The sequence below is a fragment of the Streptomyces sp. NPDC053755 genome, from assembly GCF_040677675.1.
Taxonomy (GTDB): domain Bacteria; phylum Actinomycetota; class Actinomycetes; order Streptomycetales; family Streptomycetaceae; genus Streptomyces.
In genome coordinates this window covers 56951-111646 of the sequence record NZ_JBFASK010000024.1, presented here as the reverse complement: position 1 = coordinate 111646, position 54696 = coordinate 56951, and the positions used below count along the sequence as shown (strand labels likewise).

Here is a 54696-nt window from a genome sequence, read left to right as displayed (position 1 = left end):
AGATGGACGTCGCCGGTCACACCGTCGCCTACACCTGGCCCGGCGCCCTGCCCGAACCGGTCCTCGACGGCCCGCGCGCCCTCTACTCCGAGGTCCTGCCCGGCGTCGACCTGCTCCTCGTCGCACGCGAGGAAGGCGGCGTCGCCCAGCTCCTCATCGTCAAGACCCCCGAAGCGGCCCGGCAGGAAGCGCTGAAGTCCGTCGCGTACGGGCTCCGCTCCCAGACGGCCACCTTCCACCTCGACGCCCCCAAGAGCCGCGTCCTCGTCCTGGACAAGGCCGGCAAGGAAGTCGCCTCCATCCCGACGCCGTTCGCGTGGGACTCCAGCGGCCGCGACCCCGAGCTGTCGGGTGCCCAGGCCACGCCCCGTACCGCCACCGGCACCCCGGCGGACGTGCTCAAGCTCTCCGGCCTGACCGGCATCGAGCCCGGCGCCCAGTCCGCGCAGCTCCCCGTCGCCCTTGACGGCGACAAGACGAGCACCGCTCGCCTCTCGCTGAACGTGGCGGCGACGGGCCTGTTCACCAAGGCGGGTGTGAAGTTCCCGGTCTTCGTCGACCCGACGATGAACTCGCCCTACGAGGCGTGGACGACGGCCTACCGGAAGTACCCGAACAGCAGCTTCTGGAACGGCACCAACTTCTCCTCCGGCACCTCCGACGCCCGCGTGGGCTACGAGAGCGACACCGGCGGCCTGGGCCGTTCCTTCTGGCGGATGAAGTTCGACCCGAAGATCAAGGGCGCCACGGTCACCCGCGCGTCCTACAAGGTCCTGAACAACCACTCCTGGTCCTGCACGGACCGCGAGTTCAAGTTCTACCTGACCGGCGGAATCTCCACCGGTACGACGTGGAACGCGCAGCCGTCCTGGACGACGCACCTGCAGTCGAAGTCCTTCGCGCACGGCTGGTCCACCTCCTGCCCGGACGCGTACGAGGCGTTCGACAGCGCCGGTGTGAAGGCCGCCGCGCAGAAGGCCGCCGACAACGGCTGGTCGAACATCACCTTCGGCATGCGCGCCACCAGCGAGACCGACACGCAGACCTGGCGCAAGTTCCGCGCCACCTCCGCCACCTTCGAGGTCGACTACAACCGCCCGCCGAGCGAGCCCACCGCCGGCACCAGCACCCCCGGTGGGCCCTGTGTGCCCGGTCCCGGCGCGGGCGTGACGATCGGCAAGACCAACATCACCCTGTCGGCCAACGCCAAGGACGGCGACGGCAACCTGTCCAAGCTGCGCTTCCGGTTCTGGAAGACCGGCACCACGGCTCCTGCCCCGGTCGACGCGACGCCGAACTCCTCCGGGACCGCCACGCGGATCATCTCCGCCACCGACCCGCTGATCAAGGACATCACGGCCTCCACGTCCTACTCGTGGGACGTCCACGCCATCGACCAGGTCGGTGCCGTGTCCACGTACTTCCCGCCGAACACCACCGAGCCGTGCCGCATCACGATCGACCCGACCGCGCCGCCGCAGCCCACCGTCGACGAGGAGACCACCCCGTTCAAGCGGGCCACCTCGGACGGCGCCACCTGGGCCTCGGTGAAGTTCGGCAGCACCGGTTCGATCACCTTCCGGTCCGAGGGAGCGGCCAAGTTCCGCTACGGCTTCGAGGGCATCTACTACCCGGACGTCCCGGCGGTCAACGGCGCCTTCACCGACCCCGCGCTCAAGCCCCCGCACGCCGGCCCCAACTGGCTGCACATCTTCGCCCTCGACTCGCTCGGCAACGTCAGCGCGCGGACCGACTACGCGTTCTACGTGCCGCCGCGCGACGCGGCCGACGGCCCCGGTGACGTGGGCGGCGACAACATCGCCGACCTGCTCGTCATCGACGCCAACGGCAACCTCTTCTCCTACCCGGGCAGCCCGGGCGGCGAGCTGTACGCCGGTCTGACCGGCTCGTACAGCAAGGGCGCGGACGGCAACGTGGTCATGCACCCCAAGGGCCACTGGTTCGACGCGGCCACCGGCAAGGCGGCCCTGATCGCCCACCACAGCGACGCCTACCCCGGTGACGGCTCCACCGACCTGTTCGCCCGTACGCCCGACGGCGGTTTCTGGCTCTACCCGGGCGACGGCTACGGCACGTTCGACGTCGACGACCGGCTCAAGATCAGGCTGCCGTCGAACGCGCCCGCCCCGTCCACCTGGACGCAGCTCAAGGCCGTCGGCGACATCACCGGCGACAAGCGGGCCGACCTGGTCCTGCGGGCCGGCTTGTCCTTCTGGGTGCTGTCCGGCTACACCGGCGCCACCTTCCAGACCGCCACGCTGATGAACGCCGACGCGTGGGAGCGCCGCGACATCGTCAACGTCGCGGACATCGACGTCGACGGCACCCCCGACCTGCTGTGGCGCAACCTCGACAACGGCAACATGTACGTCCGCCACGGCAAGCCCGGCGCCGCCGGAGCCGGCAGCGTCGACCTCACCTCGCTGATGCTGGCCGCCAACTCCCTCAACGGCGACGTGGCCTACGGCACCGGCTGGACCGAGGCCAACGTCAACACCGCCATCGGCATCCCGGACGTCAGCGGGGACGGGATCCCGGACATCTGGACCCGGACCACCGCCGACGGAACGATCAAGATCTACCACCCCTCCAAGACCAACACCAACGCGCCCGTCAAGACGGTGCTGTCGGTCAACTGGAACGGGATCAAGGCCTTCGGCTGATGCCCGGCCTGAGGTAGGAACACCGAGGACAGGACCGGGCCCCGGCCCCCTCCCAGGGGGCCGGGGCCCGGTCGCGTCCGCGACCCGGTCAGTTCACCTCGTCCGCGAGGGGCTCGGCCACGGGCGTGCGCTTCAGGGAGGACGTCACCAGCGTGATCGCGCTGCCCACGACGGCCCAGGCCGAGAGGACCAGGAGCGAACCGGTGACGTCGTTGCCCTTGAAGTACGCGATCGAGCGCGCCGCCCAGGTCCCCGCGCCCGGCGGCAGGGCGGGGCCGATCGCACTCCAGAACGGGGGCAGCATCGGCAGCGGGAAGGCGCCGCCCGCGCTCGGGTTGCCCGCGATCACGATCAGCAGGATCGCGAGCCCGATGCCGACGATGCCGAAGAGGCACTGCAGGGCCAGGGTGGCGGCGCCGACCGCGAAGACGACCAGGGTGCCCAGTCCCCACAGGGCGGCGACGCTGCCCGGCAGGGCGCCGAGGATCGGGCCGACGATGACCGCGCCGCCCAGCCCGCCGAGGACCGAGTAGAGCGCCAGCACCCCGAGCCGGATGATCGCGCGTTCGCGGTTCGCGGGGCGGGAGCCCGCGCTGATGGCGAGGATCGCGGCGCAGATGTAGCCGCCGACGCACCAGCCGACGACCAGATAGAAGGCCGAGAGGCCGTCGAAGTCCTGCTCTGAGGCCGGAGCGATGTCGACGGTCCTGAGGGTGCGACGGTCGGCTGCCTCGACCCGGGTGAAGAGCGCGTCCAGGGCGGAGGACAGCACCGTGCCTCCGCCGGAGGCGACGAGCAGGGTGTCGGTGGTGCCGGCGGGGTTCACCACCAGGGCCCCGTCGATGTCCCGGTTCATGATCTGCTTCCGGGCCTCGGCCTCGTCCGCGACCGTCCGCGGGTCGAGCGGCCCGCCGGGGAGCCGCTCCAGGCGCCCCACCAGCTGGGCTGAGACCTGCTGCGGTGCGACCACCCCGAAGGGCACGTCCTTCGGTTTCGGGTTGTGCAGTGCCCCGACGTAGGAGGCGATGAACAGCAGCTGGAGGGCGAGCACGCCGACGACGAGCAGGGCTGCTCGCGGAGTGACGGCGCTCTTCAGTTCCTCGGCGAGACTCATGCCCCCACGCTCCGGGGCATGGGGTGTTCTCGCAGGTGGGCTGGGCCCGAACGGATGACGGAGAGGACCGCGCCCGGCGTATCGTACGCACGTTCGAAATGGTCTATGGTGAAGGAGAGGGGGGTGGGAACGTACGTACGAATCGATGCGGGAGGTGCACATGCGGGGGTTCACGCATCTGCACACCGCGTCGGGTTTCTCCCTGCGTTACGGCGGCTCGCACCCCGAGCGGCTGGCCGAGCGTGCCGCCGAGCGCGGCATGGACGCCCTCGCCCTCACCGACCGTGACACCGTCGCGGGCGTGGTCCGCTTCGCGAAGGCCTGCGCGGCGGCGGGGGTGCGTCCGCTGTTCGGTGTCGACCTCGCCCTCGACGGGCCCGCCCCGACCGGAGGCGCCGCTTCCGGCCTCCGCGGCCCCGGCCCCCAGGGGCACGGCTCGACCGGCCCGGGCTCGGACGGCCTCGGCGCCGGCGGCCCCGGTCCGCAGGGTGCCGGCCGGGACGGCCGTCGGGCCGCCCGCGTCGGCGGCGTCGCGTCCGCGGCCACCCCCGCCGGGTGGCCGGTGCGCGGTGACGCGACCTCCGCGCGGCGCGTCCCCGTGCGCGGGGGTGCCTTCGTGGACGAGTCCGCGCCCCGCGCCGTCTTCCTCGCCCGCTCCCGCGACGGCTGGGCCGCGCTCTGCCGGATGGTCACCGCCGCCCACGCGGCCGGCGGTGCCCAGCCCCAGCCCCTGCTGCCCTGGGACGCCAACCACGGCGACGGTCTGACCGTGCTCCTCGGCCCCGCCTCCGACGTCGGCCGCGCCCTCGCCGCAGGCCGCCCCGACCGGGCCGCCCGGCTGCTCGCCCCCTGGCGCGAGCGGTACGGCGACGCCCTGCGCCTGGAGGCGGTCCACCACGGCCGCTCCGGTACGGGCCCCGGTTCGCTGCGGCTCGCCGCCCGCACCGTCGGCTTCGCCGCCGAGCAGGGCGTCCGTCCGGTCCTCACCAACGACGTCCGGTACGCGGACTCCGGCCAGGGGCCCGTCGCCGACGTCCTCGACTCCGCCCGCCGACTCGTCCCCGTCGACCCCCGCGGGGAACTCGACAGCGGCGAGGCCTGGCTCAAGGGCGGCGGCGACATGCTGGCCGGCGCCGAGCGGATCGTCGAGGCCGCGGGCTTCCGCCGGGACACGGCCCACCGGCTGCTCGAACAGACCCAGGCCGTCGCCGCCGAGTGCCTGCTCGATCCCGAGGACGACCTCGGAATCGGATCCGCCCACTTCCCGGAGCCGCACCTCGTCGGCGCCCGGCACCGCACCGCCCAGCGCGTCCTGGCCTCCCGTGCCGCCGCCGGCATGGTGCTGCGCGGATACGAGGGGCGCCGCGCCTACTGGGACCGGATGCACCGCGAGCTGGACATCATCGCCCACCACGGCTTCGCCACCTACTTCCTGACGGTCGCGCAGGTGGTGGACGACATCAAGAGGATGGGGATCAGGGTCGCCGCCCGGGGCTCCGGTGCCGGCTCCCTCGTCAACCACCTCCTCGGCATCGCCCACGCCGACCCGGTCGAACACGGGCTGCTGATGGAGCGCTTCCTGTCCAAGAACCGCACCGCCCTGCCCGACATCGACATCGACGTGGAGTCCGCCCGCCGCCTGGAGGTCTACCGCGCGATCATCGACCGCTTCGGCACCGAGCGGGTCGCCACCGTCGCCATGCCCGAGACCTACCGGGTCCGCCACGCGATACGGGACGTGGGCGCGGCCCTGTCCATGGATCCCGCCGAGATCGACCGGATCGCCAAGGCGTTCCCGCACATCCGGGCCCGGGACGCGCTCGCCGCCCTCGACGAACTGCCGGAGCTGCGTGCCCTCGCGGGCGAGAAGGGGGAGTACGGCAGGCTCTGGGAGCTGGTCGAGGCCCTCGACAAGCTGCCGCGCGGCATCGCGATGCACCCGTGCGGGGTGCTGCTCTCGGACGCCTCGCTGCTCACCCGTACCCCCGTCGTGCCCACCAGTGGCGAGGGCTTCCCCATGTCCCAGTTCGACAAGGAGGACGTCGAGGACCTCGGACTGCTGAAGCTCGACGTCCTCGGGGTGCGGATGCAGTCCGCCATGGCCCATGCCGTCGCCGAGATCGAGCGGGCGTCGGGCGAGCGGGTGGACCTCGACGACCCGGAGCAGGTCGAGCCGGGCGATCCGAAGACGTACCGGCTCATCCAGTCCACCGAGACCCTCGGCTGCTTCCAGATCGAGTCGCCCGGCCAGCGTGACCTGGTCGGCCGGCTCCAGCCCGCCACCTTCCACGACCTCGTCGTCGACATCTCGCTCTTCCGGCCGGGACCCGTCGCCGCCGACATGGTCCGCCCGTTCATCGAGGCCCGTCACGGCCGGGCCCCCGCCCGCTATCCGCACCCGGACCTGGAGGACGCGCTGAAGGAGACGTACGGCGTCGTCGTCTTCCACGAGCAGATCATCGAGATCGTACGGATCATGACCGACTGCGGTCGCGGCGAGGCGGACCAGGCGCGCCGCGGGCTCTCGCATCCCGAGTCGGCGGGCCGGATCAGGATCTGGTTCGCCCAGCGGGCGGAGCGCCGGGGGTACGACTACGAGACGATCGCCCGCGCCTGGGAGATCGTGGAGGCCTTCGGCTCGTACGGCTTCTGCAAGGCGCACGCGGTGGCCTTCGCCGTGCCGACCTACCAGTCGGCCTGGCTCAAGGCGCACCACCCGGCGGCCTTCTACGCAGGGCTGCTCACCCACGACCCGGGGATGTACCCGAAGCGGCTGCTGCTCGCGGACGCGCGGCGGCGTGGCGTGCCGGTGCTGCCCTTGGACGTGAACAGGTCCGCCGCCACCCACCGTATCGAACTGGTGTCCGAGGTCCCGAAGGTGTGGGGGCTCCGGCTGGCCCTCGCCGATGTCCACGGCATCAGCGAGGCGGAGAGCGCGCGGATCGAGGCCGGGCAGCCCTACGCCTCGCTGCTCGACTTCTGGGAGCGCGCCCGACCGCGCAAGCCGGTGGCCGAACGACTCGCGCAGGTGGGTGCGTTGGACGCCTTCGGCGCCAACCGCCGGGATCTGCTGCTGCACCTGACCGAACTGCACCGCACTCAGCGGGGGGCGGCATCCTACGGCGGCCAGCTCCCTCTCGCCCAGGGCATGAAGACCGCCCCCATCGGCCTGCCCGACCTGGACGAGTCGGAGCGGCTCAGCGCCGAGCTGGGCGTCCTCGGCATGGACGCCTCCCGTCACCTGATGGGCGATCACCACGCCTTCCTGCGCGAACTGGGCGTGGTCTCCGCCAAGCGGCTGCGCGAGGCCCGGCACGGGGAGACCGTCCTGGTCGCGGGCGCCAAGGCGGCCACCCAGACCCCGCCGATCCGCTCCGGCAGGCGGGTCGTCTTCACCACGCTCGACGACGGGACGGGCCTGGTCGACGTCGCCTTCTTCGACGACTCCCACGAGGCCTGCGCCCACACCGTCTTCCACTCCTGGCTGCTGCTCGTCCGGGGCGTGGTGCAGCGGCGCGGCCCGCGCAGCCTCAGTGTGGTGGGGTCCGCGGCCTGGAACCTCGCCGAACTGGTGGAGCTGCGGGCGGCCGGCGGTCTGGAAGCGGTGGGGGAGCGGCTCGCCGAGCCCCTGCCCTCCGGCGACGGCGGTGACAGCGGTCGCCGGATCAGGATGTCGACCGGCTTCCAGATGAACCCCTGGGCGGACCTCCGGCCCGCCGGTGACGGCGCGGTGACCCCGCCGCGGAAGCTGTGGCACAGCAGTCCGGGGAGCGCGGGATGATCCTCTGTGTACGGTTCCGGCTGGAGCCCCTGTACGAGGCGATGCTGCCGCGGCTGCTGTCCCTGGTGGGCGAGTTCACCCCGGTCGTCGAGGCCGCCCCGCCCGACACCCTGCTCGCGGACGTGCGCGGCGCGCTGCGCTATTTCGGCTGGAGCCCGGCGGAGCTGGCCTCGGTGATACGGGTCAGGGCGCTCGCGCTGTACGGCATTGACTGCGTCGTCGGTGCCGGGCCCAACCCGATGCTGGCCCGGATGGCGGCCCGTGAGGCCCGGCCCGGCGCCACCCTGGTCGTCGAGGACCCCGAGCGCTTCCTGCGGGACCGCCCGGTCGCCGCGCTCGACGGGGTCGGCCGCGCCACCGCCCGTACCCTCTGCGCCTACGGCCTCGACTCCATCGGGCGGGTCGCGGACGCGCCCCTCGCGGTGCTCCAGCGGCTGCTCGGGGCGAAGGCGGGGCGCGAACTGGCCGAGCGGGCGCGGGGTGTCGACCGCACCCCGGTCGTGCCGAACGCGGCCTCCCGTTCCCTGGCGGCCGAACGCTCCTTCGCCCACGACGAGTTGGATCCGTCTGCCCAGCGCAGGGCGCTGCTCTCGCTCGCCGATGAGCTGGGCGCCCGGATGCGGGCGGAGGGGCAGGTGTGCCGCTCCCTGACGGTCACCGTGCGGTACGCGGACCGCTCCACCAGCAGCCGTACCCGCACGCTGCGCGAGCCGACCGCCCACACGGCGGCGCTCACCGACCTCGTGTACACGGTCCACGAGTCGTTCGGGCTGCAGCGCGCACGGGTGCGGGGGATCGCGCTGCGCGCCGAAGGGCTCATGCCCGCCGAGGGGGCCGCGCGACAGCTGACCTTCGACCCGGCGGACGACAGGGCCCGACGGCTGGAGGCGGTGGCCGACCGGGCGCGGGCGAAGTTCGGTCCGCGGGCTGTCCTGCCGGGCTCACTGGCGGCCTGACACGCGGCCGTTGCTCCGTCGTGACGAGCGGTCAGTTTTTACCGACGCGTAACTTCCCAGCAAAGGCTACCCGTGCGTAGCTTGTCATGAGCAGAGCATCCCCACTTGTGGTCCGGACCGCAGGGCTCGCTGTCATCGTTCGCCCGGATTTCCCTTGAGCCGCAAGGAGATCGCACGATGCTGCCCTGGAAACACGCGCTGAGAGCCGTGTCCGTCCTGCTGCTGACCGCCGCCGCCACCCTCGCGCCCACCGCCTCGGCCCAGGCCGACACGTCCACGTCCCTCACGGCCGACACCTCCGCCGCGGCCGCCGGCCGGGGCTGGAACGACTTCTCCTGCAAGCCCTCCGCCGCCCACCCCCGCCCCGTCGTCCTCGTCCACGGCACCTTCGGGAACTCCGTCGACAACTGGCTGGTGCTCGCGCCCTACCTGGTCAACCGCGGGTACTGCGTCTTCTCGCTCGACTACGGGCAGCTGCCGAACGTGCCCTTCTTCCACGGCCTCGGGCCGATCGACAAGTCCGCCGAACAGCTCGACGCCTACGTGGACAGGGTGCTCGCGGCGACCGGGGCCGCCGAGGCCGACCTCGTCGGCCACTCGCAGGGCGGCATGATGCCCCGCTACTACCTCAAGTTCCTCGGCGGCGCCGAGAAGGTCCGCGCGCTCGTCGGCATCGCCCCCGACAACCACGGCACGACGCTGCTCGGCCTCACCCGGCTGCTGCCGTACTTCCCCGGCGTCGCCGACCTGATCGACGAGAAGACCCCCGGCCTCGCCGACCAGGTGGCCGGCTCGCCCTTCCTCACCAAGCTCAACGAGGGCGGGGACACGGTCCCCGGCGTCACCTACACCGTCATCGCGACCAAGTACGACGAGGTCGTCACCCCCTACCGCTCGGGGTTCCTCGACGGTCCGAACGTCACCAACGTCGTCATCCAGGACAAGTGCGCGCTCGACCTGTCGGAGCACGTCGCGATCGGGACGGTGGACCGGGTCACGTTCCACGAGGTCGAGAACGCCCTCGACCCGGCCCACGCGACCCCGACCACCTGCCTCTCGGTGATCGGCTGATCCACCCGATCCGGCCGGTCCCGACCGGGTCAGCGGCTGTGGCGGCCCGTCGACGGCGACGAACGGCGGACCGTGGCGAAGAGCACGGCCGCGCCCATCGCCAGCACGGCGGCGCCGCCGACCGCGATGTACGGGGTCGAGCCGTCGCCACCGGTCTCGGCGAGGTTCTCGCCCGCGCCGGCGGCTGCGGGCGCGTTCGGCGCGGACGCACCGGGCGTGGCCTCGCCCGACCCGGCGGCCTCGGACGGCGCCGGGGCCGGCGCGACGGATTCCGAGGCCGGTGCCGCGGGCGCCGCCGCGGTCTCCTTCGCCCCGGTCCCGGCGTCGTCGTCCCCATGCCCGCCGTGCTCGACCGAGGACTGGTCCTTCCCGTCCTCGATCTGCTCCTTGCTCGGCGCGCTCGCCGTCGGGGCCGGGGCACCGCCCGCGCCACCGTTGTCCTGGCCGAAGACGACGTCGGAGCAGGTGTAGAACGCCTCGGGGGAGTCCGAGCGCTGCCAGACCGAATAGATCAGGTGCCGCCCGGACCTCTGCGGGACGGTCCCGCCGAAGACGTAGTCCCCGTTCTCGAGCTTCGGGTCGGTCACCGTCGCGAAGGGCTTCTCCTCCAGGTCCGACCACTTCAGCGGCCTCGACGGGTCGTAGCCCTCCTTGGTGACGTACAGCGCGATGGAGCCCCGGTGCGGCGCGGTCGCCTTGTAGCGGAAGGTGTGCGCCCCGGAGACCAGCTTGCTCGCCGGCCAGTCGCCGCGCGCCAGGTCGAGGCCGCGGTACTTGTCGTTGCCCGCGCTGCACAGCTTGCCGTCCGGGATCAGCTCACGGTGCTTGCCGGCGGCGTTGGCGATGTTCACCGCGTTCCAGTCGTAGAACGCCTGCGCCCCGCTCGCCGCCACCGCGGCCTTGCACGCCGCCGACCGCGGACTCTCGGGCCCTTCCGCGTAACAGGCCGAGACCCGGCTCACCGGATCCGTCATCGACCCGTGCGCGACGGCCGGGGCGGCGGCGAGACCGGCCATCGCGAGCGGCGCGATGCCGAGGACGAGAGCGGTGGCGGCCGTACGGCGAGCGGTCATGAGGAGCGACTCCTTCGAGAGGGGAACGTGGGGGTCGCTGAGCAAGCTAGCCGCCGAGATCCGTGAAAAGGGCCGCTGGGAACGGGTGATGGCGATCCTTATGGTCGCTTTAAGGAGCCCCTAAGCGGCACAATAGAAAGGTCGGCACGGCCGCTTCGGGACAGCGCGTCCGGCCCCGTCGGGGACTCTGGACCCGAGCGGTGCCGAGACGGTGGAGCCGGGCCACCGAGCGACCGTGGGTCCGGTCCGTGGCGGGGCGGTGGAGCCCGGACCCTTCCGAGAGGAGGGACCGGCCATGCCCGTACGCGTCGGAACCTCCGGGTGGCAGTACCGGGACTGGCGCGGGGTCCTCTACCCGCCCGCGGTGCCGCAGCGAGAGTGGCTGGAGGAGTACGCCCGGTCCTTCGCCACCGTCGAGAACAACAACGCCTTCTACCGGCTGCCCACTGCCGAGACCTTCGCGTCCTGGCGGGTGCGGACGCCGGAGGGATTCGTCATGGCGGTCAAGGCGAGCCGCTATCTGACGCATCTCAAACGGCTGCGCGACCCCGAGGAGCCGGTGGCGCGCCTGATGGACCGCGCGGCCGGGCTCGGCGACCGGCTCGGGCCCGTGCTGATCCAGCTGCCGCCCCGGTTCCGCGAGGACGTCGATGCCCTGGACGCCTGTCTGCGGTGCTTTCCCGACTCCGTCCGGGTCGCCGTGGAGCTCCGCCACCCCTCGTGGTGGGAGGCGGAACGCCCGCTGCGGACGGTGCTCGAGCGGTACGGCAGCGCGCTGTGCTGGGCCGACCGCGGATCGCGCCCGGTGACACCGCTGTGGCGCACCGCGCCCTGGGGGTACGTACGGTTCCACGCCGGCCTCGCCCGCCCGGCGCCCCGCTACGGCCGCCAGGCGCTGGCCTCCTGGGCCGGACGCCTCGCCGACGCCTGGCCGGACGAGGCCGAGGTGTACGCGTACTTCAACAACGACACCGGCGGCGCGGCCGTCGTCGACGCCTCCCGCTTCGCCCGGGCCGTGGCGGCGCGGGGGCGGACAGTGAGCCGCACACCCGAGGGCCCGGCGGGCGGAGGACCGGCGTGGTGAGCCGCGCCGTCCGGACCCGGAGGGGACCCGCAGATCCGCAGCCCTGAGCCGCGCAGCCCTGAGCCGCGCCGCCCTGAGCCTCGCCGTCCGGAGGGGCGGCCGGCACCGGGGTCGCGCGCCCGGGGCCGAGGGGCGGGCGTCAGCCGCCGAGGCGCCGGTAGCGCCGTTCCGGGCGGCCCGTCCCTCCGTACCGCAGGGTGATCTCCGCGCGGCCCGTCTCCGCGAAGTACTCCAGATAGCGCCGGGCGCTCACCCGGGACAGTGCCCCCGCCTCCGCGCACTCCGTCGCCGACAGACCCTCCGGATGCGCCCGCAGGATGCCGTCCACCAACTCCGCCGTGGGCGCCGCCAGGCCCTTGGGCAGCTCCCGCGAACCGGGCGGGCGGGTGCCGAAGATCTGGTCCACGTCCTCCTGCCGGGCCTCGTCCAGCTCCTCCAGGCGGCTGCGCAGCGAGGCCACGTGCCGCAGCTGCTCCTGCAGGGCGGCCTGGTTGAACGGCTTGATCAGATAGTGCAGCGCACCCGCCCGCAGCGCCGAACGGATCATGCCCGCGTCCCGTGCCGCCGTGATGAACAGCGCGTCGACCCCGAGGCCCGCCCCGCGCAGCTCGCGCAGCACGCTGATCCCGTCCATGTCGGGCAGGAAGATGTCGAGCAGCACCAGATCGGGGCGCAGCAGGCCCGCGGCGCGCAGCGCCTCGGCGCCGCTGTGCGCGACCCCGACGACGGAGAAACCGTCCACAGTCGACACATAGCGGCTGTGCAGCTTCGCGACCATGAAGTCGTCGTCCACCACCAGCACCTTCGTCACGCCGCCACGCTAGGTCGCGACCACAAGGACCACAACGTCCGTTGATTGCGGAAGAGAGACAGCTTCTTAACGCGCGGGCAACATGTGGGCCACTTCACTCACCTACCGAGAGGCGGCACACGTGCGTCTGCGCACTCCCCTCGCCCTGTTCGGGGCGGCGCTGCTGGTGCTCGTGGGGCCGCCGCTGCTCTCCACCGGCAGCGGCTCCGACACCGGCACGCAGATACCGGGCCTGCGGTTCATGGTCCCCAACACGCCCGGCGGCGGATACGACATCACGGCCCGCACGGCTGCCAAGAACGCCGAGGACGCCGGTCTCACCACCGGCATCGAGGTCTTCAACCTGCCAGGCGCGGGCGGCACCGTCGGCCTCACCCGGCTCGTCGGCGAGCACGGCAACGGCCGGCTCGCGATGTCCATGGGTCTCGGCGTCGTCGGAGCCGTCCACACCAACAAAACCCCGAAGACCCTCGCCGACACCACTCCGATCGCCCGGCTCACCGAGGAGCAGGACATCGTCGTGGTCGGCAAGGACTCTCCGTACCGCACCATCCAGGAGCTTCTCGCCGCCTGGAAGAAGGACCCCGGCAAGCTGCCCGTCGGCGGCGGGTCGTCGCCCGGCGGACCCGACCACCTCGCCCCGATGCTGATGGCGCAGGCCGCCGGCATCGCGCCCAGGACCGTGAACTACATCCCCTTCGACGGTGGAGGCGAACTCCTCGCCTCCATCCTCGGCGACAAGGTCGCCTTCGGCGTCTCGGGCGTCGGCGAGTACCTCGACCAGATCAAGTCCGGCGAACTGCGTCTCCTCGCCGTCACCGGAGCCAAGCGGGTCCCCGGGCTCGACGCCCCCACCCTGCGGGAGGCGGGGCTCGACACGGAGTTCACCAACTGGCGCGGCATCGTCGCCCCTCCCGGCCTCTCCGAGGCCGAACGGGCCAAGCTGGTCGGCCTGGTGAGCGAGCTGCACGCCTCCCCGCAGTGGCGGGAGTCGCTGAAGAAGAACGGCTGGAACGACGCCTTCCTGCCCGGCGAGCGGTTCGGGGACTTCCTCACCGAACAGGACCGGCGCGTCGGCTCCGTCCTGAAGGAGCTGGGACTGTGAACACCCCCGACACCCCCGACACCCCCGAGACCGCCCGGACCCCCGACACCGCCGAGACCGCCCGGACCCCCGAGACCGCCCGGACCCCCGGCCGGCCCGAGGGCTCCGGGACCCCCGAGACCGCCCGTACCTCCGGCCGGCCCGAGGGCTCCGGGACCCCTGAGGCCCCCGGAACGGACGAGACCGCCGACACGGCCACGGCTCCCACGGTGCCGGGGCAGCGGAAGTCTCCCGAGGCCGCCGGAGCCCCCGCGACCAGGAAGCGGGGATCCTGGCTGCGCGAGCACTCCGAGCTCGGCGTCGGCCTGCTGCTCCTCCTCATCGGCGTCCTCGTCCTCACCGACGCCCTCACCATGACCGTCGACATCACGCAGCGGGGCCCCGTCGGCCCCCGTACCGTGCCGGTCGTCGTCGGCGTCGGCCTCCTCGTCGTCGCCGTGCTCCTCACGGTCGACGTCCTGCGCGGCGGCCGCGGTGAGGCCGAGGGCGGCGAGGACGTCGACCTGTCCGAGCCCGCCGACTGGCGCACGGTCCTGCTCCTCGCCGGTGTCTTCCTCGCCTTCGCCGTCCTCATCGGCCCGGTGGGCTTCCCTGTCGCCGGAGCCCTCCTCTTCTGGGGCGCGGCCTACGCGCTGGGCAGCCGCCACCCGCGACGCGATCCCCTCATCGCCGCCGGCCTCTCCCTCCTCACCTACATCGTCTTCGACCACCTGCTCGGAGTCCCGCTGCCCGGCGGCCCGTTGATGGGAGTGCTCTGACCATGGACTCACTGAACTCGCTCATCGACGGCTTCGGCACGGCCCTCACCCCGATGAACCTGCTGTGGGCCGCGATCGGCGTGCTCCTCGGCACCGCCATCGGCGTCCTGCCCGGCATCGGCCCCGCCATGGCGGTCGCCCTGCTGCTCCCGGTGACCTACGGGCTCGAACCGACCGGCGCGTTCATCATGTTCGCCGGCATCTACTACGGAGCCATGTTCGGCGGCTCCACCACGTCCATCCTGCTCAACACCCCCGGCGAGAGTGCCGCCGTCGTCGCCGCCATCGAGGGCAATCCCATGGCCAAGGCCGGCCGGGGCGCGCAGGCGCTCGCGGCCGCCGCCATCGGCCACTTCGCCGGGGGCATGGTCGGTACGATCCTGCTCGTCGTCCTCGCCCCGACCGTCGCCGCGCTCGCCGTGGACATCGGCGCGCCCGACTACTTCGCGATCATGGTGCTCGCCTTCATCGCGGTGACCTCCGTCCTCGGCTCCTCCCGCGTCCGCGGCCTGGCCTCGCTCCTCATCGGTCTCACGATCGGCCTCATCGGCCTGGACCAGATGACCGGTCAGCAGCGCCTCACCTTCGGCTCGCTCCAGCTCGCCGACGGCGTCGACGTCGTCATCGTCGCGGTCGGTCTCTTCGCCATCGGCGAGGCCCTGTGGGTCGCCGCGCATCTGCGCCGTACGGCGGGCGAGGCGATCCCCGTCGGACGGCCGTGGCTCGGCGGGGACGACGTCCGGCGCACCTGGAAGTCCTGGCTGCGCGGGCCCTTCATCGGGTTCCCGTTCGGCGCGATCCCGGCCGGCGGCGCGGAGATCCCCACCTTCCTCTCGTACGTCACGGAGAAGCGGCTCTCGAAGCACAAGGACCAGTTCGGCAAGGGGGCCATCGAGGGCGTCGCCGGTCCCGAGTCCGCCGCCTCCGCGTCGGCCGCCGGCACCCTCGTGTCGATGCTCACGCTGGGGCTGCCGACGACCGCCGTCGCGGCCGTCATGCTCGCCGCCTTCCAGCAGTACGGCATACAGCCGGGACCGCTCCTCTTCGAGCGCGAACCCGACCTGGTCTGGGGCCTGATCGCCTCGCTCTTCGTCGGCATGGTCCTGCTCCTGGCGCTCAACCTGCCGCTCGCCCCCGTCTGGGCCAAGCTGCTGCGCATCCCGCGCCCGTACCTCTACGCCGGCATCCTCTTCTTCGCCGCCGTCGGTGCCTACGCGGTCGGCGGAGAGGCGCTCGACCTGGTCATCCTGCTGGCCGTCGGCCTCGTCGGCCTCGGTATGCGGCGGTACGGACTGCCCGTCCTGCCGGCCGTCATCGGCGTGATCCTCGGACCGGCCGCCGAGCAGCAGCTGCGGCGAGCGCTCCAAATCAGCGACGGTTCCCCGGCCGGCCTGGTCGACACCCCCTTCTCCGTCACCGTGTACGCCGTCGTCGTGCTCCTGCTGGTCTGGCCGCTGGTGAGGAAGGTGATCGGGCGCCGCCGCGAGAGGACGGCATGACCGCCGGGATCCTTCTCCGCGGGTCCCCGACCGCGCGGAGAAGGATCCCGGTCCGTACGACCGTATGACGGTCATTCTGGCCGCGAGCGGTCGCATCCGGTCCCAACGCGCCCCCGAAAGGGTGAGTTTCGGACAGTGGGCGGCCTGATCCGATATCCCTGGCGGGCAACGTTCCCCCACCCGAAAGGGACCGCGCCCATGCGTCTTCGTCTCGCCCTCGCCGCCTCCAGCCTGCTCATGGCCGCCACCGCGACCGCCGCCCAGGCGGAACAGGCCGACGATCTCTCCGTCGACGCGTACGGGACCGTGGCCGACGACGGCACGGTCACCGTCTCCGGCACCTACCGCTGCTTCGACGACAGCGCCGGCCCCGTCTTCGTCGGCAGCACCCTCGTCCAGCAGAACCTCTCCGCCGGGATCGGCGGCACCCGGGCCGTCTGCGACGGCCAGGTGCGCACCTGGACCAACTCGGGGGTCGTGAAGGAGCCCGCCTACCGGGCGGGCGCGGCCCGGGTGAAGGCCACGCTGATGCAGCTCACGCCGACCGGTCCGATGGGGCTGCCGATGCCCGGCTTCCTGGCCGCGCAGGACTCCGACGTCACCCTGCGCTGAGCCGGAGGACGCCCCACGGCGCGGCCCCCCCGCCGGTCCGCGCCGTGGGCCGGGCTCCCTACCGCAGCAGTTCCCTCAGGCCCTCGCGGCCGAGCACCTCCAGCTCGTCGAGGGCGACGACGGCGCGTGCCGCGGCCTCCGGGTCGGAGGCGGCGAGCCCGCCGGCCTCGAACTCGTCCTCGTCGAGCCGCAGCACCTCGCTGCCGTCCGCCGACACCCACAGGTCCAGGTCCAGATCCTCGACCACCACCTCGCCCGCGCCCTCGTCGATCACGGCGGGCCGGGCGATGTCGCAGTACCAGCCCTTGAGCGTGCCGTCGGCGGCACGGACCTCCTTGATCGCGTACCAGCGGTCGCGCCAGTAGTACTCGACGAAGACGTCACCCGGCTCGAACCGTACGAAGCCGAAGTCCCGCACCCCCTCCGCGGCCCAGGGGGCGCGGACGGTGAGGCGGGTGCCGTCGTCGGCGAGGACCTCGGCCGGGTAACGGATCTTCGTCCGACCGGCCTTGACCAGCACCACCTCAACCGAACGTGCGGACATGACGTACCTCCGTCGCGCAGACGTCGTAACCGAACCACCTGTTGATCGCCAGCATCGGCTCGTTCCCGGCGTCGTTGCCGGTGAACGCCTCCGTGCAGCCGGCCGCCCGGGCGCGATGGAGCGAACGGGTCTTGGCGAGCTTGGCCAGGCCCCGGCCCCGGAACGCCGGGTCGGTGCCGGTCATCGCCGAGCTGTAGCGGCCCCGCCCGTCGGTCTGGGCGGCGCTGAACGCCGCGGGGCGCCCGTCGACCACGGCGACGGTCGTCAGCTCACGGTCGAAGAGGGGATGGTTCCACGTCGTGTCCAGCCAGTGGGCGTAGTCCGTCAGCTCGGCGCCGACGTCTCCCGGCTCGTCCGCCGTGGTCAGCGCGTCGAGCAGGAACAGGGGGCGCGGATCGGCGGCGAAGTCGGCGGCGGTGCGCAGCTCCACTCCGGTGGGCGTCTCCGGGAGCGGCGGCAGGCCGGCGGTCGTCAGGTCGAGCCGCAGGAAGTGCGCGGAGCGCCGGGGGGTGTACCCGTGCCGTTCGGCGAAGGCGCGGAATCCGGGCTCGTCGAGCACCCAGCTGTAGAGCGTGGTCGCGCCGACCTCGGTGAGGTGTTCCTCGGAGGCGCGCAACAGCAGGGCGCCGGCGCCGAGCCCCCGCTTCTCCGGGTGGACGTAGACGTTGACGGAGCCGACTCCCGGCTCCGGGGCGTCGTGCGCGACGCGCAGTTGCGAGGTCCCGACGATCTCCCCGTCGATCTCGGCGACCAGAGGCCGCTCATGGGCGTCGGGATGGGCGTGGGCCCAGTCGAAGGCCACCTGGGCGGGGGTGGCGAGCATGAACGGCAGGGCAGCGTGCCGCACCCGGGCGAAGCCCTCGGCGTCCTCGGGCCGTACATCACGCACGATCACAGTCATGGGCCCGCACGCTACGGCGGCCGGTGGCGGGGCCGCCTCCCATTTTCCGGTGCGGCCCAGGCAGAATCGACGCGTGACACTGAGAATCACCGTGAACACCGGCTCCCCGACCGCCCCGTACGAACAGCTGCGCGCCCAGATCGCGGAGCGTGCCCGCTCCGGCGCGCTGCCCGTCGGCTACAAGCTGCCGACGGTACGCGGGCTGGCGGAGGACCTCGGCCTGGCGGCGAACACCGTCGCCAAGGCCTACAAGGCGCTGGAGGCGGACGGCGTCATCGAGACGCGCGGCCGCCACGGCACGTTCGTCGCGGCGGCGGGCGACGCCGCGGAGCGCCTGGCCGCGACGGCGGCGGCGTCGTACGCGGGCGAGGCACATCGGCTCGGCCTGACGCGGGAGGCGGCGGCCAAGGCGGTGGAAGAAGCCCTGCGGGCCGCGTACGGGACGTGAGCCGGCCGGCGGGGGAGGCGAGGGACGGACGCCACCGCGGTCGGGGCGCCTCGGCCGAGCGCGCCTCGGTTCCGCGCGCCTCGCCTCCGCGGCCGAGGGCGCCTCGGTCCCGCGCGCCTCGCCTCCGCGGCCGGGACGCCTCGGCCGAGCGCGCCGCCTCCGCGGGTTCGGGTGCGTGCGGCTAGGGCGTGTCCGGGAAGCCTAGAGGTAGAGCCCCGCGTCCGGCCGGCGTGACTCCGGCACTCCCGCCGGAGTCGTGCCGCGCCGCAGCGCGTACAGCTCCGCCAGCGTCGCGCCTTCGCCGCCGACCCCCTCCTCGGTGCCGAGCCACGCCACCGCCTCGTTCCGCGTCAGGCCGCCCACCTCGATGCGTGCCAGGCACCGCCCGGGGCGTACCACCGCGGGGTGGAGCCGCTCCAGGTCCTCGTTGGTGGTGACACCGACGAGGACGTTGCGGCCCTGGCCGAGGAGGCCGTCCGTGAGGTTGAGCAGGCGCGACAGCGCCTGCCCCGCCGTGTGCTTCGCCTCACCGCGGATCAGCTCGTCGCAGTCCTCGAGGAGGAGCAGCCGCCACCGTCCCTTCGCCGTGCCCTCGTCCTCGCCGATCGCGATGTCCATCAGATAGCCGACGTCGTTGAAGAGCCGCTCGGGGTCCAGGACGCAGTCCACCTGGCACCAGTCCCGCCACGACCTGGCCAGTGTCCGCAGCGCGGACGTCTTGCCCGTCCCCGGCGGGCCGTGGAGCAGCAGCAGCCTGCCCGCGATGTCGTCAGGGGTGACCTTCATCAGCCGGTCCATGGCCGTGGCGACCGGCGCGGTGTAGTTGGGCCGGATCTCCTCCCAGGTCCCGGCGCTGATCTGACGGGTCGTCCGGTGCGGCCCGCGGCGCGGCGACACGTACCAGAAGCCCATCGTCACGTTCTCCGGCTGCGGTTCCGGCTCGTCCTTCGCGCCGTCCGTCGCCTCCTTGAGGACCGTCTCCGCCAGCTCCGCGCCGGTCGCCGTGACGGTGACGTCCGCGCCGCGGTTCCAGCGGCTGACGAGCAGCGTCCAGCCGTCGCCCTCGGCGAGCACGGCGCTGCGGTCGTCGTCCTTGGCCGCGCGCAGCACCTTCGCCCCGGCGGGCAGCAGGGTCGCGGAGGGCTTGACCCGGTCCAGGGTGGTGCTGTGCGAGTGCGGCTGCTCGCCCGTCGCGAAGCGTCCGAGGAACAGCGCGTCGACGACGTCGGCGGGCGAGTCGCTGTCGTCGACGTTGAGCCGGATCGGCAGCGCCCGCTGGGGGTCGGTCGGCTCGGCGGGCTCCGCCGGGGTCAGAGACATGCGGACCATGATCCGGCAATCGGGCATTGAGCGCACAGTGTTTTGAACGGGACGATCCGCGGGTCGCGGGCCGGTGCGGCGACGCATCTGCCGGCGGTCCGGCAGATGGCCTGAACACGACCATCGCTGACGGGGTGTCGGGATCTTCTCGCCAAAAGTTCTTGGCATGGACACTTCCAGCGGACCGGCTGCGCTGCTACTACCTGGTAGGCAGAGGTCCTGCTACAGGGAGGTTCCATGAAACTGTCCCGATTCGCGGCAATCTCGTCCTCACTCCTCCTCGGTGCCGTCCTCGCCCTCACCGGCGCGGGGACCGCACAGGCCGCCGAAACCGCCGCCGTCGACTACGTGGCACTCGGCGACTCGTACTCCTCCGGCGTCGGAGCCGGGAGCTACGACGGCGCCAGTGGCGACTGCAAGCGCTCCACCCGCGCCTTCCCCGTCCTGTGGGCGAGCGCCAACGCGCCCTCCTCGTTCGCCTTCACCGCTTGCTCGGGCGCTCGTACGGGTGATGTCACGGCGGGTCAGCTCGGACCCCTCTCCACCGCCACCGACCTGGTCTCCGTCACCATCGGCGGCAATGACGCCGGCTTCGCCGACGTCATGACCACCTGTGTCCTCCAGTCGGAGGCCACCTGCATCAACCGTGTGAATCAAGCCAAGAGCTATGTCGACACCACCCTGCCCGGACGTCTCGACGCGGTATATTCGGCCATCAGAGCCAAGGCCCCCAACGCGCGTGTCGTGGTCCTCGGCTACCCCCGCTTCTACAAGCTCGGCGGCGGCTGCGTCGCCGGACTGAGCGAGAACGAGCGGCGCGCCATCAACGACGGGTCCGACCACCTCAACGCGGCCACCGCCAAGCGCGCGGCCGACCACGGCTACACCTTCGCGAGCGTCGTCCCCGCCTTCACCGGACACGAGATCTGCTCCGGCTCGGCCTGGCTGCACAGCGTCAACTGGCTCAACATCGGCGAGTCCTACCACCCCACCGCCTCCGGTCAGTCCGGCGGCTACCTGCCCACCTTCAGGGCCGTGGCGTAAGCGCCCCGTCCGAGGAGGCGGCCCCGCCCGTCGGGGTCGCCTCCTCGCACGTCACGGAGAAGCGCACCGGGTTCGACCGCACCTCGACCGGAGCGCGGACCTCCACCCGCATCCGGTCCCGGCGCGTCCCGCCCGCCCGGTACGTCGGCTCGGTGTGCCCGACCCGCCGCTGCCTCGGGCCGTCCGCCGTGAACTCCAGGGTCCGCCAGGCGCCCGTGGAACTCTCTCCGCTCTCGGTGGCCCAGCGGTACTCCACCGAGGCGGGTGTGCCTCCCACCGCGAACGTGGCGGTGAAGGCGGGCGCCTCGTCGGCCGGAGGCGGGCAGGGGCCGGTGTAGCCTCCGCGGACGGCCGTGACGTACACGAGGACCGTCTGCGCCGGAGGCGTGCCGGTGACCGTGGTGGTCGCCGTCGTCGTGGCGGTCGCGGTGGCCGTGGCGGTCGTCGTCGCGGTCGTGGTGGCCGTCGCCGTGGTCGTGGTGGCCGTGCCGGGGGAGTCGCTCGGGGCGCCCGACGTGCGGGCCGGGGGAGGAGTCGGACCGGGCACCCCGCTCGTGGCCCCGGCGCCCGTGCCCGTACCGCCGCCCGGCCCCTCGTCGCGCAGCAGCGCGTACGCCACCAGCCCCCCGGCGATCAGCAGGAGCACGATCCCGGCGACGAGCAGCACCCCCGCGCGCCCCTGGCGCCGTTCGTCACCGGCGGCGGGGATCAGGGCCCCCGCGACCGGCGGGCCCGCGCCGCGGCCGGGGGAGAAGGGGGAGGCGGAGGACGAGACGGTCGGCCCGACCGGGCCGTACGGCTCCGCCCGCACCGGCCCCGACCGCGGTGACCCGCCCGCACCCACCAGGCGCAGCTGCCGTTCGGCCTCCACCGCGCTCAGGCGCTCCCGTGGATCCTTGCGGAGCAGCCCTTCGATCACCGGGCCCAGGGGCCCCGCCCGGCGCGGTGGTGGAAGCTCCTCGTCCACCACCGCCCGCAGGGTGCTCAGCGGAGTGTCCTGCCGGAAGGGCGAGTTGCCCTCCACCGCGGCGTAGAGCAGCACCCCGAGCGACCAGAGATCGGAGGCCGGGCCGGGTCTCTCCCCCAGCGCCCGCTCGGGCGCGAGGAACTCGGGCGACCCGATCAGCTCTCCCGGCACGGTGAGGGTCGAGGCCCCGTCCACCGTCGCGATGCCGAAGTCGGTCAGCACCACCCGGCCGTCGTTGCCCAGCAGGACGTTGACGGGTTTCACGTCCCGGTGCAGGACCCCGGCCGCGTGTGCGGCGCTCAGCGCGGCCAGGACCTCGGCGCCGACGTGTGCGGCGCGGCGCGGCGGCATGGGGCCCTCCGCGTCCAGGACCTCGGAGAGGGTGAGCCCGCGGATCAGCTCCATCACGATCCACGGACGGTCGTGCTCGGTGGCCACGTCGTACACCGTCACCACGTTGCGGTGCGAGATCCGGGCCGCCGCCCAGGCCTCCCGCTCCAGCCGTGCGTACAGCCTGCGCTCCTCGCCCGCCGGGAGGCCGGCCGGGGCCCGCACCTCCTTGACGGCCACCTCGCGGCCGAGCGCCTCGTCCCGGGCGCGCCAGACGGTCCCCATCCCGCCCTCGCCCAGGATGTCCAGGAGCCGGTACCGGCCCGCGATCACGGTCATGGCGCGTTCCCCTGTCCGTCGGTGGCCCGGTGGTGCATTTCTGCCCCCGTACGGGGTACTTCGAACTCCATGGGGCGCGAGGGAGGTGATCTTGGTGGCGGAGATCACAGCCCGTCAGATGTCCGGGCCCGGCGCCCTGGCGTGCAGGATGGTTCGTGACAGTTCGGCAGGTGTTCGATCGCTGTCCAACTCGCCCTGGAATCAGATGGATTCGGACAGTAACCGTCAACCCCCGTACGAGTGTGGTGAATCCTGCCGCCGGGATACACGGGTGTGACGCTGGGGCGATAGGGTTAACCTGCCCGGGCCGGGTGCCCTCGTTAGGGTGGGGAGTGACATGGAACAGATAGCAATGCGCAGCAGGCCGCGAGTGCCTGCCATCACATGCGGGAACAGCGCGACCAGTTCGCGGCTCGACCGCCATCTCGCGGTGCTCGGCGGTCCTGCCGTGCCGCAGCGCGAGGCGGCCGAAGCCACGCTCCTGATGCGTGAACTGACGACGCGTGACCGCGCGCACAGCCGACGCAGCAAGAGCGCGCGGGTCTCGCTCTTCGCGCCCCTGCGCCGACTGCGCCGCTCGCTCTTCGGAAGCCGGGGCTAGCAGCCCAGCGGAAGGGTTGTGGGCAGACGTTCCTCCCCCAGACTCCGTCCGGGGGATCCCCTGCGGAACGGATGGACACAACCCCGAAGACCGGACGACACGGCCCCGGAGACGGGGCTCGGACACCCGTTCACCACCTCCCCGAGACCTCTCACGCCACGACACCGTCCCCGCGTAGCCCCCGCAGCTCGGCCGCAGTGACCCCCAGCTCCCCCAGCACCCGCTCCGTGTCCTCCCCCAAAGCGGGGATCCGGTCCATCCGGGGGTCCGGCCCGTCGGGGAAGACGATAGGCGGCAGCAGCGAGCGCAGTGGCCCCACCGGCGAGTCCACGGACCGCCAGCGGTCGCGCGCCGCGAGCTGCGGATGGTCGGCCAGATCCGCCACGGTGTTCAGACGCGCACAGGCGATGCCCGCCGCGTCCAGGCGGGCCAGCGCCTCGTAAGCCGTCAGCGGCGCCAGCGCGTCGCCGACCACCGCGTCCGTCCTCTCCCGGCCGGCCACCCGCGCCGTGTTCGTGGCGAAGGCCGGATCGTCCGCCAGCTCCGGACGGCCGAGAACCCCCGTGGCCAGCCGCCGCCACTCCCGGTCGTTCTGCACGGACAGCAGCACCAGACTCCCGTCGGCCGTCGGATAGGCGTCGTAGGGCGCGATGACCGCGTGCGCCAGACCCGTGCGCGCCGGGGCCGTGCCCCCGTGCATCCCGTGGTGCAGCGGATGGCCCATCCACTCGGCCAGCGCGTCGAGCAGGGACACCTCCACCGGCCCGCCGCGCCCCGTGGTGCCCCGCCGCACCAGGGCCGCGAGGACACCCGCGTACGCGTACATCCCCGCCGCGATGTCGGCCGCCGGAATCCCCGACTTGACCGGCCGTTCCTCGGTCCCGGTCACCGACACGAGCCCCGCCTCGCACTGCACGAGCATGTCGTAGGCCCGCTTGTGCGCGTACGGCCCGCCCGGCCCGTAGCCCGAGACGTCCACCGCGACCAGCCGGGGGTGGGCGGCGCACAGCGTGGCCGCGTCCAGGCCGAGGCGGGCCGCCGCGCCCTGCGCGAGGTTCTGCACGAAGACGTCGGCGCCGGCCACCAGGCGTCGGACCAGAGCGATGCCCCGCGGCTCCTTCAGATCGATCGCGACCGACTCCTTGCCGCGGTTGCACCACACGAAGTGCGAGGCGAGCCCCCGGGCCGCCGTGTCGTAACCCCGCGCGAAGTCTCCGCCGTCGGGCCGCTCGATCTTGACGACCCGTGCGCCGAGGTCGGCGAGCTGGCGGGTGGCGAAGGGCGCGGCGACCGCCTGCTCGACCGCGACGACCGTGATCCCCTCCAGGGGGAGTGGCTGAGTGCTCATGACAGCCCTGCCTACCCGGTGAAGGGCGCCCTTGTCACTGCGGTCCACGTCACCGCCCCCTCGGAGGCCGGGCCGGGCCGGGCCGGGGCGGGGCCCGGCGCCCGCGCCGGGCGGCTGCTCCACGGCGGAGCCCGTCCAGGGCGGCCCGGGCGCCGGCGCCCGCGGGGCAGGACGGGGCGCGGCTACAGAAGGGCGAACTGGCCCTCGGGTCCCTCCTCCTGATGGTCCAGGACGGACGCCGGGACCCGTGCCCCCTGCGGTACGGGCAGGACGGCGGCATCCCGCAGGGCGCGGCGGGTCAGCGACGGGGCCGCGTCGAGGGCGGCCCGGTCCGGTTCGCGCTGCGCCAGGAGGGCGAGGACCGTGATCAGTTCGAGCAGCTCCGAGGTCCACTCCTGGGGCCAGGCCGCCGGACCGATCGCCTCCAGCGTCCCCGGCTCGGCCGGCGCCGTCCGGTGCGCGAACCACTGCTCCAGCATGCGGACGCCCCCCACGCGGAACTCCCACGCCTCGACCGGCACCGGCGAGATCCGTCCCCCGTCGACCTCCAGCGCCTCCTCCTCGGGGTCGTACACCGGCGTCGTCGGCCGGGCCGGGAAGGGTGCCCGGACGTAGGGCCGCCGGCCGCCGGGCAGCCGGGGCTTCTCGCCGCCGCGGGCGCCCCGCAGCTGGACGCCGCTCAGGAGCCGGCCCAGCTCCACCCCCCGGGCCCATACGGCCGGATCCCGCGGCAGGGGGACCCGGCACCCGGCGGGGGAGGGGCGGGCGGCCGCGACGGCCCACGCCAGGAGCTCCTCGGCGGTGACCTCGTGCCCGTAACGCTCGCCGAGCAGGGGCAGCAGCCCGGGGGAGACGTTCGGCTCCCGGCCGCCCGGGCGGCGGAAGAGGGGGCGGATCCGGCCGGGACGGCCGGCCGGGGAGCGGCCGTCCGGCAGGGCCGCGGTCACCAGCAGGGCGGGCCCGCCGCCCGTCCCCGGCCCGCCGCCGGGCACGTACCCCTGCTCGACCGCGAACAGCTGGCGGTCGTCGGCCACGCGCCACAACTCGGGCCGTGCGGTGTCGATGAGCCGGTGGTCCGGGATCAGCCACTGCTCGTCGAACGGGCCGTGGGCGAGACGTACGGGCGCCGGGCACGGCCCCGCCTCGCGCGCGAAACGGCCGGTGCCGGTCGCCTGCCCGGGCAGGGCCGCCACCGAACTCGACGGCGTACGCGCCCTGCTGGGCCGGAAGAGCCTCTCGCGCTCCTCGCCCTCGGCGCCCACCAGACGGTCCCAGCGGGCGCGCAGGGTGCGGACGTCGGGAGCCACGATCCAGGGCCGGCCGAGGCGCAGCGGTGCCACGGACCACGGCATGAGGTCGTCGAGCAGGGGTGCCTCGTCCGGCGCCTCGTCCGGTGCGTCGTCCGCGAGCGGGTCTTCGTCGGTCACGTGCCGCATGCTAGTGAGCGGCCCCCGGACGGCGCAGCCGCGCGTCCGTGCGCGCGGCGAGGATCCCGGCCACCGGGCCGCTGTGGCCCGCCGGGGCTGCACGTCGGGACCTCTCGTACGGCCAGTGGTGCCGGGGTGGTGGCGGACCGGGCCGGGTCCGGGTCAGTGGGCCTCGACCGTCACCGTGAAGGAGAACCGGTCGCCCCGGTAGAAGATGCGGGCCACGTCCACCACCCGCCCGTCGGCGCCGTAGGTCACGCCGGTGTAGTGCAGGATCGGCGAGAGCAGCGGCACCTCGAGCAGGGACGCCGTCTCCGGGTCGGCGAGCCGGGCCTCGACCGTGTCCGTGATCCGGCTGATCCGGACGCCGACGACGTCCCTCAGCACCTTCGTCATCGGCCAGCGCTCCAGATCGGCCGGGTCGAGACCGGCCGCCACGTCCGGACGGACCGCGTTCAGGGCCCAGTTGGTGGGCTCGCCGCTCTCCCCGTCGCAGCGCAGCCGCCGGTAGGCGATCACCTCGGACTCGTCGGGGAAGTACTCGGCGAGCTCACCGGGCACCGGCTCGGCGCCGTGGCCGAGAACCGTCGTCCGCTCGCCCGACTGCTGGGCCACGATCGCGTCGATCGAGCCGAGCAGCCGGCGCGGGGTGGAGCGCCGGGCACCCGGCTCGATGAACGTGCCGCGCCGCCGGTGCCTGCTGATCAGCCCCTCCTCCTCCAGCTCCTTCAGGGCCTGCCGCATGGTCAGCACGCTCACGCCGTAATGGGCGGCGAGCTGCTCCTCGGTGGGCAGCCGCAGCGAGGCGTCGGGCGTGCGGCCCAGTATGGAGGCGCGCAGGGACTGGGAGACCTGGTACCAGAGCGGCAGCTTGCGGTTCAGGACCAGTGAGTCGGGAGCGAAGGCGGTCACGGTTTCTCCGTACTACGACCGGAAGTGGCGCTCAAGACCCTGCCACACGTCGTCGTAGCCGCTCTGCAGATGGTCGGCGTTCGCCGCCCGGCCGGTTGCCGTGATCGGCCAGCGCGTCTCGAACATGAAGGCCAGACCGTCGTCGATCTTCTGCGGCTTCAGCTCCGCCGCGCTCGCCCGGTCGAACGTCTCCCGGTCGGGGCCGTGCGCGGACATCATGTTGTGCAGCGAGCCGCCGCCCGGCACGAAGCCCTCCGCCTTGGCGTCGTAGGCGCCCTCGATCAGGCCCATGTACTCGCTCATGACGTTGCGGTGGAAGTACGGCGGGCGGAACGTGTCCTCGCCGACCAGCCAGCGCGGGGCGAACACCACGAAGTCGACCCCCGCGAGACCGGGGGTGTCGGAAGGCGAGGTCAGCACCGTGAAGATTGACGGGTCGGGGTGGTCGTAGGAGACCGTGCCGATGACGTTGAAGCGGTGCAGGTCGTAGACGTACGGGGTGTGGCTGCCGTGCCAGGCGACCACGTCGAGCGGGGAGTGGCCGTAGGTCGCCGCCCAGAGGTTGCCGCAGTACTTGTTGACGACCTCGACCGGGCCCTCGACGTCCTCGTAGGCGGCGAGGGGCGCCCGGAAGTCGCGCGCGTTGGCCAGGCCGTTGGCGCCGATCGGACCGAGGTCGGGCAGCTGGAAGGGCGCTCCGTAGTTCTCGCAGACGTACCCCCGTGCGCTCTCGTCGAGCAGCTCGACGCGGAAGCGGACCCCGCGGGGGATCAGCGCGACCTCGCCGGGGCGGGCGGCGAGCAGGCCCAGCTCCGTGCGCAGGAGGAGACCGCCGCGCTCGGGGACGATCAGCAGTTCGCCGTCCGCGTCGCTGAAGACCCGGTCCATCGAGGCGTTGGCGTGGTAGAGGTGCACCGCCATGCCCGTGCGCTGGGTCGTGTCGCCGTTGCCGCCGAGCGTCCAGAGGCCGGCGAGCCAGTCCGTCCCCGGGGCCGGGGCGGGCAGCGGGTTCCAGCGCAGCCGGTTGGGGTCCGGGACGGTCTCGGTGAAGGGCGCCGAACGGACGGCGCCGTTGTCGATCCGGACGAACGGCGGGTGGGCGGCCGAGGGGCGGATCCGGTACAGCCACGAACGCCGGTTGTGGGCACGGGGCTCGGTGAACGCGCTGCCGCTCAGCTGCTCCGCGTACAGGCCCAGCGGCGCCCGCTGCGGCGAGTTGCGGCCGTGCGGCAGCGCGCCCGGGACCGCCTCCGAGGTGTGCTCGTTGCCGAAGCCGGTGGAGTAATCGAGTCCCTCGGCCGTCTTTCTCGCCAGTGCGGTGCTTTCCGTGGTCATCGCGCGCTCCCGTTTCTCATGCCCAAAGGAATCCTATGCATGACCGTAGGATTCCGCCCCCGCTCGCGTCAACGGGGCGCTCGCGGCGGGAGTGGGACGAAGTCCGTGCACGAGGGGTTCCAAAACATGAACATTGCTCTACTCTCCAGGCCATGTCGTGGACCCGTAGGCTCCTTCTCGCGCTCTCGGTCGTGCTGGCGGCGCTCGCCGCCGCCCTCGTCACCGCCCCGGGGGCCCAGGCCCACGAGGAGCGGCCCGTCACCTTCCCCGACGGCTCCGGCAGCGTGCCGACGCCGCGCACGGGGGAGCCCGACCTCCTGGTCTGCAAGACCGACCGGGCGGACTTCGACCGCCGGATCGGCCGGTTCCCCGCGGCGCTGAAGGCCCGGAACCTCGCCCTCTTCGCACGCTGCGCACGGGGCGGGCCGACCGGGGGGTACCGCCACCTCCAACAGGCCGTCGACGCCGTCGACCGGCCCGGCATGACCATCGCCGTCCTGCCCGGCCTGTACGAGGAGGAGCCCTCGCGGGCCGCGCCGACCGGTGCCTGCGCGGCGCTGGACGCGCCCCGGTCGGCGCTCGGGTACCAGATCCTCTCCTACGAACAGCAGCGACAGTGCCCGCACAACCAGAACCTGGTCGCGATCCTCGGCAAGAAGAACCTCCAGATCGAGGGCACCGGAGCCTCCCGCCTCGACGTCGTCGTCGACGCCGCGTACACCAAGCTCAACGCCCTGCGGGCCGACCGCTCCGACGGGATCTACTTCCGCAACTTCACCGCCCAGCGCACCACCTTCAACTCGCTGTACGTCCTCGCGGCCGACGGCTTCGTCATCGACGACGTCCTGACCCGGTGGAACGACGAATACGGCTTCCTGACCTTCGCCTCCGACCACGGCCTCTACAAGAACTGCGAGTCGTACGGCAACGGCGACTCCGGCATCTACCCAGGCTCGGCCTCCGACATCAACGACGGCCGCGGCTACGACGTCCCCCGCTACTCCATCGAGATCACCGGCTGCCGCAGCCACCACAACATGGTCGGCTACTCGGGCACGGCCGGTGACTCGGTCTGGGTGCACGACAACGAGTTCGACCACAACATGGGCGGCGCCTCCATGGACTCCGCCTTCCCCGGCCACCCCGGTCTGCCCCAGAACCACGCCCGCTTCGAGCGGAACCTCATCCACGACAACAACCAGAACTACTACCGACACGTCGCCGACGGCACCTGCGCCAAGCCGCCCGTCGAGCGCGGCTACGAACAGGGTGTCGTCTGCCCGCAGATCTCCATGCCGCCGGGCACCGGCATCATCACCGCCGGAGGGAACTGGAACCTCTACGAGGACAACTGGGTGTACGGGCACCAGCGCGCCGCCTTCTTCCTGAGCGCCGTCCCCGCCTTCATCCGCGGCGAGTCGGCCTGGGGCAAGCAGACCGACACCTCCCACCACAACCGTTACGCGGGGAACCACCTGGGCGTCGACCGGTCCGGCGCGTCCCGCCCGAACCGCACGGACGTGTGGTGGGACGGCCAGGGCGGCGGCAACTGCTGGCAGCCCGGTACCGGCGCCTCCACCCCCGGCGTCCTGCCCGAGTGCGGGGCGCGGCGGGGCGATGTCTCCGGGAACACCGACCGGCTCGTCGGCGAACCGGCCAAGCTCGCCCATCTGCTGGTCTGCGCCGACTACGACGTCCAGGCGCGGCGGCTCCCGGCGGGCTGCGACTGGTACGGCGCCCGGGGCGTCCAGCGCGTCGAGACCCAGCTCGCCCTCGCGTGCGCGGTCGTCCTGGGCCTGATGGGCGCGGCCTTGTGGTGGCGCCGGCTCCGGCACAGCCGTCTCGCGGGGGCGGCGACCCTCGTCGGCCTCGTTGGCCTCGGCCTGGACGTGGCCGGCTCGACCCTCGGCCGGGCCTCCGGCCTCCTCCCCGCCCTTGCCCTCCTCCTGATCGGCGGCTGGTGGACGGCCCTCGGCGTCGCGATGCGGCCGGCCCGCCCCGCCTTCGCCTGGACCACCCTGGTCCTGGGCCTCCTCACCCTCCTCGACGCCTTCGACAAGGCCGTCCTGATGATTCCCTGGGTCCCCCTCGGCCCCGCCTGGCTGCGGGGACTCCTCGCGGTGGTGTGGGTGCTCTGGGCGGTCGTCGTGGCGGGCCGACGCGCGCCCGGGGCGGCGGGCGACCGGGACCCCGCCCCGGACCCCGGCCCCTCGCCCACCGCCGCGGCCACCCGTGCGGCGAACGGCGGAGGTGCCGCATGAGCCGCCGACGCGCCAGGGCGACCGTCTCGCGCCCCCGGGCGACCGTGTCACCCACGCGGGCGGTCCCGGGAGACCGGGCCGTGCTGCCCGAACTGGCCGCCTCGGGAGACCTGGCCGCCGGGCGCCGGTGGGTCGTCCCGAGCCGCTGGGCCGTCGTGCGTGACTGGTCGGTCCCGGACCGGGCGGCCTCGGGAGACCGGGCCGCGCTGTCCGACCTGGCCGTCTCGGGGGACCTGGCCGCCGGGCGCCAGTGGGCCGCCCCGCCCATCCGGTTCGTCGCGCCGGGCCGGCACGTCGCGCCGGGCCGGGCCGTCCCGTCCACCCGGGCCGTCCCGTCCGGCCGTCCCGCCCTTCGTGGCCGGGCCGCCGCTGTCGCCGGGGTCGTGCTCGCCGTCGCGCTGACCGTCGCGGGGTGCGGTGGTCGACCTACGACCCACCACAAGCCCGGTACCAGCCACGAGGAGGCGACGGCGGGCAGCGGCACGCTGCTCGCCGCCAAGGACGAGGCCGGGCACCGGCTCCGGGAGGTGCCGGCCGCGGGGGCGCCCGCGGTGCGCGTCGAGACACGGCCCGACACGGAGGGCGGCTGGAACGTCCACCTCGTGGTGGAGAGGTTCCGGTTCACCCCGGAGAGCGTCGGCGGCGCGGCCCTCCCGGGCCGCGGGTACGCCCGGCTCCTCGTCGACGGGGGCGGCGGTGCCGGGGGACCGGCCGGCGGGGCGACCGGGCGGGTCTACGGCCCCTGGCACCACGTCCCGCCCGGCACCCGCGCCCTGACCGTCCGCCTCCACGCGGACGACCACACCGTCTGGGCGGTCGCGGGCAAGCCGGTCGAGGCCACCGTCTCCCTCGCCGCCGAGCGGCCAGGCACCGCCGCCCCGACGGCCGCGGCCCCGCCCGGCGTCCCGCCCACCGGCACCACGCCGACGCCCTCCGGGGCCACCGCCGACGGCCGGACCGTCGAGATCACCGTCTCCGGGACGTCCGTCCGTCCGGCCCCCTCCCGCATCGAACTGAGGAAGGGCGAGCGGATCACCCTGCGTGTCACCAGCGACCGCGCCGACACCCTCCATGTCCACGGCTACGACCGAGAGCTCCCGCTCCCGGCCGGCCGGCCCGGCTCCCTCACCCTGACCGCCGACCGCACCGGCCTCTTCGAGGTCGAGACGCACGAGTCCGGACTCGTGCTGACCCAACTCCTCGTCCGGTGACCACGCTCGCCCACGGCGTCGGCGCTCGGCACGACCTGCCCCTCTCGCCCTTCTACGCCTACGCGGGTGCCTTCGCCGCGCTCTTCGTCTCCTTCCTCGCCCTCGGCCTGATGTGGTCCTCCTCCCGGTTCCACGGCGACCGCTCAGGCAAGCCGCTCCCCGCCGTCCTCCAGCGCCTCGCCGACGCCCCGGCCACCCGCACCGCCCTCCGCCTGCTCGGCCTGGCCGCCGCGACCACCGTCCTGCTCCACCTCCTCATCGGACCGGACGACCCCGACCGCAACCCCGCGCCCGGCGCCGTCTACGTCCTGCTCTGGGTGGGGCTCGTCCCCGCCTCCCTGCTCCTCGGACCCGTCTGGCGCCTCCTCAACCCCCTGCGCGCCCTCCACGCGCTGCTTCCCGCTCCCCGCACCCCGCGCCCGCTGCCGCCCGGCCTCGGCATCCGCCCCGCGGCCGCCGGACTCCTTCTCTTCGCCTGGCTCGAACTCGCCGCTCCCGAACCGGCGTCGAGCCTCACCCTCCTGACCTTCCTCACCGTCCTCACGGCCGCCGGCCTCCTCGGCGCCGCCCGTCACGGCCCCGACTGGTTCGCCCACGCCGACCCCTTCGAGGTCTACTCCTCCCTCCTCGCCCGGCTCTCCCCGCTCGGCCGCCGCACCGACGGCCGACTCGTCCTGCGCTCCCCCTTCGACGGCCTCGACTCCACCCCCCAGACCCCCGGTCTCGTCGCCACCGTCTGCGTCCTCCTCGGCTCCACCGCCTACGACGGCCTCTCCGACCACCCCCGCTGGCTCACCACCCTCCAGACCTCCGCCCTCGGCCCGGCGTTCACCGCCACCCTCGGACTGCTCGCCGCCGTCGCCCTCGTCGCCGCCCTCTACGGCCTCTGCGCCGGCGCGCTGCGCCTGCTGTCCCGCGCACTCGCCCACCCCCTCACCTCCTTCGCCCACTCCCTCCTGCCGATCGCCCTCGGCTATCTCGTCGCCCACTACTTCACACTCCTGGTCACCGAAGGACCACGTACCGTCATGATGGCAGCGGGCACTGACAACGCACCCGTGCCCGCCCCGCCCCTGGGTCCCGGCGGTCTCGCCACCCTCCAGGTCCTCGCCGTCGTCACCGGTCACGTCCTCGGGGTCGTCGCCGCCCACGACCGCGCCGTGCGGCTCTTCCCGCCGGCCCGGGCGGTGGCCGGCCAACTCCCGCTCTTCGCGCTGATGATCGTGTACACCCTCGGCGGTATCGGCCTGCTCGTCGCCTGACCCGAGCCCGGACGGCATCATGGTCCCCGTGCCCCAGCCCCGACCGCCCCGCAAGCCCACGCCGCCGGCGCCGTCCGCGCAGCCCGCGCTGCGCCGCACCCCCGTCCAGCAGCGCAGCGCGGACCGCCTCGCCCGGATCCTCGACGCCTGCGCCGAACTCCTCGACGAGACCGGGTACGAACAGCTGAGCACCCGGGCCGTCGCCCTCCGTGCGGGCGTCCCCATCGGTTCGGTCTACCGCTTCTTCGGCAACAAGCGCGCCATGGCCGCCGCCCTCGCCCACCGCAACCTCGACAGCTACGCCGAGCGCATCACCGCCCGCCTCTCCGCGCTCCCGGCCGTCGACGCCGGCCGGGCCATCGACACCGTCCTCGACGAGTACATCGCCATGAAGCGGTCGGTACCCGGCTTCGCCCTGGTCGACTTCGGCGTCCCCAGTCCGGGCGGTCCCGGCGACGACGACCCCAACCACCTGGTCGCCGGCCGCCTCTGCGTCCTGCTGGCCGGCGTCCTCGACCGCCCCGCGGACGAGGCCCTGCGCCGCAAGGTTCTGGTCGGCGTCGAGGCCACCGACGCCCTGCTCCAGCTCGCCTTCCGCACGGACTCCTCGGGTGACCCGGCCCTCATCGCCGAGACGCGCGAGCTCCTGCACGCGTACCTCGCACCCTCCCTGTCGTAGAGCGGCCCTCCGCGTCCGCGCGAGCGCCGCGAGCCGAACCCCTCCGCGTCCGCGCGAGCGCCGCGAGCCGAACCCCTCCCGCTCATCCCAACCGGTCGGTATGCTCGGCGCCACCCGCCGCCGCCCCAGGGAGACCGCCATGTCCACCGCCCTGCGCATCTGCCCCCTCTGCGAAGCCACCTGCGGGCTGACGCTGACGCTCGAAGGATCCCGGGTCACCAAGGCGCGGGGCGATCGTGACGACGTCTTCAGCCAGGGCTTCATCTGTCCCAAGGGCGCCTCGTTCGCCGAGGTCGACGCCGATCCCGACCGGCTGAGGGGCCCCCTCGTCCGCGAGGGCGACGTCCTCCGGGAAGCCACGTGGGAGGAGGCCTTCGACGTCGTCGCGGCCCGGATCCGGCCACTGGTCGAGGAGTTCGGGCCCGACGCGGTGGGTATCGTCCTCGGCAACCCGAACGTCCACACCATGGCCGGCGCCCTCTACCCGCCGCTGCTGATCGGTGCGCTGCGGACCAGGAACCTCTTCACCGCCTCCACGCTCGACCAGATGCCCAAGCACGTCTCCAGCGGGTTGCTCTTCGGCGACCCCTTCGCCATCCCCGTGCCGGACCTGGACCGCACCGCCCATCTGCTGATGCTCGGGGCCAACCCCCTGGAGTCCAACGGAAGTCTGTGCACCGCCCCCGACTTCCCCGGCAAGCTGAAGGCGCTGCGCAAGCGCGGCGGTACCCTGACCGTCGTCGACCCGCGCCGCACCCGCACGGCCGCCCTCGCCGACCGGCACCTCGCCATCCGCCCCGGCGCCGACGCCCTCTTCCTCGCCGCGCTCGCCCACACCCTCTTCGACGAGGGCCTCACCGACCTCGGCGCGCTCGAAGGCCACGTGGAGGGCGTGGAGGACGTCCGCGCCGCCCTCGGGGCGTTCGGCCCCGAAGCCGTCGCGGACGCATGCGATCTGGACGCCGACACCATCCGCGACGTCGCCCGCGAACTCGCCGCCGCGCCCTCGGCGGCCGTCTACGGACGCATCGGCAGCTCCACCGTCGCGCACGGCACCGTCGCCAGCTGGCTCGTCGACGTCCTCAACGTCCTCACCGGCAACCTCGACCGTCCCGGCGGCGCGCTCTTCCCGCTCTCCGCCACCGCCCCCGCGCCCCGCCCCGCGAGCCCCGGCAAGGGCTTCGCGCTCGGCCGCTGGACGAGCAGGGTCTCCGGCCACCCCGAGGCCAAGGGCGAGCTGCCGACGGCCGCCCTCGCCGAGGAGATCGAGACGGAGGGCGAGGGCCGGATCCGCGCGGTCGTCACCATCGCCGCCAACCCGGTCCTGTCCGCGCCCGACGGGCGGCGCCTCGACGCCGCCCTCGGCGCCCTCGACTTCATGGTCGCCGTCGATCCGTACCTCAACGAGACCACGCGCCACGCCGATGTCGTCCTGCCCCCGCCGCCGCCCTCCCAGAGCGCGCACTTCGACTTCGCCTTCAACGGCTTCGCCGTCCGCAACCAGGCGCGCTACTCCCCGGCCGCCGTCCCCCTGGAGGAGGGACGCATGGACGAGTGCGAGATCCACGCCCGGCTGATCCTCGCCGTGTCCGGCATGCACGGGGCCCCGCCCTCGGCGGTCGACGACCTCGCCGTCGACGCCGCCCTCGCCAAGGCCGTCACCCAGGAGCACTCGCCCCTGTTCGGCGCCGACCCGCAGGTGCAGGCCGGGCTGCTGGACGGCCGCACCGGGGCCGAGCGGCGGCTCGACCTGATGCTGCGCCTCGGCCCGTACGGCCTCGCACTCGAAGACCTCCGCCAGGCGCCCCACGGCATCGACCTCGGCCCGCTGAAGCCCCGTATCCCGCAGCTCCTCAAGACCCGCAGCGGGCGCGTCGAGCTGCTTCCCCCGCCCATCGCCGCCGACCTGCCCCGGCTGCGGGCCGCCCTGGACGCCGGCCGGGACGGGCTCGTCCTCGTCGGCCGCCGCCATCTGCGCTCCAACAACAGCTGGCTGCACAACGTCCCCTCCCTCAACGGAGGCTCCAACCGGTGCACCCTCCAGGTCCACCCACGGGACGCCGACCGGCTCGGGCTCGCCGACGGGAAGCCGGCCCGTGTCACCGCCGAGGGCGGCGCACTGGAGGTCGAGGTGGAGATCACCGACACCGTGCGGACCGGGGTGGTGAGTCTGCCGCACGGCTGGGGCCACGACCGGCCCGGCACCCGGCTCTCCGTCGCCGCCGCCCGCCCGGGTGTCAACGTCAACCAGCTCCTCGACGGCTCCCGGCTCGACCCGCTCTCGGGCACCGCCGTCCTCAACGGCTTCCCCGTCGAGGTGGCGCCCCTGCCGTGACCTGGCCTTTTGCTCGTATTGCTCACGCGTGGACATCTTGTTAACGGCGGAAGAGGGCACCTAACGTCATCCGGACCGCCGCACCGGTGGAGTCCTCCCGGTGGGAGTTCAAAGGTGAACGTGAGGTGTCCTCCATGCTGACCGTCCTCGGCTTCGCCATGATCGCGACCTTCCTGGTCCTGATCATGATGAAGAAGATGTCCCCGATCGCGGCACTCGTGCTGATCCCTGCCCTCTTCTGCGTGTTCGTGGGGCAGGGTGCCCAGCTCGGCGACTACGTCCTCGAAGGAGTCGGCAAACTCGCGCCCACCGCGGCGATGCTGATGTTCGCGATCGTCTACTTCGGGGTGATGATCGACGTCGGGCTCTTCGACCCGATCGTCCGGGGCATCCTGCGCTTCTGCAAAGCGGACCCGGTGCGGGTCGTGGTGGGTACGGCGGTGCTGGCCGCGATCGTCTCGCTCGACGGCGACGGCTCCACCACCTTCATGATCACCGTCTCCGCGATGTATCCGCTGTACAAGCGGCTCGGGATGAGCCTGGTCGTCATGACCGGCGTCGCCGCCACCGCCAACGGCGTCATGAACACCCTGCCCTGGGGCGGGCCCACCGCCCGCGCCGCCACCGCGCTGAAGCTGGACGCGGCCGACGTGTTCGTGCCGATGATCCCGGCCCTCGGCGCGGGCCTGCTCTTCGTCCTCCTCCTCGCGTACGTCCTCGGCCGCCGCGAGCGCAAGCGGATCGGATACCTGACCCTCGACGAGGCGCTCGTGGCGGAGGCGGAGCCGGAGACGGTGCTGGTGGCGGCCGGGGGCGGTGCGGGCGGTTCGTCGGCCGACGGCGGTGCAGGCACCCTCACGGCCGGCGGCGGGGCGGGCGACGCGCCCGGCGTGACCGCGGGTGACGGCTTCCAGGGGCTCGACCCGGACCGCCCGACGCTGCGGCCCCGCCTGTACTGGTTCAACGCCGGGCTCACGGCCGCCCTGCTGGCGTCGATGATCCTCGAGCTCCTGCCCATCCCGGTGCTGTTCCTCATCGGGGCCGCGCTGGCGCTCAGCGTCAACTACCCGAAGATGGCGGAGCAGAAGGCGCGGATCGCCGCGCACGCCGACAACGTCCTCAACGTCTCCGGCATGGTCTTCGCCGCGGCGGTCTTCACCGGCGTGCTCACCGGCACCGGCATGGTCGAGCACATGGCCGACTGGCTGGTCGGCGCCATTCCCGAGGGCATGGGCCCGCACATGGCCCTGGTCACGGGGGTGCTCAGCCTGCCGCTCACGTACTTCATGTCGAACGACGGCTTCTACTTCGGCGTACTGCCGGTCCTCGCGGAGGCGGGCGCGGCGCACGGTGTCCCGCCGCTGGAGATCGCCCGCGCCTCCCTGGTCGGCCAGGCCCTGCACATGTCGAGCCCGCTGGTACCCGCCGTGTACGTGCTGGTCGGCATGGCGAAGGTCGAGTTCGGCGACCACACGAAGTTCACGGTGAAGTGGGCCGCGCTGACCTCCCTCGTGGTCCTCGCCGCGGGGATCCTCTTCGGGATCATCTGAGCGCGTCCCCGGGAGCCGGCGGGGACGGGGCGGTGCCTCCGCCGGGCGGGTGAATGTCGGGGGGTGTCGCGGCGTTGCGACGACTCTCCGCGGTCACGTAATGACAGATAGTCAGATTATCGGTTGATTCATCCGACCGTCTTCATGACTGGAGGAACCCCCGCATGACCGCTCTGGCTGTCCGTCCCCTTCTGTCCACCGCCGCCGCGACACTCGCGCTCGGCGCCGTGGCCATGGCCGGTGCGCCCGCCGCCGTCGCGGCTCCCGGCGACAACGGCGACGTCAAGATCCACCACGCCGGGCGCCCCGACGAGCCCCCGCGCACCTCCGAGACCGACCAGCGCAACGAGCCCAAGGTCTGCACGTTCTACATCGCGGCCCTCGGCTTCGACGGGCTCCAGGCGCTCACGTACAACATCAAGCCGCACCCGCCGAAGAGCAGCGTCGTGGTGCCCCCCGGCTCCATCACCGTCGACTCCGACGGCAACGGCTTCACCCCGGACCTGGAGCTCGCCGACGGCATGTACAAGGTCGAGTGGACCTGGGTGGGCCAGCAGGGCGCCAAGAAGAGCAAGGTCTTCAAGGTCGACTGCGCCGGCTTCACCCACAACCCGCCGAACGGCGAGAACGGCGGCCACCACGGCAAGCCCCCGCACGGCCCCGTCGGGGCGGGCGGCGGCGGCAGCGCGCAGCTGGCCAGTGACGAGACCTCCGCCTTCGGTGTCGGGACGGCACTCGCCGCGGGTCTGGCCGGTACGGCCGGGCTCGTCCTCCTCCGTCTCCGTCGGTCGCGCCGCCGCACCGATGGCGCCGCGTAGGTCCCGCTACACGCGCAGGCAGCGGCGCCTCCTCCGGCTCGCCCGGACGGTGGTGGTGGCCCTGTCGCTGGTGGTCGGCGGCATCTGGTGGGCCCAGGACGGGGAACCGTCGGGCCCACCGATCGCGGCCGCCCCGGCCGCGCACGGGGCGGCAGCGGCCGCCGCCCCGGCCGTATCCGGGCACCACGCCGACCAGAAACCGAAGGCGCCCCCGGAGCCCGCGCCGCCACCGCGGCCGACGGCCGATCCGGAGCCCTCTGCCGATCCCAGGCCCAAGCCGAAGCCGAAGCCGGAGGCCAAGGCCAAGGCCAAACCCGAGGCGGAGGCCGGGCCGGCGTCGCCGCCCGCACCCCTGGCGCGTTCGCGCCCCACCGGTCTGGCGGTACCCGCCATCACCATCGAGGCGCCGGTCGTCGGACTGGGACTCGACGCCTCGGGGCGGCTCGCCACCCCGCCGGTCGACAACCCCCGCGTCGTCGGCTGGTACCGCAACGGCCCCTCGCCGGGCGAGCGCGGTACGGCGGTCGTCGTCGGCCACCGCGACACCCGCAGCGGGCCCGCCATCTTCCTCAACCTCAACGTGCTCAGCCCCGGCAACACCGTCCGCGTCGCCCGGGCCGACGGCCGTGTCGCCGTGTTCACGGTGGACAAGGTCCGTACGTACACGAAGGCCGGATTCCCGGACGAGGAGGTGTACGGCTCCAGGGGCCGCCCCGAGCTGCGACTCCTCACGTGCGGGGGCGCGTTCGATCCGAAGAAGGGGTACGAGTCGAACGTCGTCGTCTACGCCCACCTCACGGATGTCGACAAGAAGATCTGACTCCGTCACGCCGGAAGCCGGCGGGCCGTGCCACCCGGCGCGTGCCCGTCGGCTTCCGGCGCGCGCCCGCGCGTACCGACCGGCGGCCGGACGATCCCGCATGATCGGCTCGTCCGGTCTCCTCGAACCGTCACGACACAGGGACGTGCACATGGCCCGCCACCCGTTCACCACCACCCGTGACCGACTGGCCGCGTGCGCCGCCGGCCTGCTGCTCGTCACGGCCGCGCCCCCGCCTACGCCACGCTCGGCGAGGAGGCGACGACCACCGCGACGGCCACCGCCAGGACCGCCGCGACGGTGACGACGGCCACCGGGGCGACGACGGCGGACAAGGCGCCGCGCGCCGTCGCCGCCGCCGGGCCGAAGAGCCGTGGCAAGCCGTACGTGGAGACCCGGCTCCTCTTCGGCACGCGACGCCCCGACGGGGGAGCGGACGTGACCGACCGGCGGTTCACGGCCTTCGTCGACAAGGAGGTGACCCCCGCTTTCCCCGGCGGTCTGACGGTGCGGGAGGGCCGTGGACGGTGGCGGGACGGGAACGGCACCATCGAGCGGGAGCGTTCGTACGAGCTGATCCTGCTCTACCCGGCCGCCGAGGCTCCGGTCCGTGACCCGTGGATCGAGCGGATCAGGGACGCGGACGAGAGCCTCTTCGCGCAGGAGTCGGTGGCCCGGCTCGGCGAACCGACCCTCGCCGACTTCTGAGCGGCGGCGCGTGCCCGCCTTCCGGGGCGCGCCGGGCTCCGGCGCGCGCCTTTCGCCGTCGCGCGCCGGCCACTGAGACGCGGCGCACGGCGGAGGGCTCTGGCGCTGGAAAACTATCAGCGCTAGTTTGGTGCGGACGGCGAACCGGTCGGTAACGTGAGGAGACAGCGGATGAAGGCCCACGACGCGATGTACATCGGCGGGGAGTGGCGCCCCGCCTCCTCCACGGAGACGATCCCGGTGATCAACCCGGCGGACGAGCAGGTCATCGCCCACGTCCCCGCGGGGACCGCCGAGGACGTCGACGCGGCCGTACGCGCGGCCCGCGCGGCCTTCCCCGCCTGGGCCGCCACCCCGCCCGCCGAGCGCGCCGCCCGCCTCGGAGCCCTCCGCGACGCCCTGACGGCCCGCGCCGAGGACATCACCGCCACGGTCACGGCCGAGCTGGGCTCCCCGCCCAGGCTCGCCGCCGCCGTCCACACCGGACTGCCCATCGCCGTGGCGGGCTCGTACGCCGAGCTCGCGGCCACCCACCCCTTCGAGGAGAAGGTCGGCAACTCCACCGTCTACTCCGAGCCCGTGGGCGTCGTCGGCGCGATCACCCCGTGGAACTACCCGCTCCACCAGATCGTCGCCAAGGTCGCCCCCGCGCTCGCGGCCGGCTGCACCGTCGTCCTCAAGCCCGCCGAGGACACCCCGCTGACCGCCCAGCTCTTCGCCGAGGCCGTCCACGAGGCCGGTGTCCCGGCCGGCGTCTTCAACCTCGTCACCGGCCTCGGCCCGGTCGCCGGACAGGCGCTCGCCGAGCACGCGGACGTCGACCTCGTCTCCTTCACCGGTTCCACGGCCGTCGGCAAGCGGATCGGCGCCACGGCCGCCGGAGCGGTCAAGCGGGTCGCCCTGGAGCTCGGCGGGAAGTCGGCGAACGTGATCCTGCCCGGCGCCGACCTCGGCAAGGCGGTCTCCGCCGGCATCGCCAACGTCATGTCCAACTCGGGCCAGACGTGCAGCGCCTGGACCCGGATGCTGGTCCACACCGACCAGTACGACGAGGCCGTGGCCCTCGCCGCCGAGGCCGTCGCGAAGTACGTCCCCGGCGAGCGCGTCGGACCGCTCGTCAACGCCAAGCAGCAGCAGCGCGTCCGCGGCTACATCGAGAAGGGCGTCGAGGAAGGCGCCCGGATCGTCGCCGGCGGCCCCGAGGCCCCCAGGGAGACCGGCTACTACGTCTCCCCGACCGTCTTCGCCGACGTCACGCCCGAGATGACCATCGCGCAGGAGGAGATCTTCGGCCCCGTCGTCTCGATCCTCCGCTACGAGGACGAGGCAGACGCCCTCGCCATCGCCAACGGGACCGTCTACGGCCTCTCCGGTGCCGTCTGGGGCGAGCGGGAGGAAGCCGTCGCCTTCGCCCGGCGCATGGAGACCGGCCAGGTCGACATCAACGGCGGCCGCTTCAACCCGCTGGCGCCCTTCGGCGGCTACAAGCAGTCGGGCGTCGGACGCGAACTCGGCGCCCACGGCCTCTCCGAGTACCTCCAGACCAAGTCCCTCCAGTTCTGAGCCCCGAGGAGCCCTGAGCGTGAGCGTGATCCGCGCCGCCGTCCTGCCCGCCGTCGGCTCTCCCCTGGAGATCGTCGGCATCCGACTCCCCGAGCCCGGCCCCGGCCAGGTCCGCATCCGGCTGACCGCCGCCGGCGTCTGCCACTCCGACCTCTCCCTCACCAACGGCACCATGCGGCTGCCGGTCCCGGCCGTCCTCGGCCACGAGGGCGCCGGCACGGTCGTCTCCGTCGGCGAGGGCGTCGCCCATGTCGCCCCCGGCGACGCCGTCGTCCTCAACTGGGCGCCGTCCTGCGGCTCCTGCCACCCCTGCTCCCTGGGCGAGGTGTGGCTCTGCGTGGACGCCCTGAAGGGGGCCGAGAACATCCACGCCGTCACCGAGGACGGCACCGAACTCCACCCCGGCCTCAACGTCGCCGCTTTCGCCGAGGAGACCGTCGTCGCGGCGTCGTGCGTGCTGCCGGCCCCCGAGGGCGTCCCGCTCGCCGACGCGGCCCTCCTCGGCTGCGCCGTCCTCACCGGCTGGGGCGCGGTCCATCACTCCGCCCGGGTCCGGGACGGGGAGTCCGTCGTCGTCTTCGGCGTGGGAGGCGTGGGCCTCGCGGCCCTCCAGGCCGCTCGTGTCGCCGGCGCCTCGCCGATCATCGCGGTCGACGTGTCACCCGAGAAGGAGGCCCTGGCCCGGGCCGCCGGAGCCACCGAGTACGTCGTCGCCTCCGACACGACCCCCCGCGAGATCCGCAAGCTGACGGGCGGCCAGGGCGCCGACGTCGCCGTCGAATGCGTCGGCCGCGCCGTCACCATCCGTACCGCCTGGGAATCCACCCGGCGGGGCGGCCGCACCACGGTCGTCGGCATCGGCGGCAAGGACCAGAAGGTCACCTTCCACGCCCTGGAGATCTTCCACTGGGGGCGCACCCTGACCGGTTGCGTCTACGGCAACTCCGACCCGGTGAGGGACCTGCCGGTCCTCGCCGAGCACATCAGGGCCGGCCGTCTCGACCTGAGCACCCTGGTCACCGAGCGGATCACGCTCGACGGCATCCCGGGCGCCTTCGACAACATGCTCGCGGGCAAGGGCGGCCGGGCGCTGGTGATCTTCTAGCGCGTGCCGGGCGGCGCGGGGCGGGCGGGACTGTCGCAAGCCGCCCCAGTGGCCCGCTTTCACCCCGGTGCGCCCCGGCCCGGCCCCCGTACGCCGGGGGCCGGGCCGGGGCCGCGGCCGGGCCCTCTGCGGCGTCAGACCTTCTCCGGGGCCTCCGGGGCCGTGTCGGCGCTGCCGGCCGCCGGCACCGTCTTCGGCGCCTTCGGCCGGGACCGGGCCACCGCCACGCCCGCCAGGCACAGCACGCCGCCCGCGAGCGTCAGCAGCCCCGGCAGCTCACCGAGGAACACCCACGCCATCACCACGACCAGTGCCGGTACGGCGTACGTGGTCGCGCCCATCCGCCCCGCGGTCGTCCGGGCCAGGGCGTACGCCCAGGTCGTGAAGGCGAGCGCGGTGGGGAAGACACCGAGGTAGACCATGTTCAGGGTCGCCGGAAGCGGGGCGCGCCCCACCTCGTCGAGCAGCTGCGGGGCGAAGGGCACGCATCCCACCGCGCCCACCAGGCAGCCGAAGGTGGTGACCTGGAGGGCGCTTCCGTGCGCCAGCGCGGGCTTCTGGGCGACGACCCCGCCCGCGTACGCGATCGCCGCGAGCAGGCACAGCAGCACGCCGAGGACCGAGGCGTGCCCCTCGCCCGACATGGACAGGCCCACGGCCACCGCGCCCGCGAACGACACGGCCATGCCCGCGAGCAGCCGGGGCGGCAGCTTCTCGTGCAGGAAGCGGGCTCCGAGCAGGGCGATCAGGATCGGGCCGATGTTGACGACCATCGCGGCCGTGCCGGCGTCGACCTCCTGCTCGCCCCAGTTCAGCACCACCATGTAGACGCCGAACCAGAGCAGTCCGGAGATCAGGATCCCCGGCCAGGCCTGCCGGGACGGCAGCCCCTCACGCCGTATCAGCAGCACGCAGCCGAGGACGACGGCTCCGGCGAGCAGCCGCCCCAGCGCGAGCGCTCCGGGGGAGTAGGCGGCGCCGGCGCTGCGGATGGAGACGAAGGCCGAGGCCCACAGGACGACCGTGACGCCGGCGGCGGCGAGTGCGAGGCGGGAGGTGGTGGCGGGGGAGTTGGTCATGGGCCGACCGTAGGGCCTGGACGCTTCGGCGCTCACCGAATTCTCTCCGGCTCGATGCCGAGGGCGTCCCGGAGCGCCTCTTCCCCCGTGCCGGTGACCTTCACGGCGCGCTCCGACCCGATCCGTACGCACCAGCCGGTGTCGAGCGCGTGACGGCAGAGTGCCGCGCCGGCCACCCCCGCCAGATGCGGTCTCCGTTCGGTCCAGTCGAGACAGGCCCGTGCGACGGGCCGCCGCCCCGCCGGTTCCAGCGGGATGCCCAGCTCGCCGAACCACCGCAGGCCACGGTCGGTGAGCGCGAACCCCGTGTCCTGGCGCAGCAGGCCGCGATCGGTCATGGCGTCCGTGATCGTGATGCCGAGCCGCCCGGCGAGGTGGTCGTAGCAGGTCCGCCCCCGCGCCATCGCGCGTCCGGCGCTCGCGGCCCGCAGGGTGCGCGGCGGGTCCCGCCGCACGGGTTCGGCGCGGGCGGCCAGGTCCTCCACGAGGTGCGCGATGCCGGAGTCGGCCAGGCGGACGTAGCGGTGCCTGCCCTGCCGCTCCTCGGCGAGGACGCCGCCCGCGACGAGCTTCCCGAGGTGCTCACTTGCGGTGGACGCCGCCACCCCGGCGTGCCGCGCCAGCTCCCCGGCCGTCCAGGCCCGCCCGTCCAGCAGGGCGAGCAGGAAAGCCGCGCGGGTCTCGTCGGCGAGGAGAGCCGCGAGGGCGGCGAGGTCTTTGGCGGCCATGGCACCAGGGTGCCGCACCCACGTTTCGGTGCCGGCCGAACGTTCCCCGAGCCCGCCCCCGCCGGCGGACCGGCACCGCGGGCCGGTGGTCGCCGTCCGCGGACCGGTGGTCGCCGTCCGCGGACCGGCCCGGGCGACGGTCCCCCGGGGCCCCGCCCACCACCGGGTGCGGACCGCTTCCGCGTCCCCCGTCCCGGCCCGCGCTACGCCCCGCTCGTCGTCTCCTGCTTGGCCCACGCTCCCCGTACGCCCGCCGCGTACTGCAGCGACAGTCCGTCGAGCAGCGCCCGGAGTCCCGTGTCGAACGCGCCCTCGTCGACCTTCTGCCGGTGCTCCGCGAGCAGGTGGGCCTGGCCGAGGTGGGGGTAGTCCGCCGGGTCGTAGGCCGTCTCGTCGTCGACGAAGCCGCGGGCGAAGGAGCCCAGTGCCGAGCCCGTGACGAAGTAGCGCATCAGGGCGCCGATGTAGGTCGCCTGGGCCGGTGGCCAGCCGGCCCGGACCATCGCGCCGAAGACGGCGTCCGCCACGCGCAGGCCCGCCGGACGGCGGCCGGGACCCTGGGCCAGGACCGGGACGATGTTCGGGTGGTCGGCGAGCGCGGCGCGGTAGGAGGCGGCCCACGCCTGCAGCGCCGTACGCCAGTCGCGTCCGTCGTCCTCGTCGAACATCGACAGGTCGACTTTCGCGCTGACCGCGTCCGCGACGGCGTCGAGGATCTCGTCCTTCGTGCGGAAGTGGTTGTAGAGCGACGGTCCGCTCACGCCCAGCTGGGCCGCGAGCCGCCGTGTGGAGAGGGCCGCGAGCCCCTCCGCGTCCACGAGAGCGCTCGCCGTCTCGACGATCCGGTCTCTGCTCAGGAGGGGCTTGCGCGGTCGGGCCATGGCGCACATAGTAGGCGTGCCGACAAAAACTAGCAGTGGTAATTAAAACCGAGTGGGGTGGCACCGTGAATCTGGAGCTGAGCGAGGAGCAGGAAGCCGTACGGCAGCTCGCCGAGGACTTCGTCGCGCGCGAGGTCACCCCGCACGCCGTGGAGTGGGACCGTGCGGAGAACGTCGACAAGTCGATCGTGAAGAAGCTCGGGGCGCTCGGCTTCCTCGGTCTCACCGTCCCCGAGGAGTACGGCGGCTCGGGCGGTGACCACCTTGCCTACTGCCTGGTCACCGAGGAGCTCGGGCGCGGCGACTCGTCCGTGCGCGGGATCGTCTCCGTCTCGCTCGGCCTCGTGGCGAAGACCATCGCCGCCTGGGGCAGCGAGGAGCAGAAGAGGCGGTGGCTGCCCCGGCTCACCGCCGGCGACGCCGTCGGCTGCTTCGGTCTGACCGAGCCCGGCACGGGCTCCGACGCCGGCTCCCTCGCCACCAGGGCCGTCCGCGAGGGGGACTCGTACGTCCTCGACGGCTCCAAGATGTTCATCACCAACGGCACCTGGGCCGACGTCGTGCTTCTCTTCGCCCGGACCAACGACACCCCCGGCCACAAGGGCGTCTCCGCCTTCCTGGTCCCCACGGACACCCCCGGCCTCACGCGCCGCACCATTCACGGCAAGCTCGGCCTGCGCGGCCAGGCGACGGCCGAACTGGTCCTGGAGGGCGTCCGGGTCCCCGCCGACGCGATGATGGGGCCGGAGGGCAAGGGCTTCGCCATCGCCATGTCCGCCCTCGCCAAGGGGCGCATGTCGGTCGCCGCCGGCTGCGTCGGCATCGCGCAGGCCGCGCTCGACGCCGCCGTGCGCTACGCGGGGGAGCGTGAGCAGTTCGGCAAGTCCATCGCCTCCTATCAGCTGGTGCAGGAGCTGATCAGCGACATCGCCGTCGACGTGGACGCCGCGCGGCTACTGACCTGGCGCGTCGCGGATCTGATCGACCGGGGCCAGGACTTCGCCACCGCCGCGTCGAAGGCCAAGCTGTACGCCTCCGAGGCCGCCGTCCGGGCGGCGAACAACGCCCTGCAGGTCTTCGGCGGCTACGGCTACATCGACGAGTACCCGGTCGGGAAGCTCCTGCGCGACGCCCGCGTCATGACCCTGTACGAGGGCACCAGCCAGATCCAGAAGCTGATCATCGGCCGGGCGCTCACCGGTGTCTCGGCGTTCTGAGTACTCGCCTGAGTATCCGGGCGGATGTGGGGCCCGCCACATCCGCCCGATGCTGTCCCCATGAGCGACACACCGGTCAAGCAGCAGAACACGGCGGCCTACTACCTGCAGGCCGTCCTCTCCTTCGGGCTCGCCCTCGCGGCCGTCGGCATCGGCATCTTCCAGCTGGACGCCGACGCCTGGGTGCGGGCCTTCCTCGCCATCGCGGTCCTCTACCTCACCACGTCCGCCTTCACGCTCGCCAAGGTCGTCCGCGACCGCCAGGAGGCCGGGCAGATCGTCAGCCGGGTCGACCAGGCGCGGCTCGAGAAGCTCCTCGCCGAGCACGACCCCTTCCAGAAGCTCTGAGGCCCGCGGCTCTAAGCGCTTGCTCAGCTTCGTTGTATGGTGTTCGTCCTGACGGCTGGAGAAGGGGCGAACGATGAGCGCGGCGGACGCGACGGAGGAGACGCCCGGCGGCGAGGACGTGCCGTGGGGCGAGGTCACGCCCGAAGCGGCCAGGCGGCTGCTGGTGGCGGCCGTCGAGGCGTTCGCCGAGCGCGGCTACCACGCCACCACGACCCGTGACATCGCCGGCCGGGCCGGAATGAGCCCGGCCGCGCTCTACATCCACTACAAGACCAAGGAAGAGCTGCTCCACCGGATCAGCCGCATCGGCCACGACAAGGCCCTGGAGATCCTCCGGGTCGCGGCGGACGGCGACGGCACGGCGGGTGAGCGGCTCGCCGACGCCGTACGGTCCTTCGTGCGCTGGCACGCCGAGCGGCACACCACCGCGCGCGTCGTGCAGTACGAACTCGACGCGCTCGCTCCCGAGCACCGCACCGAGATCGTCGCCCTGCGCCGCGAGTCCGACGCGGCCGTGCGCCGGATCATCGACGAGGGCGTGGCGGCCGGGGAGTTCGACGTCCCCGACGTCGCGGGCGCCACCGTCGCGGTGCTCTCGCTGTGCATCGACGTCTCGCGCTGGTTCAACGTCCAGGGCCGCAGGACGCCGGACGAGGTCGGCGCGCTCTACGCCGACCTCGTGCTGCGGATGGTCGGCGCTCAGAAGTAGTAGCGGGAGACCGACTCGGCGACGCAGACCGGCTTGTCGCCGCCCTCGCGCTCGATCGTCACCGTCGCGGTCACCTGTACGCCGCCCCCGGCCTCCTCGACCTTCGTCAGCACCGCGCCGGCGCGCAGCCGCGAGCCGACCGGGACGGGGGCGGGGAAGCGGACCTTCTCCGTGCCGTAGTTGATGCCCATCTTCATGCCCTCGACGCGCATGATCTGCGGGACGAGCGCCGGCAGCAGCGAGAGCGTCAGATAGCCGTGCGCGATGGTCGTGCCGAACGGGCCGGCCGCGGCCCGCTCCGGGTCCACGTGGATCCACTGGTGGTCACCGGTCGCGTCGGCGAACAGGTCGATCCGCTTCTGCTCGATCTCCAGCCACTCGCTGTGGCCCAGCTGCTCGCCGACGGCGGCGCGGAGCTCCTCCGCGGAGGTGAAGATCCTCGGCTCTGCCATGTTTCCTCGTCCCTTCTCGTACCCATGTCTAAGCGCTTGCTCAGCATGTGGGGGTGGGCGGGCTCCTGTCAACGGACGAACGGGACCCACCAGTAGGGTTCGAGGGGTGCCACAGATTCCGGAGAAGATCCACGAGCTCACCGTCGGTCAGCTGGCCGCGCGCAGCGGGGCCGCCGTTTCCGCCCTGCACTTCTACGAGTCCAAGGGACTGATCACCAGCCGTCGTACCAGCGGCAACCAGCGCCGGTACGGCCGCGACACCCTGCGCCGGGTCGCCTTCATCCGGGCGGCGCAGCGCGTCGGCATCCCGCTGGCGACGGTCAGGACCGCGCTCGCCGCCCTGCCCGAGGAGCGCACGCCCACCCACGAGGACTGGGCGCGCCTTTCGGCGGCCTGGCGCACGGAACTCGACGAGCGGATCACCCAGCTCGGCCGGCTGCGGGACCATCTGAGCGACTGCATCGGCTGCGGGTGCCTGTCGCTGGAGACCTGCGTGCTGTCCAACCCCGACGACGTCTTCGGCCGCCGCATGACGGGCTCGCGCCTGATGGCCGAGCGCCGGCCGGCGGCGGACGAGTAGCGGGCGAAGCCGACGGGACAGGGGCGGACGGCGGGCCGCGAGGGACGGGAAAGGGGCCCGCCACCCCCGTGGGCGGGCCCCTGGTCTCACGCCCGGGTCCAGCGCGTTCCCCCTACTCGAACTCGGTGCCGCCCTTGCGCGTCAGATACGCCGGGCTGACCGCCTTGGCGATGGCGCGGCCGCCCGTGACGGGGCTGTACCGCTCGGTCGCCGGGCGGATCACGACGCCCTCGCGCAGGTGCAGCCCGCGCCCCGAGACCGTCTCCCGGCCGCTCGCCAGTCCGAGCACCGTGTCGAGGTCGTAGGGCCCTTCGAACAGCTTCGGCACCAGGGGCAGTTCGCCCGGCTCCAGGACGGCGGCCGGGTCCAGCCACCGCACCTGGCCGTCGATCTCGGCCGAGACGTCGAAGACCGCGTAACCGACGCCCGGGGTACGGGCGTCGGCGCCGTAGCCGAGGTCCTGCACCCCGGAGCCGTAGACCTCGCCGAACAGCCCCACCCGTCTCGCGCCCAGCCGTTCGGCCAGACGTGCGGCGACGGCGGGGACGTCGTGGCCGAGGACCGCCCGCCAGTACAGGTTGCGCGGGTCCTCCGTCAGGGCCAGGCCCTTGGCGCCGAACCCCTTGGAGGAGACCCGGACCCGGCCGTCCTCGGCGGTGTAGGTCGTCAGGCAGGCCGTGCCGTGCAGCTTCTCGGTCAGCACCACCGGCTCGCCGGGCTCGAAGATCCCCGGATAGCGCTGCAGGTTCTCGATGTCGACCCAGGGCAGCAGATCGGGCGCGGACTCCACGTCCCCGCTCATCGTCGGCGGGATCGGCGGCACCCACTTCGTGATCCCGAGCACCTCGGCGAAGTCGGTCCCCTCGGCGGCCGCCCGTTCCAGGTCCACGTCCGCGAGCGCCCTGGGCCGGCACACGAGACCCTGCGACAACTCGCCGCGCAGCCTCACCGCCTTGACCCGGTCCGACGCCTTCCCCGAGAGCCGTCCGGTCAGCCCCAGCTCCTCGACGAGCGCGGCGGGGAGCACGGCCTGTTCCGGGATGTAGATCGCGGCATCGCCACTGCGGTACGCGCCCTTGGCGACGACGGCCCGGTAGAGGCCCACCTGGGCCAGTTCGAGGGCGTCGGCGTTGGGATGGGCGTGGACGGTCAGCAGTTCGGCGGTGACGCGCAGCGTCGACATCTCAGTTCTCCGGTCGCTCAGGTGGTGTGGTCATCACCGGTCACTGTGCCGGTGCCGAATTCCCCTGGGCGAACCGTTTTCAGCTCTGCTAGCGTGCCCGATCCGTCACGACGCGGTCCTCGGCGGCCCGGCGTCGCCCCCGCGCGCGCCGGCCGTCCGGCAGCACGCGAGGACACGACCTAGGCCACGGAGGCCAGCTGGGGCAAGGACTCACCGCGTGCCCGTGCCAGCGCCCGGGAGGTGAGGACCGCCCGCGGGACGACCACTCCGCACTCCCCGCACACCGGGCCGAACCACGGCTCGTCGTCCAGGTCGGGCCGCCACTCGATCCGCTGTCCGGCGCACACCGGGCACCGCTCGCCCGGATCCGACTCCAGCGCCGTGATCAGCCGGCGCAGCACCTCGGCCAGCGGCTCCGACGGGTGGACCGCCGGATCGTCGCAGCGCGCCACGCCGTTGCCACCCCAGGTCCGCCGGTGCCAGTCGTCGAGCGCGCCGGGCCGGCGCAGCCCGTCGTGCTTCTCCCGCCGCCGACGGTCGGCGAACTCCCGCTCGTACGCGAGCCATACCGCCCGCGCCTCCTCCAACTCCTCGAGCGCGGCCACCAGCCGCCCCGGATCGAGCTCCCGGTCCTCGGGGCCGAACCTGTGCCGACGGCACAGATGGTCCCAGGTCGCGCGGTGCCCGTAAGGGGCGAACCTCTCCAGGCACTTGCGCAGGGAGTACCTCCGCAGGGCCGTGTCGCACCCCGGATCGCGTACCTGTCTCGCAAGACTCCGGAAACCGGCCATCGCTCCGCACCTCCGTCGCTCGTACTTCGGCGTCAAGGACGTTATGGGATGGACGAACGAGTGCCCCGTCCTGTTCCATCCAAAATTCGACGGGGCCCATACGAGACACCCGGCGGCCTTCCGGAGGGCCGCCCACGGCGCCCTGTCCGACATGGGTCCGGAGCGGTCGCACCGCGGCCGGGTGCCGTGCGCGGTCACCGGGTACGCGGCCCAGGTGCGCAGGTCGACCCCCGTATCGCGGCCAACGGGGGCGTGCGGGGGCAGCGGCGATCCCGCCGCCTCCGACGGGGCCCGTCCCCCGTACGAATGGCGTGATTTCGCCCCGTCGGACGCGCATGACCGCAGCGGAAGGGCATGCGGCGCCGCCGGGCCCGAGCCCGCGCGGAGTGGTCGGCCCCCGCCCGTCTCCGCCGTCGGGTCGACCCCGGCCGGGCTACCGCCCGATGCGCGCCCCCAGCGCCACCAGCCGGGCCAGTTCCGGGTGGCAGATGTCGCTGTGCTCCCCGACCACCTGCGCCGCGTCCACGCTGACGCACCCCGACTCCGGCAGCGAGCCGTCCAGCGCCGACGCCAGGGTCAGGGCGACCGTTCCCCGCACCGCCTGGATGCCGTCGTGGCCGACCGCCCACCAGCGCTTGTCGCCGCCCAGGAGCGACGCGGCGTCCCGGGCCAGCCGGGAGGCCAGCGGATAGATCACCCGGAGGGCCGTGTCATGGCGGGAGTAGCAGGCGATCACCGGCCCGTCGACGCGCCGCTGGAGGTCGCGCAGCGCACCGCCGCGGCCCGGCTCGTGCGGGAGGCTCGCGGCGAACGCGTAATGGGAGAAGGCGCCCTGGAGGAGCGTCACCGACTTCACGTTGTCCGCCCCGGCCGGCAGCCCGCGCAGGGCGAACGCGACGAGCCGCGCACCCATGCTGTGCCCGACGAGATGGATCCGCAGCCCGGGGGAGGAGCGTGCGAGCCCGCCGATCAGGGGGCCGAGCCCGCGCTCGCCGACCGTGCCGGCCCGGCGCTTCATCGTGTAGTACGTGGCCTGGCGCAGCGCCTCCCTCGCCCCCTTCCAGTACCGCCCGAAGCCGCCCCCGAAGGCCCCCTCGCGCGGTGCGGGCACGCCTCCCGGCCCGGCCGCCTCCTCCAGGGCGTCGGCGAACATCGCGCAGACGGCGACCGGGTCGCCCAGCAGGAAGTCCGGCACGTCCGACCCGTCCGGCGCCGTCGAGAGGTGCCGAGCCGCGGCTCCTGTCCCGGTCAACTCCCGCAACAGCTCGCCGAACTCGGTGAAGGCGGCCTCGTCCTCCGGCTGTGCCCGGAGCAGCACACCGAGCCGCTCCACCGCCGCCTCCTTGCCGGGGTGCGCCGCCGCCACGGCCTCGAAGTCGGGGACCGGCTCGTCCGTGAACATGACGGAGGGCCAGACCACCCCCGCGTACACCACCCGCGCCCCCGGCCGCAGCACGCCGGGGAAGGGAGCGAAGAAGGCCTCGAACAGCCGGGCGGCCACGGAGGGGGAGTTGTTCCACCCGTGGGCGAACACCACGAGATCCGTGGCCCCCCGGGAGGCCAGGTCCGCGAGGGCCTCGCGCTGCCCGGCCGCGCCGTCGCCGTCCTTGTCGAAGGTGATCTTCCGATAGGGCTCCACCGTCGCTCCGGCCATGGCCTGCCCCGTCCCTCCGCGTCGAGGTGCGCTGCTCCAGGGGCATTGTGCCCATGCGGAGGGACGGCCAGACGTCCGGCGCGGGCGCGCCGCCGGAACCTCACGGCAGGGGACTCCACGGCAGGGACCTCACGGCAGACAGGAGCATGCCGGACGACGGCACCCAGGTGTCGTGCGCCCCCGTCAGCGGTAGAGCAGGTACTCCTTCCGTACGGCACGGAAGGCCGCCAGGTCCGCGGCCCACGCCCCCACGACCTCGTCCGTGTCCGCGCCCGCGTCGATCAGCGTCCGCACCCGGGTCGACCCCGTCAGCTTGTCGATCCAGTGGTCGGGCCGCCAGGCGAAGCCGCTCCACGACCGCTTGGCGCTGACGAGCAGTCCGATCCCGGCGCGCACGGGGTCGAACGCGGCCGGGTCGTGCACCTGGACCTGCACCCCGCCGACCGTCCTGCCCTGGAACTTGGAGAAGGTGGGAGCGAAGTACGCCTCGCGGAACCGCACCCCCGGAAGCTCCAGCGCGTTGGCCGCCTCCGCCCACCGCCGGTCGATCCCCTCGGCGCCCAGCAGTTCGAACGGACGGGTGGTGCCCCGCCCCTCGGAGAGGTTGGTGCCCTCGAAGAGGCACGTGCCGGAGTAGACGAGCGCGGTCTCGGGCGTCGGCATGTTGGGGCTGGGCGGCACCCAGGGCAGCCCGGTCGACCCGAAGAACTCCGTGCGCCGCCACCCGGACATCCCGACGGTCTCCAGCTCCACCGGCGTCGTCAGGAACTCCCCGTTGAACAGGCGGGCCAGCTCGGCCACCGTCATGCCGTGCGCCTGCGCGATGGGCTCACGGCCCACGAAGGTCGCGAAGGCCCGGTCGAGCACGGGGCCGAGCGCCGCACGCCCCGTGACCGGGTTCGGCCGGTCCAGGACCACGAACCGCTTGCGGGCCAGCGCCGCCGCCACCATGCAGTCGTAGAGCGTCCAGATGTAGGTGTAGAAGCGCGCGCCCACGTCCTGGATGTCGAAGACGACAGTGTCCACGCCGGAGGCGGTGAAGACGTCGGCGAGCGGCTGCCCGCTCTTCAGATACGTGTCGTAGACGGGCAGCCCGGTCGCCGGGTCGTCGTGCCGGCCCTCGGAGCCGCCCGCCTGCGCCGTCCCCCGGAAGCCGTGCTCGGGGCCGAAGACGGCCCGCAGGTCCACCCGGTCGTCGGCGTGCATCACGTCGACGATGTGCCGGACGTCGGAGGTGATCCCCGTCGGGTTGGTGACGACCCCGACCCGTTGGCCGTCGAGGAGCCCGTACCCGTCGGCGGCCAGCCGCTCGAAGCCGGTACGGACCCTTCGGCGGCCGCTGTCGGCGCGCGAGGGCGCGGCGGACGCGGCGGACGCGGCGGGCGCGGCGACCGCGCCCGCCCCCAGCGCGCCCCCGGCGGCCAGCAGACCCCGTCTGGACAGGCTCATACGGAAACCTCCTTGATCGCCTTTCCTGACATGGCCACGCACGCTAGCGCGCACACCGGTCCCGGGGAACGAGGCGTGCGGAGGAGAGCGGCGCGACCGCCCGCCGAAAGGGGCTTCCCCCGCAACATACCGACTGGTTAGTCTGCTGGCATTGTCGTCACGGAGAGGCGGGTCCCGATGAGTACGGTTCAGGGCGCTGGAGTGGTCGTCACGGGTGCGGGAGGCGGCATCGGGGCCGCCCTCGCCCGCCGGTTCGCCGCCGAGGGCGCGCGAGTCGTCGTCAACGACCTGGACCCCGGCCGCACCAAGGCCGTCGCCGAGGAGATCGGTGCCACGGCCGTGACCGGGGACGCCTCCGCGATCGTCGAGGAGGCCCGCGACGTCCTCGGCGGCACCGTCGACGTGTGGTGCGCCAACGCCGGGCTCGCCTCGCCCGGCGACGCCTTCGCCGACGAAGCCGTATGGGCCGCCGCCTGGGACGTCAACGTCATGGCCCACGTCCGCGCGGCCCGGGCCCTGCTCCCCGACTGGCTGGAGCGCGGCAGCGGCCGGTTCGTCTCGACCGTCTCCGCCGCCGGCCTGCTGACCATGGTCGGCGCCGCTCCCTACAGCGTCTCCAAGCACGGCGCCTACGCCTTCGCCGAGTGGCTCTCCCTCACCTACCGCCACCGCGGCCTCCACGTCCACGCCATCTGCCCGCAGGGCGTGCGTACGGACATGCTCACGGCCGCCGGATCGGCCGGGGAGCTCGTGCTCGCGCCCACCGCGATCGAGCCCGAGGACGTCGCCGACGCCCTCCTCGACGCCATGGAGGCCGACCGCTTCCTCGTCCTGCCGCACCCCGAGGTCGCCGAGTACTACCGGGCCCGTGCCACCGACCCCGAGCGCTGGCTGGGGAACATGAACCACCTCCAGCGCAAGTGGGAAGGGGCGCGCGCGTGACCGGCGACGACCTCATCGAAGGGCAGCCGGCCCCCGCGGGCTCCGGCACCACCTCGCCGTACGCCGCCATGCCGTGGCTGTCCCAGCTCAGCGAGGCCCAGCGGGCGCCGATGTCCCCGCCGCCCACGGTGCTGCACGCCTTCCGGGCCACCGCCGTCCGCACCCCCGACCACCCGGCCCTGGCCTACTTCGACGGGCGCCTGACGTACCGCGAGACCGACACCCTCTCCGACTCCGTGGCGGGCCATCTCGCCGCCCACGGCGTCGAGCGGGGCGACCGGGTCGCGATCATGCTCCAGAACAGCCC

General features: G+C 73.4%; 48 protein-coding genes (1 of these 48 running past the window's edge). 29 read left to right on the top strand and 19 right to left on the bottom strand.

Annotated features, from left to right (window positions below; genetic code table 11):
• Positions 1 to 2684 (top strand): hypothetical protein (locus AB0K65_RS22730; RefSeq protein ID WP_365719267.1); only part of this gene is annotated, 2684 nt, incomplete at its 5' end.
• An 88-nt stretch (positions 2685 to 2772) separates the two neighbouring features.
• On the opposite strand, the gene AB0K65_RS22725 is transcribed toward AB0K65_RS22730, so the two are convergent.
• The gene (locus AB0K65_RS22725) at positions 2773 to 3798 is read right to left on the bottom strand and encodes a DUF3533 domain-containing protein (RefSeq protein ID WP_365719265.1); all 1026 of its coding nucleotides are present in this window, start codon (positions 3796 to 3798) and stop codon (positions 2773 to 2775) included.
• Positions 3799 to 3958: 160 nt separating this feature from the next.
• Between AB0K65_RS22725 and AB0K65_RS22720 the strand changes: the two genes are divergently transcribed.
• The 3 genes from AB0K65_RS22720 (at position 3959) to AB0K65_RS22710 (ending at position 9606) form a co-directional block, all read left to right on the top strand.
• The gene (locus tag AB0K65_RS22720) at positions 3959 to 7579 is read left to right on the top strand and encodes a DNA polymerase III subunit alpha (protein ID WP_365719263.1); all 3621 of its coding nucleotides are present in this window, start codon (positions 3959 to 3961) and stop codon (positions 7577 to 7579) included.
• On the top strand, positions 7576 to 8535 hold the full coding sequence (locus AB0K65_RS22715; RefSeq protein WP_365719261.1) for a hypothetical protein: 960 nt from the start codon (positions 7576 to 7578) through the stop codon (positions 8533 to 8535). The genes AB0K65_RS22720 and AB0K65_RS22715 overlap by 4 nt, the downstream gene beginning before the upstream one ends.
• Before the next feature lie 177 nt (positions 8536 to 8712).
• Entirely contained in the window at positions 8713 to 9606 is an 894-nt protein-coding gene (locus AB0K65_RS22710; protein WP_365719259.1) for an alpha/beta fold hydrolase, read from the top strand.
• Positions 9607 to 9635: 29 nt separating this feature from the next.
• Here AB0K65_RS22710 and AB0K65_RS22705 read toward each other — a convergent pair whose 3' ends face one another.
• Positions 9636 to 10679, bottom strand: a complete 1044-nt coding sequence (locus AB0K65_RS22705) for a lytic polysaccharide monooxygenase (RefSeq protein WP_365719257.1) — start codon at positions 10677 to 10679, stop codon at positions 9636 to 9638.
• 295 nt (positions 10680 to 10974) lie between these two features.
• Between AB0K65_RS22705 and AB0K65_RS22700 the strand changes: the two genes are divergently transcribed.
• Positions 10975 to 11763 carry a DUF72 domain-containing protein gene (locus tag AB0K65_RS22700; protein WP_365719255.1) on the top strand — a complete coding sequence of 263 codons (789 nt, stop codon included), beginning with the start codon at positions 10975 to 10977 and terminating at the stop codon, positions 11761 to 11763.
• Positions 11764 to 11902: 139 nt separating this feature from the next.
• Here AB0K65_RS22700 and AB0K65_RS22695 read toward each other — a convergent pair whose 3' ends face one another.
• On the bottom strand, positions 11903 to 12574 hold the full coding sequence (locus AB0K65_RS22695) for a response regulator (RefSeq protein ID WP_365719253.1): 672 nt from the start codon (positions 12572 to 12574) through the stop codon (positions 11903 to 11905).
• Positions 12575 to 12695: 121 nt separating this feature from the next.
• Here AB0K65_RS22695 and AB0K65_RS22690 point away from each other — a divergent pair, with 121 nt between their 5' ends.
• The 4 genes from AB0K65_RS22690 to AB0K65_RS22675 all read left to right on the top strand — a co-directional run bounded on the left by AB0K65_RS22690 (position 12696) and on the right by AB0K65_RS22675 (position 16548).
• Complete coding sequence (locus AB0K65_RS22690) at positions 12696 to 13679, top strand: tripartite tricarboxylate transporter substrate binding protein (protein ID WP_365719251.1); 984 nt, start codon at positions 12696 to 12698, stop codon at positions 13677 to 13679.
• 209 nt (positions 13680 to 13888) lie between these two features.
• The gene (locus tag AB0K65_RS22685) at positions 13889 to 14437 is read left to right on the top strand and encodes a tripartite tricarboxylate transporter TctB family protein (protein ID WP_365719283.1); all 549 of its coding nucleotides are present in this window, start codon (positions 13889 to 13891) and stop codon (positions 14435 to 14437) included.
• A gap of 2 nt (positions 14438 to 14439) precedes the next feature.
• Positions 14440 to 15936: a tripartite tricarboxylate transporter permease gene (locus tag AB0K65_RS22680; protein WP_365719249.1), complete on the top strand. Its 1497-nt coding sequence runs from the start codon at positions 14440 to 14442 to the stop codon at positions 15934 to 15936.
• 198 nt (positions 15937 to 16134) lie between these two features.
• Complete coding sequence (locus tag AB0K65_RS22675) at positions 16135 to 16548, top strand: DUF6299 family protein (protein ID WP_365719247.1); 414 nt, start codon at positions 16135 to 16137, stop codon at positions 16546 to 16548.
• 58 nt (positions 16549 to 16606) lie between these two features.
• Here the strand turns inward: AB0K65_RS22675 and AB0K65_RS22670 are convergent, their stop codons facing one another.
• Together AB0K65_RS22670 and AB0K65_RS22665 are read right to left on the bottom strand one after the other, a co-directional pair.
• Positions 16607 to 17092 carry a DUF402 domain-containing protein gene (locus AB0K65_RS22670; protein WP_365719245.1) on the bottom strand — a complete coding sequence of 162 codons (486 nt, stop codon included), beginning with the start codon at positions 17090 to 17092 and terminating at the stop codon, positions 16607 to 16609.
• Positions 17073 to 17993, bottom strand: coding sequence for a GNAT family N-acetyltransferase (locus tag AB0K65_RS22665; protein ID WP_365719243.1), 921 nt, complete (start codon positions 17991 to 17993; stop codon positions 17073 to 17075). Before AB0K65_RS22665 ends, AB0K65_RS22670 begins: the two co-directional genes overlap by 20 nt.
• Positions 17994 to 18066: 73 nt before the next feature.
• On the opposite strand from AB0K65_RS22665, the gene AB0K65_RS22660 reads away from it, so the two are divergent.
• Positions 18067 to 18441, top strand: a complete 375-nt coding sequence (locus AB0K65_RS22660) for a GntR family transcriptional regulator (protein ID WP_365719241.1) — start codon at positions 18067 to 18069, stop codon at positions 18439 to 18441.
• Positions 18442 to 18642: 201 nt separating this feature from the next.
• Here the strand turns inward: AB0K65_RS22660 and AB0K65_RS22655 are convergent, their stop codons facing one another.
• On the bottom strand, positions 18643 to 19761 hold the full coding sequence (locus AB0K65_RS22655) for a DUF5925 domain-containing protein (protein ID WP_365719239.1): 1119 nt from the start codon (positions 19759 to 19761) through the stop codon (positions 18643 to 18645).
• A gap of 237 nt (positions 19762 to 19998) precedes the next feature.
• On the opposite strand from AB0K65_RS22655, the gene AB0K65_RS22650 reads away from it, so the two are divergent.
• Entirely contained in the window at positions 19999 to 20805 is an 807-nt protein-coding gene (locus AB0K65_RS22650; RefSeq protein WP_365719237.1) for an SGNH/GDSL hydrolase family protein, read from the top strand.
• Here the strand turns inward: AB0K65_RS22650 and AB0K65_RS22645 are convergent.
• Positions 20789 to 22441 (bottom strand): serine/threonine-protein kinase, encoded by a 1653-nt coding sequence (locus AB0K65_RS22645; protein WP_365719235.1) that lies wholly within the window; start codon positions 22439 to 22441, stop codon positions 20789 to 20791. The two genes, AB0K65_RS22650 and AB0K65_RS22645, sit on opposite strands and share 17 nt — an antisense overlap.
• A gap of 337 nt (positions 22442 to 22778) precedes the next feature.
• On the opposite strand from AB0K65_RS22645, the gene AB0K65_RS22640 reads away from it, so the two are divergent.
• Positions 22779 to 23042, top strand: a complete 264-nt coding sequence (locus AB0K65_RS22640; protein WP_365719234.1) for a hypothetical protein — start codon at positions 22779 to 22781, stop codon at positions 23040 to 23042.
• Positions 23043 to 23193: 151 nt separating this feature from the next.
• On the opposite strand, the gene AB0K65_RS22635 is transcribed toward AB0K65_RS22640, so the two are convergent.
• The 4 genes from AB0K65_RS22635 to hmgA form a co-directional block, all read right to left on the bottom strand.
• Positions 23194 to 24390, bottom strand: coding sequence for a CaiB/BaiF CoA-transferase family protein (locus AB0K65_RS22635; protein ID WP_365719233.1), 1197 nt, complete (start codon positions 24388 to 24390; stop codon positions 23194 to 23196).
• Between the two features lie 182 nt (positions 24391 to 24572).
• A complete protein-coding gene (locus AB0K65_RS22630; protein WP_365719232.1) occupies positions 24573 to 25826 on the bottom strand; it encodes a type ISP restriction/modification enzyme in 1254 nt (417 codons plus the stop codon).
• A gap of 153 nt (positions 25827 to 25979) precedes the next feature.
• Positions 25980 to 26729, bottom strand: a complete 750-nt coding sequence (locus AB0K65_RS22625) for a GntR family transcriptional regulator (protein WP_365719231.1) — start codon at positions 26727 to 26729, stop codon at positions 25980 to 25982.
• 12 nt (positions 26730 to 26741) lie between these two features.
• Positions 26742 to 28064 carry a homogentisate 1,2-dioxygenase gene (gene hmgA, locus AB0K65_RS22620; RefSeq protein WP_365719229.1) on the bottom strand — a complete coding sequence of 441 codons (1323 nt, stop codon included), beginning with the start codon at positions 28062 to 28064 and terminating at the stop codon, positions 26742 to 26744.
• A gap of 152 nt (positions 28065 to 28216) precedes the next feature.
• Between hmgA and AB0K65_RS22615 the strand changes: the two genes are divergently transcribed.
• The 11 genes from AB0K65_RS22615 to AB0K65_RS22565 all read left to right on the top strand — a co-directional run bounded on the left by AB0K65_RS22615 (position 28217) and on the right by AB0K65_RS22565 (position 42376).
• The gene (locus tag AB0K65_RS22615) at positions 28217 to 30325 is read left to right on the top strand and encodes a right-handed parallel beta-helix repeat-containing protein (RefSeq protein ID WP_365719227.1); all 2109 of its coding nucleotides are present in this window, start codon (positions 28217 to 28219) and stop codon (positions 30323 to 30325) included.
• The gene (locus AB0K65_RS22610) at positions 30322 to 31536 is read left to right on the top strand and encodes a hypothetical protein (protein ID WP_365719225.1); all 1215 of its coding nucleotides are present in this window, start codon (positions 30322 to 30324) and stop codon (positions 31534 to 31536) included. The genes AB0K65_RS22615 and AB0K65_RS22610 overlap by 4 nt, the downstream gene beginning before the upstream one ends.
• On the top strand, positions 31533 to 32798 hold the full coding sequence (locus AB0K65_RS22605) for a hypothetical protein (RefSeq protein WP_365719223.1): 1266 nt from the start codon (positions 31533 to 31535) through the stop codon (positions 32796 to 32798). The genes AB0K65_RS22610 and AB0K65_RS22605 overlap by 4 nt, the downstream gene beginning before the upstream one ends.
• 28 nt (positions 32799 to 32826) lie before the next feature.
• On the top strand, positions 32827 to 33477 hold the full coding sequence (locus tag AB0K65_RS22600) for a TetR/AcrR family transcriptional regulator (RefSeq protein WP_365719221.1): 651 nt from the start codon (positions 32827 to 32829) through the stop codon (positions 33475 to 33477).
• Positions 33478 to 33616: 139 nt separating this feature from the next.
• Positions 33617 to 35812: a molybdopterin oxidoreductase family protein gene (locus tag AB0K65_RS22595; RefSeq protein WP_365719219.1), complete on the top strand. Its 2196-nt coding sequence runs from the start codon at positions 33617 to 33619 to the stop codon at positions 35810 to 35812.
• 134 nt (positions 35813 to 35946) lie between these two features.
• Complete coding sequence (locus tag AB0K65_RS22590; RefSeq protein ID WP_365719281.1) at positions 35947 to 37362, top strand: CitMHS family transporter; 1416 nt, start codon at positions 35947 to 35949, stop codon at positions 37360 to 37362.
• Positions 37363 to 37526: 164 nt separating this feature from the next.
• Positions 37527 to 38180, top strand: coding sequence for a hypothetical protein (locus AB0K65_RS22585; RefSeq protein ID WP_365719217.1), 654 nt, complete (start codon positions 37527 to 37529; stop codon positions 38178 to 38180).
• Complete coding sequence (locus AB0K65_RS22580) at positions 38167 to 39000, top strand: class F sortase (RefSeq protein WP_365719215.1); 834 nt, start codon at positions 38167 to 38169, stop codon at positions 38998 to 39000. The genes AB0K65_RS22585 and AB0K65_RS22580 overlap by 14 nt, the downstream gene beginning before the upstream one ends.
• 300 nt (positions 39001 to 39300) lie before the next feature.
• Positions 39301 to 39708: a DUF3574 domain-containing protein gene (locus AB0K65_RS22575; protein ID WP_365719279.1), complete on the top strand. Its 408-nt coding sequence runs from the start codon at positions 39301 to 39303 to the stop codon at positions 39706 to 39708.
• Between the two features lie 171 nt (positions 39709 to 39879).
• Positions 39880 to 41271 (top strand): aldehyde dehydrogenase family protein, encoded by a 1392-nt coding sequence (locus tag AB0K65_RS22570; protein WP_365719213.1) that lies wholly within the window; start codon positions 39880 to 39882, stop codon positions 41269 to 41271.
• 25 nt (positions 41272 to 41296) lie between these two features.
• On the top strand, positions 41297 to 42376 hold the full coding sequence (locus tag AB0K65_RS22565) for a zinc-binding dehydrogenase (RefSeq protein WP_365719277.1): 1080 nt from the start codon (positions 41297 to 41299) through the stop codon (positions 42374 to 42376).
• Positions 42377 to 42510: 134 nt separating this feature from the next.
• Here the strand turns inward: AB0K65_RS22565 and AB0K65_RS22560 are convergent, their stop codons facing one another.
• The 3 genes from AB0K65_RS22560 to AB0K65_RS22550 form a co-directional block, all read right to left on the bottom strand.
• Positions 42511 to 43455: a DMT family transporter gene (locus AB0K65_RS22560; RefSeq protein ID WP_365719211.1), complete on the bottom strand. Its 945-nt coding sequence runs from the start codon at positions 43453 to 43455 to the stop codon at positions 42511 to 42513.
• Between the two features lie 32 nt (positions 43456 to 43487).
• Positions 43488 to 44183, bottom strand: coding sequence for a winged helix-turn-helix domain-containing protein (locus AB0K65_RS22555; RefSeq protein ID WP_365719209.1), 696 nt, complete (start codon positions 44181 to 44183; stop codon positions 43488 to 43490).
• Positions 44184 to 44386: 203 nt separating this feature from the next.
• Positions 44387 to 45064: a TetR/AcrR family transcriptional regulator gene (locus AB0K65_RS22550; RefSeq protein WP_365719207.1), complete on the bottom strand. Its 678-nt coding sequence runs from the start codon at positions 45062 to 45064 to the stop codon at positions 44387 to 44389.
• 65 nt (positions 45065 to 45129) lie between these two features.
• On the opposite strand from AB0K65_RS22550, the gene AB0K65_RS22545 reads away from it, so the two are divergent.
• The 3 genes from AB0K65_RS22545 (at position 45130) to AB0K65_RS22535 (ending at position 47338) form a co-directional block, all read left to right on the top strand.
• Positions 45130 to 46281, top strand: a complete 1152-nt coding sequence (locus AB0K65_RS22545; protein ID WP_365719205.1) for an acyl-CoA dehydrogenase family protein — start codon at positions 45130 to 45132, stop codon at positions 46279 to 46281.
• 60 nt (positions 46282 to 46341) lie between these two features.
• Entirely contained in the window at positions 46342 to 46629 is a 288-nt protein-coding gene (locus AB0K65_RS22540) for a YiaA/YiaB family inner membrane protein (protein WP_365719203.1), read from the top strand.
• A 73-nt stretch (positions 46630 to 46702) separates the two neighbouring features.
• Complete coding sequence (locus tag AB0K65_RS22535) at positions 46703 to 47338, top strand: TetR/AcrR family transcriptional regulator (protein WP_365719201.1); 636 nt, start codon at positions 46703 to 46705, stop codon at positions 47336 to 47338.
• On the opposite strand, the gene AB0K65_RS22530 is transcribed toward AB0K65_RS22535, so the two are convergent.
• A complete protein-coding gene (locus AB0K65_RS22530; protein WP_365719199.1) occupies positions 47329 to 47790 on the bottom strand; it encodes a MaoC family dehydratase in 462 nt (153 codons plus the stop codon). The two genes, AB0K65_RS22535 and AB0K65_RS22530, sit on opposite strands and share 10 nt — an antisense overlap.
• Before the next feature lie 106 nt (positions 47791 to 47896).
• Between AB0K65_RS22530 and soxR the strand changes: the two genes are divergently transcribed.
• On the top strand, positions 47897 to 48370 hold the full coding sequence (gene soxR, locus AB0K65_RS22525) for a redox-sensitive transcriptional activator SoxR (protein ID WP_365719197.1): 474 nt from the start codon (positions 47897 to 47899) through the stop codon (positions 48368 to 48370).
• Between the two features lie 112 nt (positions 48371 to 48482).
• Here the strand turns inward: soxR and AB0K65_RS22520 are convergent, their stop codons facing one another.
• From AB0K65_RS22520 to AB0K65_RS22505, 4 genes are all read right to left on the bottom strand, one after another.
• On the bottom strand, positions 48483 to 49553 hold the full coding sequence (locus AB0K65_RS22520) for an RNA ligase (ATP) (protein ID WP_365719195.1): 1071 nt from the start codon (positions 49551 to 49553) through the stop codon (positions 48483 to 48485).
• A 179-nt stretch (positions 49554 to 49732) separates the two neighbouring features.
• Entirely contained in the window at positions 49733 to 50344 is a 612-nt protein-coding gene (locus tag AB0K65_RS22515; protein WP_365719193.1) for a hypothetical protein, read from the bottom strand.
• A 433-nt stretch (positions 50345 to 50777) separates the two neighbouring features.
• The gene (locus AB0K65_RS22510) at positions 50778 to 51998 is read right to left on the bottom strand and encodes a serine-threonine protein kinase (protein WP_365719191.1); all 1221 of its coding nucleotides are present in this window, start codon (positions 51996 to 51998) and stop codon (positions 50778 to 50780) included.
• Positions 51999 to 52181: 183 nt separating this feature from the next.
• Positions 52182 to 53447 (bottom strand): DUF1343 domain-containing protein, encoded by a 1266-nt coding sequence (locus tag AB0K65_RS22505; protein WP_365719189.1) that lies wholly within the window; start codon positions 53445 to 53447, stop codon positions 52182 to 52184.
• A 177-nt stretch (positions 53448 to 53624) separates the two neighbouring features.
• Here AB0K65_RS22505 and AB0K65_RS22500 point away from each other — a divergent pair, with 177 nt between their 5' ends.
• Positions 53625 to 54389 (top strand): SDR family oxidoreductase, encoded by a 765-nt coding sequence (locus AB0K65_RS22500; protein WP_365719187.1) that lies wholly within the window; start codon positions 53625 to 53627, stop codon positions 54387 to 54389.
• A 68-nt stretch (positions 54390 to 54457) separates the two neighbouring features.
• Positions 54458 to 54696 carry the beginning of an AMP-binding protein gene (locus tag AB0K65_RS22495; protein ID WP_365719275.1) on the top strand. Its footprint extends 1387 nt past the window's final position, so 239 of the gene's 1626 nt are visible here — the first part of the coding sequence; the start codon lies at positions 54458 to 54460; the stop codon falls past the right edge of the window.

Coding starts and splice junctions, on each gene's coding strand:
- AB0K65_RS22725 (WP_365719265.1), bottom strand. CDS start 3,798: ATGAGTCTCGCCGAGGAACTGAAGAGCGCCGTCACTCCGCGAGCAGCC.
- AB0K65_RS22720 (WP_365719263.1), top strand. CDS start 3,959: ATGCGGGGGTTCACGCATCTGCACACCGCGTCGGGTTTCTCCCTGCGT.
- AB0K65_RS22715 (WP_365719261.1), top strand. CDS start 7,576: ATGATCCTCTGTGTACGGTTCCGGCTGGAGCCCCTGTACGAGGCGATG.
- AB0K65_RS22710 (WP_365719259.1), top strand. CDS start 8,713: ATGCTGCCCTGGAAACACGCGCTGAGAGCCGTGTCCGTCCTGCTGCTG.
- AB0K65_RS22705 (WP_365719257.1), bottom strand. CDS start 10,679: ATGACCGCTCGCCGTACGGCCGCCACCGCTCTCGTCCTCGGCATCGCG.
- AB0K65_RS22700 (WP_365719255.1), top strand. CDS start 10,975: ATGCCCGTACGCGTCGGAACCTCCGGGTGGCAGTACCGGGACTGGCGC.
- AB0K65_RS22680 (WP_365719249.1), top strand. CDS start 14,440: ATGGACTCACTGAACTCGCTCATCGACGGCTTCGGCACGGCCCTCACC.
- AB0K65_RS22675 (WP_365719247.1), top strand. CDS start 16,135: ATGCGTCTTCGTCTCGCCCTCGCCGCCTCCAGCCTGCTCATGGCCGCC.
- AB0K65_RS22670 (WP_365719245.1), bottom strand. CDS start 17,092: ATGTCCGCACGTTCGGTTGAGGTGGTGCTGGTCAAGGCCGGTCGGACG.
- AB0K65_RS22665 (WP_365719243.1), bottom strand. CDS start 17,993: ATGACTGTGATCGTGCGTGATGTACGGCCCGAGGACGCCGAGGGCTTC.
- AB0K65_RS22655 (WP_365719239.1), bottom strand. CDS start 19,761: ATGTCTCTGACCCCGGCGGAGCCCGCCGAGCCGACCGACCCCCAGCGG.
- AB0K65_RS22650 (WP_365719237.1), top strand. CDS start 19,999: ATGAAACTGTCCCGATTCGCGGCAATCTCGTCCTCACTCCTCCTCGGT.
- AB0K65_RS22645 (WP_365719235.1), bottom strand. CDS start 22,441: ATGACCGTGATCGCGGGCCGGTACCGGCTCCTGGACATCCTGGGCGAG.
- AB0K65_RS22640 (WP_365719234.1), top strand. CDS start 22,779: ATGGAACAGATAGCAATGCGCAGCAGGCCGCGAGTGCCTGCCATCACA.
- AB0K65_RS22635 (WP_365719233.1), bottom strand. CDS start 24,390: ATGAGCACTCAGCCACTCCCCCTGGAGGGGATCACGGTCGTCGCGGTC.
- AB0K65_RS22630 (WP_365719232.1), bottom strand. CDS start 25,826: ATGCGGCACGTGACCGACGAAGACCCGCTCGCGGACGACGCACCGGAC.
- hmgA (WP_365719229.1), bottom strand. CDS start 28,064: ATGACCACGGAAAGCACCGCACTGGCGAGAAAGACGGCCGAGGGACTC.
- AB0K65_RS22615 (WP_365719227.1), top strand. CDS start 28,217: ATGTCGTGGACCCGTAGGCTCCTTCTCGCGCTCTCGGTCGTGCTGGCG.
- AB0K65_RS22610 (WP_365719225.1), top strand. CDS start 30,322: ATGAGCCGCCGACGCGCCAGGGCGACCGTCTCGCGCCCCCGGGCGACC.
- AB0K65_RS22595 (WP_365719219.1), top strand. CDS start 33,617: ATGTCCACCGCCCTGCGCATCTGCCCCCTCTGCGAAGCCACCTGCGGG.
- AB0K65_RS22590 (WP_365719281.1), top strand. CDS start 35,947: ATGCTGACCGTCCTCGGCTTCGCCATGATCGCGACCTTCCTGGTCCTG.
- AB0K65_RS22585 (WP_365719217.1), top strand. CDS start 37,527: ATGACCGCTCTGGCTGTCCGTCCCCTTCTGTCCACCGCCGCCGCGACA.
- AB0K65_RS22580 (WP_365719215.1), top strand. CDS start 38,167: ATGGCGCCGCGTAGGTCCCGCTACACGCGCAGGCAGCGGCGCCTCCTC.
- AB0K65_RS22570 (WP_365719213.1), top strand. CDS start 39,880: ATGAAGGCCCACGACGCGATGTACATCGGCGGGGAGTGGCGCCCCGCC.
- AB0K65_RS22560 (WP_365719211.1), bottom strand. CDS start 43,455: ATGACCAACTCCCCCGCCACCACCTCCCGCCTCGCACTCGCCGCCGCC.
- AB0K65_RS22555 (WP_365719209.1), bottom strand. CDS start 44,183: ATGGCCGCCAAAGACCTCGCCGCCCTCGCGGCTCTCCTCGCCGACGAG.
- AB0K65_RS22550 (WP_365719207.1), bottom strand. CDS start 45,064: ATGGCCCGACCGCGCAAGCCCCTCCTGAGCAGAGACCGGATCGTCGAG.
- AB0K65_RS22540 (WP_365719203.1), top strand. CDS start 46,342: ATGAGCGACACACCGGTCAAGCAGCAGAACACGGCGGCCTACTACCTG.
- AB0K65_RS22535 (WP_365719201.1), top strand. CDS start 46,703: ATGAGCGCGGCGGACGCGACGGAGGAGACGCCCGGCGGCGAGGACGTG.
- AB0K65_RS22530 (WP_365719199.1), bottom strand. CDS start 47,790: ATGGCAGAGCCGAGGATCTTCACCTCCGCGGAGGAGCTCCGCGCCGCC.
- AB0K65_RS22520 (WP_365719195.1), bottom strand. CDS start 49,553: ATGTCGACGCTGCGCGTCACCGCCGAACTGCTGACCGTCCACGCCCAT.
- AB0K65_RS22515 (WP_365719193.1), bottom strand. CDS start 50,344: ATGGCCGGTTTCCGGAGTCTTGCGAGACAGGTACGCGATCCGGGGTGC.
- AB0K65_RS22510 (WP_365719191.1), bottom strand. CDS start 51,998: ATGGCCGGAGCGACGGTGGAGCCCTATCGGAAGATCACCTTCGACAAG.
- AB0K65_RS22505 (WP_365719189.1), bottom strand. CDS start 53,447: ATGAGCCTGTCCAGACGGGGTCTGCTGGCCGCCGGGGGCGCGCTGGGG.
- AB0K65_RS22500 (WP_365719187.1), top strand. CDS start 53,625: ATGAGTACGGTTCAGGGCGCTGGAGTGGTCGTCACGGGTGCGGGAGGC.